At 71.3% G+C, this 56329-nt stretch carries 46 protein-coding genes (2 of these 46 running past the window's edge); 18 read left to right on the forward strand and 28 right to left on the reverse strand.

What is annotated here, in order from left to right; all coding sequences use genetic code 11:
- Nucleotides 1-2049: the 3' portion of an ATP-binding protein gene (locus tag ACZ7L6_RS05710; RefSeq protein WP_471920709.1), read on the forward strand. 1098 nt of this gene lie to the left of the window's left edge; 2049 of the gene's 3147 nt are visible here — the last part of the coding sequence; its start codon lies off the left edge, out of view; it ends in the stop codon at nucleotides 2047-2049.
- On the opposite strand, the gene ACZ7L6_RS05715 is transcribed toward ACZ7L6_RS05710, so the two are convergent.
- From ACZ7L6_RS05715 to ACZ7L6_RS05725, 3 genes are read right to left on the reverse strand one after another with little or no spacing between them, the layout of a single operon-like run.
- Entirely contained in the window at nucleotides 2039-3259 is a 1221-nt protein-coding gene (locus tag ACZ7L6_RS05715) for a cytochrome P450 (protein ID WP_471920710.1), read from the reverse strand. The genes ACZ7L6_RS05710 and ACZ7L6_RS05715 overlap by 11 nt on opposite strands.
- Nucleotides 3260-3287: 28 nt before the next feature.
- On the reverse strand, nucleotides 3288-4088 hold the full coding sequence (locus ACZ7L6_RS05720; protein ID WP_471920711.1) for an ABC transporter permease: 801 nt from the start codon (nucleotides 4086-4088) through the stop codon (nucleotides 3288-3290).
- Entirely contained in the window at nucleotides 4085-5059 is a 975-nt protein-coding gene (locus ACZ7L6_RS05725) for an ATP-binding cassette domain-containing protein (protein WP_471920712.1), read from the reverse strand. The genes ACZ7L6_RS05720 and ACZ7L6_RS05725 overlap by 4 nt, the downstream gene beginning before the upstream one ends.
- A gap of 749 nt (nucleotides 5060-5808) precedes the next feature.
- On the opposite strand from ACZ7L6_RS05725, the gene ACZ7L6_RS05730 reads away from it, so the two are divergent.
- Nucleotides 5809-7377 (forward strand): LamG domain-containing protein, encoded by a 1569-nt coding sequence (locus ACZ7L6_RS05730; RefSeq protein WP_471921766.1) that lies wholly within the window; start codon nucleotides 5809-5811, stop codon nucleotides 7375-7377.
- 133 nt (nucleotides 7378-7510) lie between these two features.
- Here ACZ7L6_RS05730 and ACZ7L6_RS05735 read toward each other — a convergent pair whose 3' ends face one another.
- A complete protein-coding gene (locus tag ACZ7L6_RS05735) occupies nucleotides 7511-12499 on the reverse strand; it encodes a family 43 glycosylhydrolase (protein WP_471920713.1) in 4989 nt (1662 codons plus the stop codon).
- 292 nt (nucleotides 12500-12791) lie between these two features.
- Here ACZ7L6_RS05735 and ACZ7L6_RS05740 point away from each other — a divergent pair, with 292 nt between their 5' ends.
- Nucleotides 12792-13769: an ABC transporter substrate-binding protein gene (locus tag ACZ7L6_RS05740; protein ID WP_471920714.1), complete on the forward strand. Its 978-nt coding sequence runs from the start codon at nucleotides 12792-12794 to the stop codon at nucleotides 13767-13769.
- A gap of 36 nt (nucleotides 13770-13805) precedes the next feature.
- Here the strand turns inward: ACZ7L6_RS05740 and ACZ7L6_RS05745 are convergent, their stop codons facing one another.
- On the reverse strand, nucleotides 13806-14438 hold the full coding sequence (locus ACZ7L6_RS05745; RefSeq protein WP_471921768.1) for a DedA family protein: 633 nt from the start codon (nucleotides 14436-14438) through the stop codon (nucleotides 13806-13808).
- A 455-nt stretch (nucleotides 14439-14893) separates the two neighbouring features.
- Nucleotides 14894-15229 (reverse strand): hypothetical protein, encoded by a 336-nt coding sequence (locus tag ACZ7L6_RS05750; protein WP_471920715.1) that lies wholly within the window; start codon nucleotides 15227-15229, stop codon nucleotides 14894-14896.
- 259 nt (nucleotides 15230-15488) lie between these two features.
- Here ACZ7L6_RS05750 and ACZ7L6_RS05755 point away from each other — a divergent pair, with 259 nt between their 5' ends.
- Nucleotides 15489-16370, forward strand: a complete 882-nt coding sequence (locus tag ACZ7L6_RS05755; protein ID WP_471920716.1) for an endonuclease/exonuclease/phosphatase family protein — start codon at nucleotides 15489-15491, stop codon at nucleotides 16368-16370.
- On the opposite strand, the gene exaC is transcribed toward ACZ7L6_RS05755, so the two are convergent.
- The 6 genes from exaC to xylB form a co-directional block, all read right to left on the reverse strand.
- Nucleotides 16367-17890, reverse strand: coding sequence for an acetaldehyde dehydrogenase ExaC (exaC, locus tag ACZ7L6_RS05760; RefSeq protein WP_471920717.1), 1524 nt, complete (start codon nucleotides 17888-17890; stop codon nucleotides 16367-16369). The two genes, ACZ7L6_RS05755 and exaC, sit on opposite strands and share 4 nt — an antisense overlap.
- Nucleotides 17891-18300: 410 nt before the next feature.
- A complete protein-coding gene (locus tag ACZ7L6_RS05765; protein WP_471920718.1) occupies nucleotides 18301-19614 on the reverse strand; it encodes a GAF domain-containing protein in 1314 nt (437 codons plus the stop codon).
- A gap of 83 nt (nucleotides 19615-19697) precedes the next feature.
- Nucleotides 19698-20297: an N-acetylmuramoyl-L-alanine amidase gene (locus tag ACZ7L6_RS05770; protein ID WP_471920719.1), complete on the reverse strand. Its 600-nt coding sequence runs from the start codon at nucleotides 20295-20297 to the stop codon at nucleotides 19698-19700.
- 58 nt (nucleotides 20298-20355) lie between these two features.
- Entirely contained in the window at nucleotides 20356-21366 is a 1011-nt protein-coding gene (locus tag ACZ7L6_RS05775; RefSeq protein WP_471920720.1) for an acetamidase/formamidase family protein, read from the reverse strand.
- Nucleotides 21367-21623: 257 nt separating this feature from the next.
- Nucleotides 21624-22832 carry an ROK family protein gene (locus ACZ7L6_RS05780; protein ID WP_471920721.1) on the reverse strand — a complete coding sequence of 403 codons (1209 nt, stop codon included), beginning with the start codon at nucleotides 22830-22832 and terminating at the stop codon, nucleotides 21624-21626.
- 15 nt (nucleotides 22833-22847) lie between these two features.
- On the reverse strand, nucleotides 22848-24293 hold the full coding sequence (gene xylB, locus ACZ7L6_RS05785) for a xylulokinase (protein ID WP_471920722.1): 1446 nt from the start codon (nucleotides 24291-24293) through the stop codon (nucleotides 22848-22850).
- Nucleotides 24294-24486: 193 nt separating this feature from the next.
- On the opposite strand from xylB, the gene xylA reads away from it, so the two are divergent.
- Together xylA and ACZ7L6_RS05795 are read left to right on the forward strand one after the other, a co-directional pair.
- Nucleotides 24487-25653: a xylose isomerase gene (gene xylA / locus ACZ7L6_RS05790; RefSeq protein WP_471920723.1), complete on the forward strand. Its 1167-nt coding sequence runs from the start codon at nucleotides 24487-24489 to the stop codon at nucleotides 25651-25653.
- A gap of 436 nt (nucleotides 25654-26089) precedes the next feature.
- Entirely contained in the window at nucleotides 26090-26350 is a 261-nt protein-coding gene (locus tag ACZ7L6_RS05795; RefSeq protein ID WP_471920724.1) for a hypothetical protein, read from the forward strand.
- A gap of 98 nt (nucleotides 26351-26448) precedes the next feature.
- Here ACZ7L6_RS05795 and ACZ7L6_RS05800 read toward each other — a convergent pair whose 3' ends face one another.
- Entirely contained in the window at nucleotides 26449-27816 is a 1368-nt protein-coding gene (locus tag ACZ7L6_RS05800; RefSeq protein WP_471920725.1) for an esterase-like activity of phytase family protein, read from the reverse strand.
- Nucleotides 27817-27963: 147 nt separating this feature from the next.
- On the opposite strand from ACZ7L6_RS05800, the gene ACZ7L6_RS05805 reads away from it, so the two are divergent.
- Nucleotides 27964-28407 (forward strand): NUDIX hydrolase, encoded by a 444-nt coding sequence (locus ACZ7L6_RS05805; RefSeq protein WP_471920726.1) that lies wholly within the window; start codon nucleotides 27964-27966, stop codon nucleotides 28405-28407.
- A gap of 85 nt (nucleotides 28408-28492) precedes the next feature.
- On the opposite strand, the gene ACZ7L6_RS05810 is transcribed toward ACZ7L6_RS05805, so the two are convergent.
- Both ACZ7L6_RS05810 and ACZ7L6_RS05815 read right to left on the reverse strand, forming a co-directional pair.
- Complete coding sequence (locus ACZ7L6_RS05810; RefSeq protein WP_471920727.1) at nucleotides 28493-29779, reverse strand: SWIM zinc finger family protein; 1287 nt, start codon at nucleotides 29777-29779, stop codon at nucleotides 28493-28495.
- Nucleotides 29776-32628, reverse strand: a complete 2853-nt coding sequence (locus tag ACZ7L6_RS05815) for a DEAD/DEAH box helicase (protein WP_471920728.1) — start codon at nucleotides 32626-32628, stop codon at nucleotides 29776-29778. The genes ACZ7L6_RS05810 and ACZ7L6_RS05815 overlap by 4 nt, the downstream gene beginning before the upstream one ends.
- A 306-nt stretch (nucleotides 32629-32934) precedes the next feature.
- Here ACZ7L6_RS05815 and ACZ7L6_RS05820 point away from each other — a divergent pair, with 306 nt between their 5' ends.
- Nucleotides 32935-33117 carry a hypothetical protein gene (locus ACZ7L6_RS05820; RefSeq protein ID WP_471920729.1) on the forward strand — a complete coding sequence of 61 codons (183 nt, stop codon included), beginning with the start codon at nucleotides 32935-32937 and terminating at the stop codon, nucleotides 33115-33117.
- A 3-nt stretch (nucleotides 33118-33120) separates the two neighbouring features.
- Here the strand turns inward: ACZ7L6_RS05820 and ACZ7L6_RS05825 are convergent, their stop codons facing one another.
- The 4 genes from ACZ7L6_RS05825 to ACZ7L6_RS05840 form a co-directional block, all read right to left on the reverse strand.
- Nucleotides 33121-34515, reverse strand: coding sequence for a tannase/feruloyl esterase family alpha/beta hydrolase (locus ACZ7L6_RS05825; protein ID WP_471920730.1), 1395 nt, complete (start codon nucleotides 34513-34515; stop codon nucleotides 33121-33123).
- Nucleotides 34516-34806: 291 nt separating this feature from the next.
- Entirely contained in the window at nucleotides 34807-35667 is an 861-nt protein-coding gene (locus ACZ7L6_RS05830) for a hypothetical protein (RefSeq protein WP_471920731.1), read from the reverse strand.
- A 135-nt stretch (nucleotides 35668-35802) separates the two neighbouring features.
- Nucleotides 35803-36099, reverse strand: a complete 297-nt coding sequence (locus ACZ7L6_RS05835; RefSeq protein WP_471920732.1) for a hypothetical protein — start codon at nucleotides 36097-36099, stop codon at nucleotides 35803-35805.
- Between the two features lie 192 nt (nucleotides 36100-36291).
- Nucleotides 36292-36816 (reverse strand): PadR family transcriptional regulator, encoded by a 525-nt coding sequence (locus tag ACZ7L6_RS05840; RefSeq protein ID WP_471920733.1) that lies wholly within the window; start codon nucleotides 36814-36816, stop codon nucleotides 36292-36294.
- A 115-nt stretch (nucleotides 36817-36931) separates the two neighbouring features.
- On the opposite strand from ACZ7L6_RS05840, the gene ACZ7L6_RS05845 reads away from it, so the two are divergent.
- Complete coding sequence (locus tag ACZ7L6_RS05845) at nucleotides 36932-37687, forward strand: alpha/beta fold hydrolase (RefSeq protein ID WP_471920734.1); 756 nt, start codon at nucleotides 36932-36934, stop codon at nucleotides 37685-37687.
- Between the two features lie 4 nt (nucleotides 37688-37691).
- On the opposite strand, the gene ACZ7L6_RS05850 is transcribed toward ACZ7L6_RS05845, so the two are convergent.
- Nucleotides 37692-38291 (reverse strand): class I SAM-dependent methyltransferase, encoded by a 600-nt coding sequence (locus ACZ7L6_RS05850; RefSeq protein ID WP_471920735.1) that lies wholly within the window; start codon nucleotides 38289-38291, stop codon nucleotides 37692-37694.
- A gap of 152 nt (nucleotides 38292-38443) precedes the next feature.
- On the opposite strand from ACZ7L6_RS05850, the gene ACZ7L6_RS05855 reads away from it, so the two are divergent.
- From ACZ7L6_RS05855 to ACZ7L6_RS05875, 5 genes are all read left to right on the forward strand, one after another.
- Complete coding sequence (locus ACZ7L6_RS05855; protein WP_471920736.1) at nucleotides 38444-39217, forward strand: MHYT domain-containing protein; 774 nt, start codon at nucleotides 38444-38446, stop codon at nucleotides 39215-39217.
- A gap of 66 nt (nucleotides 39218-39283) precedes the next feature.
- Nucleotides 39284-41839: a sensor histidine kinase gene (locus ACZ7L6_RS05860; protein WP_471920737.1), complete on the forward strand. Its 2556-nt coding sequence runs from the start codon at nucleotides 39284-39286 to the stop codon at nucleotides 41837-41839.
- Nucleotides 41836-42273: a roadblock/LC7 domain-containing protein gene (locus ACZ7L6_RS05865; RefSeq protein WP_471920738.1), complete on the forward strand. Its 438-nt coding sequence runs from the start codon at nucleotides 41836-41838 to the stop codon at nucleotides 42271-42273. Before ACZ7L6_RS05860 ends, ACZ7L6_RS05865 begins: the two co-directional genes overlap by 4 nt.
- Before the next feature lie 22 nt (nucleotides 42274-42295).
- Nucleotides 42296-42709: a DUF742 domain-containing protein gene (locus ACZ7L6_RS05870; protein ID WP_433036992.1), complete on the forward strand. Its 414-nt coding sequence runs from the start codon at nucleotides 42296-42298 to the stop codon at nucleotides 42707-42709.
- 119 nt (nucleotides 42710-42828) lie between these two features.
- Complete coding sequence (locus ACZ7L6_RS05875) at nucleotides 42829-43434, forward strand: GTP-binding protein (protein WP_471920739.1); 606 nt, start codon at nucleotides 42829-42831, stop codon at nucleotides 43432-43434.
- Between the two features lie 50 nt (nucleotides 43435-43484).
- On the opposite strand, the gene ACZ7L6_RS05880 is transcribed toward ACZ7L6_RS05875, so the two are convergent.
- A complete protein-coding gene (locus tag ACZ7L6_RS05880; protein ID WP_471920740.1) occupies nucleotides 43485-43913 on the reverse strand; it encodes a PPOX class F420-dependent oxidoreductase in 429 nt (142 codons plus the stop codon).
- A 99-nt stretch (nucleotides 43914-44012) separates the two neighbouring features.
- On the opposite strand from ACZ7L6_RS05880, the gene ACZ7L6_RS05885 reads away from it, so the two are divergent.
- Both ACZ7L6_RS05885 and ACZ7L6_RS05890 read left to right on the forward strand, forming a co-directional pair.
- On the forward strand, nucleotides 44013-44426 hold the full coding sequence (locus tag ACZ7L6_RS05885) for a roadblock/LC7 domain-containing protein (RefSeq protein ID WP_398824076.1): 414 nt from the start codon (nucleotides 44013-44015) through the stop codon (nucleotides 44424-44426).
- A gap of 126 nt (nucleotides 44427-44552) precedes the next feature.
- On the forward strand, nucleotides 44553-45464 hold the full coding sequence (locus ACZ7L6_RS05890; RefSeq protein WP_471920741.1) for a DUF6397 family protein: 912 nt from the start codon (nucleotides 44553-44555) through the stop codon (nucleotides 45462-45464).
- 12 nt (nucleotides 45465-45476) lie between these two features.
- Here the strand turns inward: ACZ7L6_RS05890 and ACZ7L6_RS05895 are convergent, their stop codons facing one another.
- The gene (locus ACZ7L6_RS05895; protein WP_471920742.1) at nucleotides 45477-46346 is read right to left on the reverse strand and encodes an acyl-CoA thioesterase; all 870 of its coding nucleotides are present in this window, start codon (nucleotides 46344-46346) and stop codon (nucleotides 45477-45479) included.
- A 19-nt stretch (nucleotides 46347-46365) separates the two neighbouring features.
- Nucleotides 46366-48879 (reverse strand): DEAD/DEAH box helicase, encoded by a 2514-nt coding sequence (locus ACZ7L6_RS05900; protein ID WP_471920743.1) that lies wholly within the window; start codon nucleotides 48877-48879, stop codon nucleotides 46366-46368.
- A gap of 145 nt (nucleotides 48880-49024) precedes the next feature.
- Between ACZ7L6_RS05900 and ACZ7L6_RS05905 the strand changes: the two genes are divergently transcribed.
- Nucleotides 49025-49819 carry a metal-dependent hydrolase gene (locus tag ACZ7L6_RS05905; protein WP_471920744.1) on the forward strand — a complete coding sequence of 265 codons (795 nt, stop codon included), beginning with the start codon at nucleotides 49025-49027 and terminating at the stop codon, nucleotides 49817-49819.
- Nucleotides 49820-49920: 101 nt separating this feature from the next.
- On the opposite strand, the gene ACZ7L6_RS05910 is transcribed toward ACZ7L6_RS05905, so the two are convergent.
- The 5 genes from ACZ7L6_RS05910 to ACZ7L6_RS05930 all read right to left on the reverse strand — a co-directional run bounded on the left by ACZ7L6_RS05910 (nucleotide 49921) and on the right by ACZ7L6_RS05930 (nucleotide 55445).
- The gene (locus ACZ7L6_RS05910) at nucleotides 49921-50400 is read right to left on the reverse strand and encodes a carboxymuconolactone decarboxylase family protein (RefSeq protein WP_471920745.1); all 480 of its coding nucleotides are present in this window, start codon (nucleotides 50398-50400) and stop codon (nucleotides 49921-49923) included.
- A 126-nt stretch (nucleotides 50401-50526) separates the two neighbouring features.
- Nucleotides 50527-50787 carry a type B 50S ribosomal protein L31 gene (locus tag ACZ7L6_RS05915; protein WP_471920746.1) on the reverse strand — a complete coding sequence of 87 codons (261 nt, stop codon included), beginning with the start codon at nucleotides 50785-50787 and terminating at the stop codon, nucleotides 50527-50529.
- Nucleotides 50788-50846: 59 nt separating this feature from the next.
- Entirely contained in the window at nucleotides 50847-51314 is a 468-nt protein-coding gene (locus ACZ7L6_RS05920; protein ID WP_471920747.1) for a DUF5709 domain-containing protein, read from the reverse strand.
- 490 nt (nucleotides 51315-51804) lie between these two features.
- Nucleotides 51805-53592, reverse strand: a complete 1788-nt coding sequence (locus tag ACZ7L6_RS05925; protein WP_471920748.1) for an ABC transporter ATP-binding protein — start codon at nucleotides 53590-53592, stop codon at nucleotides 51805-51807.
- Entirely contained in the window at nucleotides 53589-55445 is a 1857-nt protein-coding gene (locus tag ACZ7L6_RS05930) for an ABC transporter ATP-binding protein (RefSeq protein ID WP_471920749.1), read from the reverse strand. Before ACZ7L6_RS05930 ends, ACZ7L6_RS05925 begins: the two co-directional genes overlap by 4 nt.
- Nucleotides 55446-55711: 266 nt before the next feature.
- On the opposite strand from ACZ7L6_RS05930, the gene ACZ7L6_RS05935 reads away from it, so the two are divergent.
- Nucleotides 55712-56329 carry the 5' portion of a hypothetical protein gene (locus tag ACZ7L6_RS05935; RefSeq protein WP_471920750.1) on the forward strand. 138 nt of this gene lie beyond the right edge of the window, so the window shows 618 of its 756 coding nt (coding positions 1-618); it begins with the start codon at nucleotides 55712-55714; its stop codon lies off the right edge, out of view.

Genomic DNA, 56329 nt, shown 5'->3' on the forward strand with positions numbered 1-56329 from the left:
GACCTCGTACAGGCGCTCGTCTCGCGGACGAGGGACCTGCGCGTCCTCACCACCAGCCGCGCCCCGCTCGGCCTCTCCTCCGAGACCGTCTACCCCTTGCCCGAGCTGGACCTGGCCACCACCGTCGAGCTGTTCGAGCAGCGTGCCCGCGCCGCCCGCCCCGACGTGGACCTGCCCGCCGACGCCGTGACCGCCCTGTGCCGTCGCCTCGACGGACTGCCCCTCGCCACCGAACTCGCCGCCGCCCGGGTACGGGTGATGTCGGTGCCGGAGATCGCCCGCCGTCTGGAGGACCGGTTCGCACTGCTGAGGGGCGGCCCCCGGGACGCGCCGCAACGCCACCGCACCCTGCACGCCGTCGTCGACTGGAGCTGGAACCTCCTCGACGAGGAAGGGCAGTCCGCCCTGCGCGCCCTGTCCGTCCTCCCCGCGGGATTCACCACCGAGGCCGCGGAACACCTCGTCGGCGGCTTCGACGTGTTAGGAGTCCTGGAGGATCTCGTCGACCAGTCCCTGTTGAAGGTGACCGACACGCCGTACGGCACCCGCTTCCGGATGCTGGAGACGGTACGGGAGTTCGCCGCCGCCCACCGGGAGCGGGCCGGCGAGGACGCGGCCGTCACGGAGCGGTTCCTGCGCTGGGCGCGGGAGTTCGGCGTCGCCCACCACGACGCCCCGTTCGGCGCCGACGCCTTCACCTCCTGGCACCTGGTCCGCGCCGAGCAGGACAACCTCCTCCAGGCGCTGCGGTTCGCCCTCGCCCGCGAGGATCCGGACACCGTCGCTCCGGTCACCGCCGTGCTGGGGAGCCTGTGGAGCACCGAGGCCGGCGCCCACTACGCCCGGCTGGCAGCACTGGCCGAGGACACCGCGGTACTGCTCTCGCACTACCGGCCCGCCCCCGACTACGTCGAACCGGCCCGCACCGCCACCGCACTGCTGACCGCCAACGCCCTCCTCGGCATCGGCCCCGGCGCCGTGCGCACCCTCGTGGCGCTGCGCCGGCTGCCACCCGCCCCGCCGGACACCCTGCTGCGCGCCATGGCGACGGTGCTGAGCGCCCTGCCGGAGGCACTCGCGCCCGGCGGCCGTGGCGGCCTCGACGCGCTGTGCGCCAGCGACGCACCGCTGGTCGCCTGCATCGCCAACGGCGTCGCCAGCTATGTCTGGGAGTACGACCAGCAGCCGGACCTCGCCTACGCGGCCGCCCGCCGGATGCTCGACACGGCCGGGGACGGCAACGGCCCGCTGCTGCGGATCTGGCCGGGCGCGCGGTTCGCCGAACTGTGCCTCCAACTGGAGCGCGGCGCGGAGGCGATCGGCCCGATGCGGGACGCGCTCGCCGCTCTGGAGGAGTCGGGCGAGTGGACCGACTCGATCGGCCTGCGCTGGGGAGTCATGCTGGCCCGCCTCCAGGCCGGTGACCTCGACGCGGCGGAACACTGGCTGGAGCAGGCGCTGCGACACCAGCCGGAGGGTGCCGCGTCCGACCCGCTCACCCCCGACCTGGGCGCCCGTGCGGAGATGGCGCTCGCGCGCGGCGACGTCGAGACGGGTCTGGGGCTGTGGCGCAGGGCGCTGGACCGGATGCAACACGGTGTGAGCCTGACCCCCGGCGGTGAGGAACTGATGGCGACCTGGCTGCCGGAACTCCAGGCGGCCGCCGTCATCGCGCACGCGCGGCACGGCCGCATGGACGTCGTCGACCGCCACCTCGCCACCTTCCCCGGCCGTCTCACGGCCCTGCTGGCCCGCTCCTCGGCCGTCCCGCCGACGGAGTTCCCGCTGTGCGGCGCACTGCTGCTGGCCCTCGGCACGGCCGACCTGGCGAAGGGGGACAAGGGCGGCGTACGGCTGATCGCGCTCGCCGAGCGGCTGAGATACCTGCGCACCTTCCAGCCGACGATGTCCTCCGCCCGCGCCCGGGAGGCCGCCGAGCACGCCGACAGGGCGGCCTACGAGGACGCGGTGTCCACGTATGCCGCCCTGGACGCGGAGGGGCTGCGCGCGACGGCCCTCGTCGTGGCCCGGGACAGGCTCACAGCCTGACCGGCAGGCCCAGCAGATGGAAACCGTCGCCGGGCCAGTGCCCGAACCGCACATCGCCGCGGTCCACGACCAACTCCGGTGGTGCGGGCCGTCGTACGAGAAGCTCCTCGAACACCACGCCCGTCACCAGACGGCCGAGGGCCGCGCCGATGCAGTAGTGCGGGCCGTGCCCGAAGGCCAGGTGACCGTCGCCGCGACCGAACTCCCGGGTCACGTCGAGGCGTTCGGGGGCCTCGTACGCCGCCGGGTCGTGGTCGGCGCCGAACAGCGCGACCGTCACCGCCTCTCCCTTGCGCAGCCGTGTACCGGCGAACACGAAGTCCTCGGTGGCGTACAGCGTGGCGCCCACGCGCACCAGCGTGACGTACCGCAGGAGTTCGGGGACCGCGCGGCCGAGCAGCTCCGGGTCGGCGCGCAGCCGCTGGAGTTGGTCCGGGTGGTCCAGCAGGGCGAGCACGGCGTGCGCCAGGAACAGGGCGGGCGGGGTGATGCCGGTGTTGATGAGCAGGAAGAACACGGTGACGATCTCGTCGTCGGCCATGCCGCCGTCCGCGAGGAGCGCCGACACCAGGTCGTCGGCCGGTTCGGTACGACGCCGGGCGACGAGGCCCTTCGTGTACTCGACGATTCCGCCGAGCCCCTCCAGGACGCGGCTGCCGTCGCCGTACGCGAAGTCCCGGATCCACCCGCAGACCTTGTCCTGGTCGGCCGCGTCCACGCCGACCAGCGCGCAGATGACGGCCGTGCTGAGCGGGTAGGCGAACTCGGCCAGCAAGTCGGCCTGTTCGCGTGCGGCGAGGGTCTCGATCAGCTCCCGCGCCGTCTTCTCCACGAAGGGGCGCAGCGCGACCACCCGGCGGGCGGTGAAGGCGCGGGTGAGGGGGCTGCGGCGGCGGGTGTGCTCGTCGCCGTCGAAGAGGGCCAGGTGCCCGGATAGGTACCGGGCGTACTCGGGCGGGATGCCGTCGGCGCCCTGCGCCAGCAACTCCGCCTGCGGGTCGGGCATGTCGGAGCCGGGGATCGAAGACCGGTCCCTGACCAGGCGCGGCTCGCTCAGCGCGGCCTTCACGTCCTCGTACCGGGTGACCAGCCGTACCGGGGTGTTCAGGCCGGGCAGGACGACATGGCCGAGGCCGGGGCGGGAGCGGAGGTCGGCGTAAGCGCCGATGGGGTTCTCGACGAGTTCGGGGGTGAGGTGCACGGCGGCCATGGTTGCTGTCCTTCTCCAGTAGGGGTGTTCAGTGGATGTCGCGGTCGAACAGGCGGAGCGACCACACGAAGCCGAGGACCGCGATCCCCACGCACCACGCCACGGCCATCCAGCCGTTGTGGCCGATGCCCGTGCCGGTGAGCAGTCCGCGCACGGTCTCGATGACCGTGGTGAACGGCTGGTACTCGGCGAACCAGCGGATCCAGGACGGCATCGAGTCGACCGGTACGAAGGTGCTGCTGACGAAGGGCAGCAGGAACGAGATCGGCAGGGGGGCGTTGCTGGCGCCCTCCGGCGTCTTGCTGATCAGGCCCAGGGCGACCGAGAACCAGGTCAGCGCGAGAACGAAGAGGACGAGCAGTCCGCAGGCCGCCAGCCAATCCACAGGGCTCGCGCCGGGCCGGAAACCGATGGCGAGGGCGACGGAGATCACCAGCGTCAGGGTGATCAACGTCTGGATGACGCTGCCTACCACATAGCCCACCAGGATCGACGCCCGGGAGATCGCCATCGTGCGGAAGCGGGCGACGATGCCCTCCGTCATGTCCGTGCACACGGCGACCGCCGTCGGCACGGCTCCGACGCCGGCCGTCATCAGCAGGATGCCGGGGACGAGGTAGGCGAGATAGGCGGTGCGGTCGCCGCCCTGGCCGATTCCCGCGCCCAGCGCGGAGCCGAAGACGTACACGAACAACAGCAGCAGGAAGACGGGGATGAGCGCGACCTGGAGCGTCATCGAGGGGTAGCGGCGGGCGTGCAGCAGGTTGCGCCGCAGCATGGTGAGCGAGTCGCGGACGTGCGGGGTGGCGGGCTGGACGGCGGTGGTCATCGGCTCTGCACCCTTTCCTGCTCGGGGCGGCTGGTGACCGCGAAGAAGACGTCGTCGAGGTCGGGGGTGTGGACGGTGAGGGAGTCCACGGCGACGGAGTGCCCGTCCAGGGTGTCCAGCAGGGCGCGCAGGGTGTGGACGCTGCCGTCGCCCGGGACTTGGAGGGTGAGCGCCTCGTCGTCCCGCAGGCCTACGCCCAACAGGGCGGCGGCGCGGGCGAGTTCGGCCGGGTCGAGGAACCGGAGCCGGACATGGCCGCCGGGCACGAGCCGCTTGAGCTCGTCCGGCGTGCCCTCGGCGACGATCCGGCCGCCGTTGAGAACCGCGATGCGGTCGGCGAGCTGGTCGGCCTCCTCCAGGTACTGCGTGGTCAGGAAGACCGTGACCCCGCCGGCGACGAGATCGCGGACGATCTGCCACACGGCGTGCCGGGAGCGCGGGTCGAGACCCGTCGTCGGCTCGTCGAGGAAGATCACCTCGGGGGAGCCGACCAGCGTCATCGCGATGTCGAGGCGCCGCCGCATGCCGCCGGAGTAGGTGGAGGCGGGCTTCCTCGCGGCGTCCACCAGGTCGAAGCGCTCCAGGAGCTCGGCGGTGACGCGCCTGCCCTCGCGGCGGTCCAGATGGTGCAGGTCCGCCATCAGCGCCATGTTCTCCTCGCCGGTGATCAGGTTGTCGACGGCGGAGAACTGGCCGGTGACCCCGATCGCGGCCCGCACCGACTGCGGCTCGGCGGCCAGGTCGTGTCCCATGACGCGGGCGGCGCCGCCGTCGGCGCGGACCAGGGTGGAGAGGATCTGGACGGTGGTGGTCTTGCCGGCCCCGTTCGGACCGAGCAGCGAGAAGATCGAGCCGCGCGGCACCCGCAGGTCGACGCCGTCGAGGACGACCTTGCCGCCGTACGCCTTGCGGAGGCCGGCCGCCTCGATGGCCGGGGGTGTCCGATGGGTGTGCTGCCGTGGGGAGTTCATGCCCCAGAGCGTGCGTGAGGTCGGCTTTGGCGCGGTTTCACGACGGTTTCAGTGACGCCGGTGGCCTGGAGCCTGCGCCCCCGGGAAAAACGCCCCGGCGTTGTCAGTGCGCACTGTTAGCCTCCTGCGGCCCGTGTGACACGCGGGTTCCACAGGGGAGGAGAAACGTGAACACTGCCAGAAGCAGCGGGAGATCGGGCAGACCCCGCCGGCTTGCCGTCGGCTGCCTCGTCACGGCCGCGGTGCTGGCCGCGCCGGGCGTCGCCCACGCCGCCGAGAACCTGCCGCCGCGTCAGCCGCTGGTCCAGGACCTCCAGACCGGCACCAAAGCGTGCGCCACCGGCGAGCAGAAGGCGTACGTCGGTGCGCCGCCCACCCTCAGCGCCGTGCTGTACGACTCGGAGGAGGACAACCAGCCGGCCGAGGCCAACCTGGTCAAGGGCGAGTTCGAGGCCTGGTGGACGGACGCGGCCGGCGTGGAGCAGCGCCGTACGTACACCACGTACGAGACCCTGTCCGGCACGCGGCAGCTCTGGCGCATGCCGGAGGACATCCCGGCGAACACGGTCGTCTCCTGGCATGTGCGCGCGAACGACGGCACCGCCGTCTCCGCGTGGAGCGACGAGGGCGACGGGGCGGTCTGCGCGTTCGTGTACGACGACGCCAGTCCCGAGAAGGCGGTCGTCACGTCCCCGGACTATCCGGAAGACCAGTGGCGGGACGGCGTCGGGGTCTACGGCAGCTTCACCATGGACTCCCCGTCCGACGACGTCGCGCAGTACGTCTACAGCTTCATCGGCGGCCCGCAACTGACCGCCCGCCCGGAGGATCTCGGCGGGCCCGTCACGATCCGCCACCTGCCGCTGAGGGCCGCCCCGGACTACCTGAGCGTCCGGGCGATCGACCGGTCCGGCCGCAGCAGCACGACCACGACCTACCACTTCCGGGTGAGGTCGGGCTGCGCCCCCGTCGCCCACTGGACCCTCGCCGACGCCGCCGGTTCCACCACCGCCGCGGCCGAGACCGGCCCCGCCGCGCGCGCAGGCTCCGGCGTGACCTTCGGCGCGAGCGCACCGCGCGGGACCTCCCTGCCCTCCGTGGTGAGCCTCGACGGCAGCAGCCACGCCTTCCTCACCCCGGACGCCCCGGCCGTCGACACCGGCGGAACCTTCGCCGTCAGCGCCTGGGCGCGACCGGCGCGGACGGACCGGAACATGGCCGTGGCCGGCCAGGACACCGGCGACTCCGCCGCTTTCGGACTCGGCCTGCGCACCCGGGACGAGGGCCCCCTCTGGTCCTTCAACGTCGGTACCACCCGCATCACGGGCGGCGCCCCCGAGACCGGCGAGTGGGCCCACCTTCTGGGCCTGTACGACAAGGAGACCGGCCGGGCCCAGCTGTATGTCAACGGTCGGGAAGTCGGCACCGAGACCGAGGCGACGCCGTCCGTGACCTCCGGCGCCTTCCAGATCGGCCGCTCCCGCCACGGCGACGGCTACCGTGACCGCTGGCACGGCGAACTGGGCGACGTCCGCGTCTACGACCGGGTCGTCGTCCCGGACGAGGCTTCAGAACTCGCCCACCGCAAGCCGACGTTGCTCGGCCACTGGTCCCTGGAGACCGCCACGGACGGCGTCAGTCCCGAGCAGAACGGCAAGGCGCCGCTGAAGCTCGGGCCGGGCGCCACGATCCACCGCGGCCCCGACGGCTCCTGCTTGCCCGAGCTCGACCCGGACTGCCCCGTCGTGCCGTACCCGCTGGTCGGTGACGGTCACCTCCAGCTCGACGGCGACACCGGATACGCCGCGACCGAAGGCCCCGTCGTGGACACCTCCGACAGCTTCACCGTCGGCGTGGTCGTCCGCCTCGCCGACGCCGAACCGGCCCACCCGATGACCGTGCTGTCGCAGGTCGGTGAGCACACGGACGCCTTCAAGGTGCGCTACGACCCGGCCGTCCACGCCTGGCAGCTGGTCATGCCGCTGCGGGACGAGGCGGGGGCGCCCGAGGTCGTGGTCTCGCAGACCGAGGCCGCGGACGGTGGCGAGGGCCAGGGTCACCGGCTGGCCGTGGTCTACGACGACGCCACCGACCGGATCAGGCTCTACCTCGACGGCCGGACCAACGCCGACGCCACCGCCTCCTTCCCCGATGGCCGGCACAGCTCCGGAGCGCTACAGCTCGGGCGGGCCACGGTCGGCGACGGCTGGGGCGAGTACCTGCACGGCGACGTCGACGAGGTCCAGGCTTACGCCGGGGCCCTGAGCGACAGTGACATCATCGGGCTGGGCTCGGGCACGGACCCCTGCCTCTGCTGAGCAGCCGGTAGGCAGGTCGCAGTACGCCGACCCGTACCTGAAGGCGGCGGTCGACGACTTCCGGGGGTAACGGCCGTGCCCTGAGCCAGGCCGAGGTCACGGCGCTGGCCCAGGGCACGTAGGGGCGGGGGACTCAGCTTCGGTCGTCGCCCACCATCACGACGCCCGTGGTCCGCGCGCCGGTGGCGTTGTCGTAGACGACGTCACCGGTGGACTTCTTCCAGACCTTGATGCGGAAGGTGTCCGGGCCGTCGGTGGCGGTGACCCGGAAGCCGTAGCCACCGCTGCCGTTCACTGTGCCGGAGCCCTGGTAGACGGCTTTGGAGCTGGTTACCACGAGCCAGTCGGAGCCGGTGGAGCGGAACTTGAGCTTCGCCGGGCCGAAGTCGAAGGTCGCCTTGCCGCTCGGGACGGAGGCTCCCTTCAGGTAGACCGCCCCGAAGGTGAAGGCCGCCTTGCCGGTCAGGGCCGCCTTGGCCGGGTAGCCGCCGGCCGGCGAGGTGATCAGGCCGGCGCCCAGCGCGGGGCCGGCGGCGCGGTCGTAGACGATCAGCTCGGGGAGGGTGGTGCTGTCCGAGCCGCCGTCGTTGTCCGTGACCGTGATCACCGGTCGGCGGATGTCGGCCTTGGTGTAGGTGTGCTCGGCCCGGCAGGTGGTGCCGTCGATCGTGCCCGCCGTCGGCTCGGTGCCGTCCTTCCAGTCGATCGTGCAGGTGTGGCTGTCACCGACGTCGGCGTCATGGAACTCGGCCGTGACGGTGATGCGGTGGCCGACCGACACGGGGGACGTCGGGCCGGTGGCCGAGGTGATCGCCGGCTTCCTGTTGACGATCGGGTCGATGCTCGTCAGGGTCGGGGCGACCTTCTTGATCAGGCCGTCGGAGTCGAACTCCATCTTGTCGATGGTTGTTTCACGGTGGGTGCCGTCACCGCCCGGGATGGCGAACCGGTGGTAGGCGATGTACCACTCGTCGGTCTTCGGGACGTGGACGACCGAGTGGTGGCCGGGGCCCTTGATGCCGAGGGAGAGGTCCTTCTCCAGGATCACTCCGTGCTTGGTCCACGGGCCGGTGGGGGAGGGGCCGGTGGCGTAGGCGACGCGGTAGTTCTCGTCGCGGGTGTCGTTCTCCGACCACATGAAGTAGTAGGTGCCCTTGCGCTTGATGACGAAGGTGCCCTCGTTGTAGCCGCTCGGGGTGATGTCCTTGACCTTCGAGGTGTCGATGGAGGTCATGTCGGCGTTCAGGGGTGCCACGTACGCGTGCCCGTTGCCCCAGTAGAGATACGACTGGCCGTCGTCGTCCGTGAACACCGCCGGGTCGATCATCTGTCCGCTGTACTGGCCCGCCTTGAGCAGCGGCTTGCCCAGCGCGTCCTTGAACGGGCCGGTCGGCGAGTCGGACACCGCGACGCCGATGTTGGCGTCGGCGCAGAAGTAGAAGTAGTACTTCCCGTCCTTCTCGGCGATCGTCGGCGCCCATGCCCTGCTGTCGGCCCAGGAGACGTCCGGCCCGAGGTCGAGGATGACGCCGTGGTCCGTCCAGTGGACCAGGTCCTTGGAGGAGTACGCCTTGAACTGCGTGCCGCTCCAGCCCTCGAAGCCGTCGGTCGTCGGGTAGAGGTAGAAGGTGTCGCCGAAGCGGACGATGTTCGGGTCGGCGTTGGGGCCAGGCAGGACCGGGCTCTTCATGATGAGCGCCGAGACCGTCCAAGTGCGCTTCTTGCCGTCGGACCCGGTCACCTCGTACGTCACCGGCTTGCTGAAGTCCTGCACGCTCCCGGACGCGGGGCTGATCGCCGCGCCGTGGGCCAGGGTGAACTCCGGGGTCAGCGCGGTGAGATCGGTGCCCTCCTTCATCGGCAGCGTGATCTTGCTGTCCGCGTTGTCGATGATGGCGTCGACCTTCAGCGCGGGGTGCGTCGCCTTTGCGATGCCCGCGGTGTTGCCGCTGAGCTCCATGACCTCGGCGGCCGTCAGGGCGCGGTCGTAGATGCGGAAGTCGTCGACCTCGCCGCCGAAGTACGGGTCGGCCGAGTACAGGGACCGGCCGATGTAGCCGGTGTAGCTCTTGTCGGCGTCGTACAGCTCGGACGGCTTGATGGTCGTCGTCGTGTGCGCCGCCTCGATGCCCTCGACGTAGAGGATCATCGTGCCGGTCGAGCCGTCCAGGGTGACGGTGACGTGCCGCCACTCGCCGGGAGTGAGCTGCGAGCCCGCTGTCAGCTTCGACTCGGCCGACCAACTCGCCTTGGTGATGGCGGAGTAGAGGCTGGAGCCGCCGTTGGAAGGCGTGGCGAACAGGTACCTGTTGCTGTCGGGGCCGAGGCCGAACAGCCACTGGAAGTTGTCGCCGCCCTTCCACTTGGCGTACGTCGACACGGTGACGCTGTCGGCGTTCTTCAGCACGCCGTTCGGGATACGGACGTACGGCGAGGTGGTCGAGGAGCTCGAACCGCCGGACATCTTGAACGAGCCGCCGTCCACTCCGGTGCCGAAGTCGGGTGTGTGGACGTACGTGCCGTGGTAGCCGTGGCCGCTGGAGTCGCGGGCGATGTTGCCGCCGGTCTCGTCGAAGTCGTAGTGCAGGAGCAGGTCGGCCGGGACGTCGGGGCCCTCCTCCGAGACGGTGACCTCGGTGTGGACCCGGAGCGCGGCGCCGTCCGGCAGGCTGCCGGGCACGGTGAAGGTGCCGGCCTGCGCGTACTTGGACTCCGGGACGTCCTCCCAGGTGACGGAGACGGGCCGCTTCACGCCGTCGGCGTACTCGGCGATCACGGTGGCCGGCAGGACCGGTGCCTCACCGATCCGCGTCTTCACCGTCACGTCCTCGACGCTCTCCACGAGCTGGTCCGGCTGGTAGGCCCGCAGCAGCCGGTCGTACTCGGCCTGGGTGACAGGGAGCACCGTGCCGTGGCGGGGCTTGGCGGGCAGGTCGTAACCGGTGGACGGGGTCCAGGTGCCGGAGGCGAGGTCCGTCGTCTCGAAGGGGATGTAGCCGCGGCCGCCGAACTCGTCGAGGAACGCGTACCACTTGTCCTCGGTGTTCGACTTGAACACCAGCGGCCCCTCGGCGGCGCTCATCGCGCCCTTGCCGATGCCCTCCGCGACGGGGGTCCACGATCCCAGGATCGAGTCGCTCTTCTCCTCGAAGATGAACTTGCTGTTGGGGGTGGAGGACGTGTTGTTCCGCTCGTCCTTGGAGAGGCGGAAGTACATACCGTCGTGCTGGATCATCGTGGAGTCGATGACCGAGTAGCCGCGGTCGATCCAGACCTTGGGCTCGCTGAAGGTGTAGAAGTCCCGGGTGGTCGCGTACATCATGCGGTTGTACGTGTCGCCGGAGTGCGCCTCGTTGTCGTACAGCTTCGACGCCCAGAAGACCACGTACTCGCCGCGCTGCGCGTCGTAGAACGCCTCCGGCGCCCAGGTGTTGCCCGCGCTGTCCGGGGAGACCTTGACCAGCCGCTGGTTCGTCCAGTGCACGAGGTCGGTGGACTCCCAGACCATGATGGACTTGCTGCCGGTGCGCTGGGCGGCGTCCCAGTCGCCGTTGCCGTAGATCCTCAGGTCGGTGGCGATCTGGTAGAACTTGTCGCCCTCGGGGGAGCGGATGATGAACGGGTCGCGCAGGCCCTTCTCGCCGAGCGTGGAGGTCAGGACGGGCTTGCCGTCGTTCAACTCCCGCCACTTCAGCGGGTCGTTGCCCTTGCTCAGGGCGGCGTAGAGCTGCTCACCGTCCACCGTGCCCTCGCCGGTGAAGTAGCTGAACATGTAGCCCTTGAGGGCTGCCTTCACAGGGAGTTCGGGGACCTTCGCGGTAAAGGTGCGGGTCGTCTTCGCCTCGCCCTTGGTGACGGTGGCGGTCAGGTCGACGGTGGTGGCGCCGTCGCCGTGCGCGGGGCGGTGGACCACGCCGTCTGCGGAGACCACGTCCGGGTCGGCGGAGGACCAGGTGACGTCCGTGCCGTAATCGCCTTGGGCGGGGAGCGTGAGGTTGCCGCGTACGTCGTCGAGGTTGTGGACGGTCAGGGCTTCCGCGGCCTGCTCGGTGGCCGTCTTGTCGTCGAAGGCGGGGAGGACCGTGACGTCGAAGCTCTTGGTGTCCGTCACGGTGCCCTTCTTCAGAGTCGCCGTGAGCGTGGCGTGGCCGTCCGGTTCGCCGGCGGCGGGGCGGGTCACCTTGCCGCTGTCGGACACCACGGACGGGGTGTCGCTGGCCCAGCTGATCGCGGAGCCGCCGGCCGTGCCGGTCTTCGGCAGGTCAAGGTCGGCGGTGACACTGCTGGTGTCGCCGAGGCTCAGGGCCGCCTTGTCGTCGGCGACGCCCTGCGTGGCCACGGGGAGGGAGAGCTGCTCGACCTCGGAGCCTGTGAGCGCCCGGTCGTACACCCGGAAGTCGCGGATACGGCCCTTGAAGAACCTGTCGCCCGAGTAGACGGACTTGCCGATGTAGTTGGCGGTGGTCGTGCCGGAGCCGATCGCGCCGGGAGTGATGGTGACCGACGTGTTGCGGCCGACCTCCACGCCGTCCTCGTACAGGACGGCTGTGTTGCCGGTCTGCGTGTAGGTGAGGTGCTTCCAGACCGCGCGGGTCAGGTTGTGAGAGTCGGCGGGCTTGGTGGTCTGCTCCGTCGACCAGTTGCCGGTCGCTATGGAGGTGCGGAAGGAGTTGCCGGTGGTGAACAGGTAGCCGTTGCCGTTGCCGCCGCTGGTGTTGCCGAAGCCGTAGATGAAGTACGGCGTGGTCTGCGCCTCGTCGATCAGCACGTCCATCGAGACGCTGATCGCGTCCATGCCCTTCAGGACGTCGTTCGGCACCTTGATGTAGGTGTCGGAGCCGTTGAAGGCGAGGCCCTGGCCGGTGGCCGACCAGTCGGCGGTGCCGTTGACCGTGCCGTCCCGGCCGTTGCCGGAAGCATCGGTCGCCGTGCTGCCGGAGGCGGCGTCGAGCTTGTACCAGAGGGCCAGGCCGTCGGTGATCTCCGCGGAGTCGGCCGTCTCCGCCGCCTGCACGGGGACGGCGGGCGCGGCGAGGCCCAGGAACAGTGACGCTGCGGCCAGGCAGGCGAGGCGGCCCGCCCGACGTCTCGCGCCGCTGCGGACGCGTGCGATGTACGGCATGTGAGGTTCCCTGCTGACGCATGGCGGGGCCTCGGCCGTGGGCACCCTGCCGTTTCGGCTGTGTGACGTCGTCGTGTTGCGAGAGTGTCAGCCGGGGTGTGGGGCAGCGTCAAGAGGTTTCGAACAATGTCTGACGGGTCGAACGACGTAATTTTCGGGGCTGTTGGCGCTTCCTTCGGTTCGAGGGACTGACAGGCGGAAGCTGGGTGTGTACGTTTCAGGCGTCAAGAATCTGCACAACGTCCGCCAGGTCTTTCGGCTCGCACACCTCGTTTCTCACCAGGAGGAGCCCATGAAAAGGCGCGTGTTCGGGCTTGTCGTCGCGGCTGCGGTCGCCGCGGGCCTCGCGGGGTGTGGCTCGTCGGACTCCGGCGGTGGTGCCGGGGCGTCCGCCGGAGGGAGCGGAAAGACGCAGGTCACGGTCGGTGTCGTACCGATCGTGGACGTGGCGCCGCTCTATCTGGGGCAGAAGAAGGGGTTCTTCGGCAGTCGCGGCCTCGATCTGAAGATGGTCAGTGCCCAGGGCGGCGCGGCGATCATTCCCGGGGTGGTGAGCGGGCAGTTCCAGTTCGGCTTCAGCAACACGACCTCCCTGATGCTCGCCCAGACGAAGGGCATTCCCGTGAAGTCCGTGGCGAACGGGGCCGCCTCCAACGGCAAGATCGGCGGCGACGTCACCGGCGTGGCCGTCAAGAAGGACAGCCCGGTCAAGTCGGCCAAGGACCTCGCCGGCCGGACGGTGGCGGTCAACACCCTTCAGAACATCGGCGACACGACGGTTCGCGAATCGGTGCGCAAGGCCGGCGGCGACCCCTCGAAGGTCAAGTTCGTGGAGATACCGTTCGACCAGATGCCGGCCGCGCTGGACGACGGGCGCGTGGACGCCGCCTGGATGGGCGAGCCGGCGATGACGATCGCCGAGGCGCAGGGCGCCCGCGTGGTGGCGTCGCCGTTCGCCGAGACCGACCCGAAGCTCACCGTCGCCACGTACTTCACCTCCACGAAGCTGGCGCAGGAGAACCCCTCGTTGGTGAAGAAGTTCGCCGAGGCGATGACCGAATCCCTGCGGTACGCCTCCGAGCACCCCGACGAGGCACGCCGGATCCTCGCCACCTACACCAAGATCAGCGACGAAGTCATCGACGACCTGACCCTGCCGAGCTGGCCGACCGAGGTCGACATGGCGTCGCTGGAGAAGCTGGCTTCGCTGGGGGAGGAGGACGGGATCTTCGGGGGGAAGAAGCCGGATGTCGGCGCGCTGTTCTCCTGACGCGCTTGTCCTCTCGGGGGCGGTGGTTCGAGGGGGTCAGCGATCGCGCCGCGCGCGTCGCGCCTCGGTCAGCAGCGGCAGCAGGGGCAGCAGCGAGATCACGACTACGACGGCGACGAGTGGCAGCAGGAAGTCGTCGATGTCGGGGACGGAGGCTCCGAGCGTGTAACCGGCCAGGATCAGGCCCTGCGTCCAGAGCAGGCCGCCGACGATCTGCCAGACGGTGAAGTTCCGGGTGGGCACGCCGAGCGCTCCGGCCGCCGGATGCAGGACCGTCCGCACCATCGGGACGAACCGGCCGATCACCAGGGCTTTGCCGTAGCCGTAGCGGGCCAGGAGCTTCTCGGCCCGCACCGCCGTTTCCCGGACGCGCCGTCTCTCGGTGCGGGCCAGCAGGGCCCGCCCGCCGTGCCGCCCGAGCAGGAAGCCGACCTGTGCACCGGCCACGGCGCCGACGGCCGCGCACAGCAGCACCTGCCACAGCACCAGCCGTGGCGCCTGCTCGGCGGACCCCGCGCACAGCACGCCTGCTGGGAACAGCAGGGTGTCACCGGGCAGGAAGAAGCCCACGACCAGCAGACCCGACTCGGCGAAGATCACCACGAGGACGCCGAGTGCACCGAAGGTTGCCAGCACCGAGGCGCCGTCCATCGGGTTGACGGCGATCATCGCCCTCACCTCCCGGCCGTCCTCGTCGGGTCCCCCCATCAAGCATCCCGTGCACGTGAGGTCGGCGCCTGTCCCGGCTGCGTCGACCGTGAGGGTGGGGTGGGAGCGGGGCTGGGTGCTGGGCCGGATGGCCAAGGTCGGGTCGGGATCTGGGGGCTGGGTGAGGATCTGTGCCTGGGCCCGGCGGCCAGGTCGGAGGGCCAGGTCGGAGGGCTCGGTCGGAGGGCTCGGTCGGAGGGCTCGGTCGGAGGGCTCGGTCCGAGATTTGGTCGGAGGTGTGGCGAGAGGCTTGGACCGGCAGGTGGCGTCGAAAGCGCGCGGGGCCGGGGCGGGGCGAGGCGTGCCGGGGCGAGGCGGGGCGCGGTGGGGCGCGGTGGATCAGCGCATGGGAAAAGCCCCGCCCCACACCGCGGGCATCACGGTGCGGGACGGGGAATGAAGGCGCCGCCCGGTCTTCAGCGGCCGGTGGGCTGGTCGAAAATGGACCCGGCCTGGTTGAAATCAGCGGCACTCTGGTCGGAACCGGACGCGCTCTGGTCGAGACCGGAGTTGGCCTGATCGGAGTCAGACGCACCTTGGTCGAAACCGGAGTCACCCTTGTCGGATACGGATGTGCTCTGGTCGAAACCAGGGGCACCCTTGCCGAAATCGGACGCAGCTGGAGCCTTGCTCCCGAAATCAACTCCAAAACCACTCATATCGTCGTTGTCGTAGGCAAGGGCCTGGCCCGCGCCTCCGAGCAGAACGGTCCCGGCGAGAGCGATGGCGGCCAGCACGGTAGGTGCACGCATGAGCGTCTCCTTCGGTTGGTGTGTGCTCGCCAGAGGTATGCCGCCGGCCCCCGGGCGAGTAGCGCTGACGTGCGCACAAGCACCCGAATAGGCGGCGCGCATGCCGCTACCCGCACCGCACCCGGTCCGCCGGAAGGGGCGCCGAACCCCGCCCAGGTCGCCCGATTGCCGCATCGTGCATGACAGCCCCAGGACGGTGCGGGAGTTGGACCGGCTGGTGCCCATTCCGCGGGCTGAGCCGTGTCGCATAACCTCGTGCATGGAGACGTCGGATGCCATACGTATCCACTTCGAGGAGGCGATAGTGCTCGGAAGGGGCACGCGGTTGTTCGCGGGCGCCATGGCCGTGGTCTGGATGGTGCTCGTCGGCCCCAGCGCACCGGGCGGCGCCCTCTCCCCCGGGTCCCAGCCCGTCGAGGCCGTCAGGGAGGTCGTACCGAACCGGGTCATGACGTGGAACATCTGCAACCCCTGCGAGACAAGCAACGCTGACCGGGCCGCGGAGATCGCCACGATTGCGCCCCAGGTCATCGGCGTGCAAGAAGCGTGCGCGCGCGATGTCGAAAGGATCCGGGCCTATCTGGAGAGCCGTTACGGGCTCGTCTACCACGTCGAGTACGGGACCGTTCTACGGAGTTGGGGCCGCTGCGGGGGAGTGCCCTGGAGCCCGGGAGCCTACGGTCAGGCGGTCCTGTCGGCGGCGCCGATGACAGACCGCGTCAACGTGGAATACCCCGACGGCGGATCCGAAGACCGCGGGTACATGGCAGTCACCACCACTGTGGACGGCAGGCTCGTCCGGGTCTTCAACACCCATCTCGCCCACCGACGTCAAGAGGCGGTCCGAGCAGACCAGGCCGCCGTACTCGCCGCAGACGTCGCCCGGCACGAGCGCGCAATCGTTCTCGGCGACTTCAACGCCGTGCCGGACGCCTCCGAACTCAGCGCGATCTGGGCACTGGCCGAGGACACGGACCCCCAGTGCCATCCCGCGTCCACCGCCACCTGTCGGCCGACCACCGACTGGCAGAGCAAGTTCGACTACGTCTTCCTACGAGGCATGGTCCCGCTCGGGCACCATGTGCAGCAGACCCCGTACTCGGACCACCACATGCTGCACACCGACGTGGAAGCCTCCTAGAAGAAGCCCAGCTTCCTCGGCGAGTACGACACCAGCAGGTTCTTGGTCTGCTGATAGTGCTCCAGCATCATCTTGTGCGTCTCACGGCCGATACCCGAGCCCTTGTAGCCGCCGAACGCCGCATGCGCCGGGTAGGCGTGGTAGCAGTTCGTCCAGACACGGCCCGCCTGGATCGCGCGGCCCGCGCGGTACGCGGTGTTGATGTCCCGCGTCCACACGCCCGCACCGAGGCCGTACAGCGTGTCGTTGGCGATCTTCACGGCGTCGTCGAAGTCGTCGAAGGACGTCACGGAGACGACCGGCCCGAAGATCTCCTCCTGGAAGATCCGCATACGGTTGTCGCCCTCGAAGACGGTCGGCTGGACGTAGTAACCGCCCTTCAACTCGCCCTCGTGCTCGATACGTTCCCCGCCCGTGAGGACCCTGGCGCCTTCCTGCCGGCCGATGTCCAGGTAGGAGAGGATCTTCTCCAACTGGTCGTTGGAGGCCTGCGCACCGATCATCGTGTCCGTGTCCAGCGGGTGACCGGTCTTGATCTGTTCGGTGCGGGCGATCGCCGCCTCCATGAACTCGGCGTAGTGCCCCCGCTGCACCAGCGCCCGGGACGGGCACGTGCACACCTCGCCCTGATTGAGCGCGAACATCGTGAAGCCCTCGAGTGCCTTGTCCCGGAAGTCGTCGTTCGCCGCCCAGACGTCGTCGAAGAAGATGTTCGGGGACTTGCCGCCGAGTTCGAGCGTGACCGGGGTGATGTTCTCCGAGGCGTACTGCATGATCAGCCGGCCGGTCGTGGTCTCCCCGGTGAACGCCACTTTGGCCACCCTCGGGCTGGACGCCAGCGGCTTGCCCGCCTCCACACCGAAGCCGTTGACGACATTGACGACGCCCGGGGGCAGCAGGTCGGAGACCAGGCTGAGCCAGTAGTGGATGGACGCCGGGGTCTGCTCGGCCGGCTTGAGCACGACCGCGTTGCCCGCGGCCAGCGCCGGGGCGAGCTTCCACGTCGCCATGAGGATCGGGAAGTTCCACGGGATGATCTGCGCGACCACGCCGAGCGGCTCGTGGAAGTGGTACGCCACCGTGTCGTCGTCGACCTCGCCGAGCGAGCCCTCCTGGGCGCGGATCGCTCCCGCGAAGTAGCGGAAGTGGTCGATGGCCAGCGGAATGTCGGCGGCCAGCGTCTCCCGCACCGGCTTGCCGTTCTCCCAGCTCTCGGCGACCGCCAGCCGCTCCAGGTTCGCCTCCATCCGGTCGGCGATCTTGAGCAGGATGCCGGCGCGCTCGGTCACCGAGGTCCGGCCCCACGCGGGGGCGGCCGCGTGTGCCGCGTCCAGCGCCCGCTCCACGTCCTCCGCCGTGCCCCGCGCGATCTCGGTGAACGGCTGCCCGTTCACCGGCGACGGGTTCTCGAAGTACTGCCCCCGGATCGGCGGCACGTACTCCCCGCCGATGAAGTGGTCGTAGCGCGCCTGGTAGGAGACGATCGCACCCTCGGTGCCGGGCGCCGCGTAACGGGTCATACTCCTGTGCCTCCCGAAGAAGCGCTGCCCGCCGTTGGGCAGCTCTCGGCGCGAGGCTAGGGACGGCGACGTTGCAAGTACGTTGCGCGGGCCAGGGGCCATCAGTGCTCCGAGGGGCCTGTCAGCGGCCAGAGGGTTGCGTCAGCGCCCCGGGGGTCTGTCACGCGCCGAGTGTCCTGTCGGCGCCCCGAGGGTCTGCCCGGCGCCGAGCGTCCTGTCCGCGCCGCGAGGGTCTGCCCGGCGCCGAGCGTGCTGTTCGCTGCCCCGAGGGTCTGCCCGGCGCCGAGCGTGCTGTCCGCGCCTCCGGGGGTCTGTCACGCGCCGAGTGTCCTGCCCGTGCCCCGCGGGTCTGGCACGGGCTGAGCGTCCTGCCCGCGCCCCGAGGGTCGGTCCGCGCCACGAGGGCCCGCTCAGCGTGCCGGGCGGTGTTCCCACGCGGGCGGTGACGACAGCTCGGACTCCAGCGCGGCGAGTCGCGATCGCACCGCCGCCGTCGGGCGCAATGCAGCGAGTGCCCGCCATACGTCGAGGTCGTCCTCGCCCCACGGCGCGTGCGCCCAGTCGGCCAGCAGGTCGGGGTCGCGGCGGGCGATGAGCGCCGTACGCAGGCCGTCGGCCAGGCGCCGCCTGAGCCGCACCACCGCCGGTGCCTGGGAACCGGGCAGCAGCGGGCCGCAGTACGCCGTGGCCGCGGCCGTGACCGCCCCCGTCTCCAGGCGACGTTCGACGGCCGTCACGTCCGACTCGACGGGCACCGTGAGCCGGTACGGTCGCGAGGCGAGCAGTCCGGGGCCGAGGGTCCGGCGCAGGCGGGCCAGTTCGGCGCGCAGCGTCACCGGCGTCACCGACTCGTCCTCGTACAGCGCGCACAGCAACTCGTCCCCGGTCAGCCCCTCCGGGTGGCGGGCCAGCAGCACCAGGATCTCGCTGTGCCGGCGACTGAGCCTGATCCGGCGGCCGTCCATCAGCAACTGCGCCTCGTCACGGCCCAGCGCGATCAGCTGGGGCGTGCCGGCAGCGGGCACCGGCGGGGCGAGCAGCGCCAGGTGGGACTCCGCGGCACGCGCCACCGCCTGCACGAACCCCAGACTGTGGGGATGCGCGAGCCCGTCCCCGCCGGTGATGTCCACGGCTCCGAGCACCCGCCCGGTGCGCGGATCGTGCACCGGCGCCGCCGCACAGGTCCACGGCTGCACCTGGCGGATGAAGTGCTCGGCGGCGAACACCTGCACCGGTCGGTCCACGGCGACCGCCGTGCCCGGCGCGTTGGTCCCGACCGCGGTCTCCGCCCACCGCGCACCCGGCACGAAGTTCATCAGCCCCGCCCTGCGCCGGGTCGTGGCATGGCCTTCCACCCACAGGAGCCTGCCGTGCACGTCGCACACCGCGAGCAGATGCTCCCCGTCGGCGGCGAATGTGCCGAGCAACTCCCGGAACAACGGCATCACCGGCGCCAGCGGATGCTCCGCGCGATAGGCGCCGAGCTCCCCGTCCGCCAGCTCCACACTCGCGACGCCGTCCGGACCGACACCGGCCCGCGCGGAACGCCGCCAGGAGTCGGCCACCACGGCACGCACCGGCTTCGGCACGGTTCCCACCTCGGTGAATGTCTCGTGCGCACGACGCAGCACCCGTACACGCTCGGTAGGGTCGGCCCCCGGCTCCAGGGCCACCCACGGATCCGTCAACTCGGCCTCCCCGGACGGCGATGCGGCTGGGGACATCGTCACTCCGGGTACGCGCGCGGACAACCTTTTCGACCGACGACACCCGAACGGTGGGCACACCGGCGCAGACGTGCGAGCCCTCAGACGAGGTTGACCATCCGTATATAGCGCGTCCAGTCCCAGTGTGGACCCGGATCGGTGTGGTCCGTGCCCGGTACCTCGTAGTGCCCGATGATGTGCGCACGGTCCTTCGGTATGCCGTGTCTGGCGCAGATCGCCGCCGTGAGCCGGGCGGACTTCTCGTAGAGGACGTCGGTGAACCAGCCGGGACTGTCCACCCAGCCCTCGTGCTCGATGCCGACGCTGCGTGTGTTGTGGTCCCAGTCTCCGGCGTGCCAGGCGATGTCGGCCTCGCGCACGCACTGGGACACGTGTCCGTCGGCCGACCGGACGACGTAGTGGGCGGACACCTTCTTCTCGGGGTTCTCGAAGACCAGCAGAGTCTTGCGGTAGGAGGTCTGTGTCACGTGGATGATCACCTGCTCCACAGGGTGGGTCGCGGGGCGGTCGGCCACCGTGTAGCTGCCGGCGCTCGCCGGCCGCCACTCGGCGAGCGGATAGTCCGGGCCCGGGGTGTGCGCTCCGGCCCGCGCTTCGGGGAGGAGGGCATAGGGGACGGCGGCGAGGGCGGTTCCTTGGAGTATCCGGCGTCGGCTGAGACGCGGTCGTGCGCGTTCCAAAAGGGGATTGCCTTTCAGTAAGGAGAGTTGCCTTGCGGCTCGTGGTCGGCCAAGGCGCTCAGCGCAGAGCCGCCGCCGTCTCCCGCAGGCGCGCATGCACTCCGCGGTGCGTCTCGCGCGCGGGCAGCCACTGCTTGCGGATCTTGGCCACGCACGTGTAGTTGGTGTCGCACACATTGGCCAGCGGCGACTCGACGGCCTGAGTCGCGAACTGGTAGGCGTCCAGCTCACTGAACCCGTAGTCGCGCACCAGCCACTGCACCAGGTCCAGCTGGGATATCCGGAACGCGTCCTCCAGCGGCCGGGCCGAACCCGTCGAGATGAGGTGTGTGTCCGACTCGATGCGCGGCCAGGGCGTGGCGAGGCCCTTGAGCAGTTCGACGATCACGACGGTGTTCATCGCGCACTCGACCGCGACTCCACAGGTCTCGCCCTCGCCCTGCCGGGCGTGTCCGTCGCCGAGGCTGAGCAGCGCGCCCTCGACGTTCACCCCGAGATAGCAGGTGACGCCCACCCGCATCTCCGGCGTGTCCATGTTCCCGCCGTGCGCATCGGGCACCAGGGCCGAGCGCACCTCCAGGTTGGCCGGTGCCACTCCGACGGTGCCGTGCATCGGGTCCATGGGCAGCTCGGCCTCGATGTCGCTGTCGTGGGCCCGGAACAGCGCCGTACGCCGCGTCCGGTCGAGCTGCCAGATCCACACGGTCTCCGGCAGGGGTGGTTGCAGTGTGGCTGTGGTGTGCGTGGAGGTGAGTGCCCCGAACAGCGGGACGGTGGTGGACGCGGCCCAGTCCCGGGCCGGTTCGATCGACACGAAGTGCACGGCGACCGTGTCACCCGGTTCGGCGCCCTCGATGTGGAAGGGGCCGGTCTGCGGGTTGAGGTAGGGGAACTCGCACACCTCGGACACCAGGTCCTTCTCCGACCGCACGCGACCGGCGAAGCAGTCCTCCGTGTACAGGTCGAGGACCGTGCCGGGTGCCATGCGCGCCACGGGCGGTGCGCCGCCGAACGTCCAGGCGTATTCGCCGGGCTCGGGCCGCACGGTCAGGATCCGGAGGTCGCTCATCGCCGCACCCCTGCTGCAGTTTCCCTCGACATGTGAATCCCCCTCGTTTCACGGTGGTGAGCTGCCTCGACGTCCCTTGGCACGACGGCCGTGCCTCGCGTGAATCACGGTACGGGGCAGTCAGGTTGGGCAGAAGGGCATGCCGTATTTCCGTGGACAGCCGCGCGATTGTGGATAACTCGCCCACCCGAAAGGGTGAAGGCGGCCCGACTCGGGGAAGCGGGGAACCCCGAAGGATCGCCGAACTCGGCCCGGAATCAGGCCCGTTCCGCCACCGCCGCCGGATCGTCGAGCACCGCTCGCACCACCGAGTGCGCGGCCCCCAGCAACGGACCCTCGGGACCCAGCCGCGACACGGACACCGGACAAGCGGGCCCCGCGGTGCGCCGGTCCAACTCGGCCTCCAGCGACGGCAGCAGCCAGGGCGCGAGCCCAGCCAGTGCACCCCCCAGCACCACACTCTCGGGATCGAGCAGATTGACCGCGCCGGTCAGTGCGATACCGAGCGCCGTTCCCGCGTCGCGCAGCGCCCGCCGTACGTCCTCGTCGCCCTCGGCCGCACGCTCGGCGAGCAGTCCGACGCGGTCCTCGCCCGGCTCGAGTCCGGCCGCACGCAGTACCGCCTCCTCACCGGCGTACTGCTCCAGGCATCCGCGCCCCCCGCACGGGCAGTCGGGTCCGTCCGGCCGGACGGGCACGTGCCCCAGCTCGCCGGCGAAACCGCGTGTTCCGTGCAGGAGCCCTCCGTCCACCACGACCGCCGCGCCGATGCCGATCTCCGCCGACACGTGCAGGAAGTCACGCGCGGTGCCGTCACCCAGCCAGAGCTCGGCGAGCGCTCCGAAGTTGGCCTCGTTGCCCACGGACAGGGGGAAGTCCACGGGCAGCAGATCGCCGAGATCCGTGTCGCGCCAGTCGAGGTTCGGTGCGCGGACGACCGTACGGGCATCCCGCGCCACCAGACCCGGCACGGCGACCGCCAGACCGGCGGCCCACAGCCCCTCGCGCTCGGCCTCGGCGAGCACTCGGCGCACCAGCTCGGTGAGTTCCTCGATCACCGGCTCCGGTGCACGGCCTCGGTTCGCGCCGTACCGCACCGCTCTGGAGCGCACCTCGCCGCGCAGGTCGACCGCGCAGACGGCGAGATGGTCGACGCCGACCTCGGCGCCGATTCCGGCCGGACCGTGCCCGCTGACGGCCAGCGCCGATCCGGGTCGCCCCACCCGGCCGGGCCGCTCGGGGCCGAGCTCCTCCAGGAGCCCCGAGCGGATCAGCTCGTCGACGAGCGTGGACACCGCCGCACGGGTCAGCCCGATGCGGGAGGCGACGGCGGCACGGGAGAGCGGTCCCTCGGCGCTGACGGTGTGCATCACCCGGGCGAGGTTGCGGCGGCGCATGCCCTGCTGGGTGTTGGGCAGCGCGCGCCCGGCGCCGGCCGGATGGGCCTCGTGCAGCGGTGCGGTCATGCCTGAAGTCAGTCCTCAGTGAGCTTCCGGGCGCCGCTCCAGCAGCGGGGCCGCGTCGGAGAGTACCCCGCTGATCCTGGCCAGCGTCTCCTCGTCCCGCTCCACGGCGTCGAGCACCGGACCGCGTGCGGTGTTCCAGCGCCGGGCGACCGCGGCGGGATCCTCGCCGGTCAGCAGCCCGGCCGCCTGGGCCGCCGCGCCGAGCGCGACCAGTTCCTTGGCCTCGGGGACCTGCACCGGGCGCCCCGACAGCCGTCGTACGGTCTGCTGCCAGGCCGTGCCCCGGGCGCCGCCGCCAATCAGGAGCAGGGGCGCCGAGCGATCCGCGTCCTCGTCCAGGACCAGGTCCAGGGCGCCCAGCAGCGCGTGGACGGCACCGTCGTAGGCGGCCTGCAGGAGCTGACCGGCGGTCGTGTCGTGGCGCAGGCCGTGCAGCACGCCGGAGGCGTTCGGCAGGTTCGGGGTGCGTTCGCCGTCCAGGTAGGGCAGGAGGGTGAGGCCGGTGGTGGGCTCCACGGCCTCGCGGTCCAGGCCCAGCAGGGTCGCGAGGCGGTCGACGGCCAGCGTGCAGTTCAGGGTGCAGGCCAGCGGCAGCCAGTCGCCGTGCGCGTCGGCGAAGCCCGCGACGGTGCCGGTCGGGTCGGCGGGGCGCCGCTTCGAGACCGCGTACACCGTGCCCGACGTGCCGAGGCTCAGCACCGGCGCGCCGGGACGCAGGCCGAGGCCCAGCGCGGCGGCCGCGTTGTCGCCGGTGCCGGGGGCGACCAGGGTGCCCTTGGAGAACGGCAGGTCGTGGCTGTCGCGCACGGTGCCCGCGACCTCGCCGGGCCGGACCACGCGGGGCAGCAGTGCCGGGTCGAGCCCGACGTGCGCGAGGATCTCCTCGTCGTACGACTCCGTGCCCGACGCCCACCAGCCCGTACCGGAGGCGTCGCCGCGGTCGGTGGTGCCCTGCCCCGTGAGGCGTTCGGTGAGGTAGTCGTGGGGGAGACGTACGGCCTTGGTGGCCCGGATCGCCTCCGGCTCGTTCTCGGCCAGCCAGGCCCACTTCGTGACCGTGAAGGAGGCGGCCGGTACGGAGCCCGTGCGCTCGGCCCAGAACTTCGCGCCGCCGAGTTCCTCGGTCAGGCGGCGGGCCTGCGGCGCAGAGCGCACGTCGTTCCACAGCAGGGCCGGACGCACCGGCTCCCCCCGGTCGTCCAGCGTGACCAGGCCGTGCTGCTGTCCGCCGATGGACACCGCGGCGGCCTCGTGCGCGGCGTCGCCGCACTGGCGCAGCGCCTCGCACAGGGCGTCCCACCACTGGCGCGGGTCGCTCTCGCGGCCGGCTCCGGAGGACACCGTGTGCGGTGCCTGGCCGCTTGCGACGACCTGCCCGGTCGACGCGTCGACGACCAGCGCCTTGGTGGACTGGGTCGACGTGTCCACGCCGACGACGAGCGGACCCTCGGCTGCTGACATCGGGCTCTCCCTTTTCCGCGGCTCTGCGGGATCTGACCTGCTGTTTCCAGGGTGCCCGAGGTGCCAGGACCCGGACCTCACCCCTTCGGTGGACATCTTGTCCCTTCCCAGGGACGCGTCGGCATACTAATTTGTAAACCGCCATGACGAAATAGTCGAAGCAAGCAGTCGTCAGCAAGCAAGGAGCCGCGGCATGAGCTACCAGCCCACCCCCGAGGACAGGTTCACGTTCGGCCTGTGGACCGTCGGCTGGCAGGGACGGGACCCCTTCGGCGACGCCACCCGCCGTGCCCTCGACCCGGTCGAGACCGTGCAGCGCCTGGCCGAGCTCGGCGCCTACGGCGTCACCTTCCACGACGACGACCTGATCCCCTTCGGGTCCTCCGACACCGAGCGCGAGGCGCACATCAAGCGCTTCCGCGAGGCTCTCGACGCGACCGGCATGACCGTGCCGATGGCCACCACCAACCTCTTCACGCACCCCGTCTTCAAGGACGGCGCGTTCACCGCCAACGACCGCGACGTCCGCCGCTACGCCCTGCGCAAGACGATCGGCAACATCGACCTGGCGGTCGAGCTGGGCGCCAAGACCTATGTCGCATGGGGCGGCCGCGAGGGTGCCGAGTCCGGCGCCGCCAAGGACGTACGCGTCGCCCTTGACCGCATGAAGGAGGCCTTCGACCTCCTCGGCGAGTACGTCACCGGGCAGGGCTACGACCTGAAGTTCGCCATCGAGCCCAAGCCGAACGAGCCGCGCGGCGACATCCTGCTGCCCACCGTCGGCCACGCGCTGGCGTTCATCGAGCGCCTGGAGCGCCCGGAGCTGTACGGCGTCAACCCCGAGGTCGGCCACGAGCAGATGGCCGGGCTGAACTTCCCGCACGGCATCGCGCAGGCCCTGTGGGCGGGCAAGCTCTTCCACATCGACCTCAACGGCCAGTCCGGTATCAAGTACGACCAGGACCTCCGCTTCGGCGCCGGCGACCTGCGTGCCGCCTTCTGGCTGGTCGACCTCCTGGAGAGTGCCGGTTACACCGGGCCCCGCCACTTCGACTTCAAGCCGCCGCGCACCGAGGACCTCGACGGGGTGTGGGCGTCGGCTGCGGGCTGCATGCGGAACTACCTGATCCTGAAGGAGCGTTCGGCCGCCTTCCGTGCCGACCCGGAGGTCCAGGAGGCCCTTCGCGCGTCGCGCCTGGACGAGCTGGCGCAGCCCACGGCGGCGGACGGCCTCAAGGCGCTGCTCGCGGACCGTTCGGCCTTCGAGGAGTTCGACGTCGAGGCGGCCGCCGCGCGCGGGATGGCGTTCGAGCGTCTCGACCAGCTGGCGATGGACCACCTGCTGGGCGCCCGCGGCTGAGGCCACGCGCGCGTGGCGTATCGGCCCTGCCGCGTGTGACCTCCCGTCGAGGGTGCGGGTCACACGTGGCCGGGGGTGCTGAGTGATCCCACGCACGGGGAATGTCCCGGAATCATGTGATCCATGGCCTGGGCTCGTATCAACTCCCGTGCAGGGGTCGCGCCCTGAGGGGTATGAGGCGACTCTTGACGGTATGGCCATGCCGCCCGTACCGCCTCGACCGCCCGGACCGCCGGGTGATACGCCGCCTCCGGGCGGCGGATTCGGACCGCCTTCTGAAGGCTACGGACCCGGACAGGGGCCAGGGACTCCGGGAGGCTACGGCCCCCCTCCGGGAGACAGCGGCCCGCCCTCGTACGGTGGTTGGCCGCCGGAACCGCCCGACGAAGGCGGGGGACCGAGGCGACGGCGGAATCCGCTGTGGATCCTGCTTGCCGTGATCGTGGCGGTCGGAGCCGTCGTGGCCGTGGTTCTGATGGCCTCGGGGAGCGACGACTCGCCTGACGAGAATCCCCCGTCCGGCAGCAGCACGAGCGGCTCGCCCAAGCCGTCCTTCAGCATCCCGAGCGAGCTCCCCAGCAAGCTGCCGAGCGAATTGCCGACCTCACTGCCGTCGGGATTCCCCACCGAGCTGCCCAGCGGCTTTCCCAGCGGTCTCGAGTCGCTGATTCCGTCACTGGAGGGCGAGCTGCCGTAGCCCCAGCCCGACTGGGCATGGGCGCGTGGCACGCACGCGTGGCGCCTTTTGCCGACCACGCGCGCGTGCAGCACGCGAACCATGCTTCGTGAGCGCTGTCAGATGCCGCGCGGCAGGCGCACGTAGACCACCGACGTCTCCACGCCGCTGTCGACCAGCCTGCCCTGGCCGTCGAAGGCGCCCGCGCCGTCCGTCATCCCGAAGTCGTTGTCGTTGATGAGCGCCAGCGTGTCACGGTCCACGCGTGCGACACCCTCGATCTTCCCGGGCACACCGTCGACCGTGCCCAGGTCGACCACCAGCCTCTTGGAGAGCACCGGTACACCCGAGGCCGCCGGGTCGCCGAGCTGCTCGAGCGACGGCGACGTGGTGTCGTCGTCCCAGGGGCCACCAAGGATGTTCGACGCGGGGGCCAGTCGGACCAGTTGCAGCCGCGCGGCCTTGTCGGTGCGCTCCTCGACCAACAGGCGGTTCCCGCCCACGGCCACGATCGACGAGATCTTCAGCTCGGAGGTGTCGTCCTCGCTCGGGTCCACCACGTTCACCGGGTCGAAGCGGTACGCGTACTCCGCGGTGACCGTGTTCTTCTTCGGCGAGAACCGCAGCAGCCGCGTGGTCCGCGATGCCTCCCCGGCGTCCGTGTCCGGCAGGGACAGCGGGCTCTGCACCGCCATCACCAGGTCGCCGTCGGGCAGTTGGGCCAGTCCCTCGAAGCCGCGGTTGACCTTCCGGTGCAGCAGGACGGACGGCAGGGCCTCCACTACCGGGTAGTCCGTGCCGGTGAGGCCGAGCCCCTCGGGCACGTAGCGCGCGAGGACCTTCCCGCGCGCGGAGACGTGCACAAGCGAGGGCCCGTACTCGTCGACGAGCCAGAAATTCCCGTCCGCGGCCCGCACGATGCCCTCCGTGTCCAGCCCGTTCCGGTTGTACGTCAGAGCAGTCCGCGCATCGTACGAGTACGGCGCCTCGTCGCGCCCCTGCTGGTTCGGCAGCCCGGTGACCGGCTCACCGGACGCGGTCGTGACCGGGATCGCGTCCAGGACCCTGACGGTGCCTTCCGATACGTGGATCTTCACGATCGCCGGATCGAAGCCCGGCACGGGGAACGTACGGCGCTTCGTACCGTCCACCTTGATCTGGCCGTTGGGGCCGCGGTCGGTGACCGTCCAGAACTCGCCCTTGCGGCCTGCCGGATATATGTCGCTGCCGATGCCACCGAGGTCCACGCCTCGATCGTCGTCGACGGAGCCGGGCAGCAGCGCGTTGCTGAACGCCCCGAGGGGGATGTCGCCGAGCGTCGCCGTACGCACGACACGTGCGGTGCCGTCCACGTCCACGTCCGCGTCCCCGGCGCCGGCGCCGGCGGCGGGCCCGGCGGCGGCCACGAGCGCCGCGATCACGGCGAGGGGCACGCCTCCGGCGACGATACGGTGGACGCGGCTCCGGCCGGTGGCGTGCGGGGACATCGGGCCTCCTGGGGACCAAGTTCACTGATAGCGGCCAGGGTTGGAGCCCGCGCGGAACGCCGTACGACTGCGAGGTGAACACAGGTCGACGGGCGCTCGTCGAGCCGACTTCCGCGTGCTGGGGGAGCGCCTGGGAGAATCGCGCGCATGACACGAGACGGCGGGGCGGTCGCGGCCCGATCACTCGGCGAAGAGAAACCGCTGGCCGTGGTGGCAGCGGCGATCGTGCAGGAGGGACGTCTGCTGGTCGTGAGCAAGCGGGCCGCTCCCGAGATCTTCTACCTGCCGGGCGGCAAGCCCGATCCGGATGAGGGCGCGTTGGAGGCCTTGTTCCGCGAACTGGACGAGGAACTCGGGGTGTCCCCCGTGGAGCCGCGGTTCCTGGCTGATGTCGAGGCCCTTGCGGCCCTGGAGCGGGTGCCCATGAGAATGACGGTCTACCTGGCAGACATCAGCGGGACACCGCTACCGGCCGCCGAACTGGCCGACATGAGATGGATCTCCGGGCATGAAGCCGACGTGCACCTCGCCCCCGCTGTGGGGGACCAGGTCCTGCCGATGCTGAAGCAGCGCGGTCTCCTGGCGCCGTAGCGGGCCGACCGGCCCACCCCGGCAGCCACGCCCGCCCGCCGGGCGAGGTGGCTGCCAGGGCGGCGACAGCGGTCGCAGGGCCGTCCTACGGCGCCCCGTCCTCGGACGCGAGCTGCGCCGAGGCCAGCGCCGTCGCCGGATCCTGTGCAGGGCCTGCGGCGGGAACCCAGCGGCCGCGTTCCTTGCGGTACGGCCACCAGCGGCCGTCGCGCCCCAGGCGCAGCTGGCTCGGCGCACCGACGACCGTCCAGCGGTTGGCCTTCGCCCGCAGCGACGGCCGTTCGCCCTCGTCCCAGGCCGACTCCAGGGCGGCACGCGCGCGTGCGAGCGTTTCGCCCTCGACGGTCCACTCCTCATCGAGCACGGACACCGCGGCGACGCCCCCCAAGTGCCAGGCGGATACGGCCGTCGCCAACCCCTCCCGGCCACGCCCCGACCCTTCGGCCAGCCGCTCCGCCACGCCCTCGGCGGGGGAGCCGGCGGCGAGGCGCACCGCGTCCTGGGCGAACGTCAACTCCGCCTCCGGGGCTCGCTGTTCCGGACCGGTTCGCAGAGCCTGCGCGAGCATGCGGTGCGCCTCCGCTGCTGTCCGGGCGGCCAGGAACTCCAGGGCGGCCGGGTCGACGCCGGGCGCGGGAGGCTTCTCGGTGTCCAGGGACGGCGGCACTCCCGGCTCGGCGGGCAGCTCCGGCAGAGCAGGCAGCGGCGGCAGAATGTCGCCGGTTGCGTACGCCTCGGCGGCATCCACGCCCTCCGGCCCGTACGGAGCGGACGGCCCGGAAGGCGTGCCGGCGGGTGTGGCGCTGCGGGCCTGGAGGTCGTCCAGCAGCTCGCGTTCGCCTCGTCCACGCATCAGGAGCAGAACGAAGGGGTCCTGGTCCAGGAGCCGTGCCACCTGATAGCAGAGGGCCGCTGTGTGCCCGCAGTGATCCCAGGCACCGCAGCCGCACTCCGGCTCCAGATCGCCCGTGCCCGGCAGCAGTTCGATGCCCGTGGCGGCCGCGTCCTCCACCAGGTGCGGCGGCATGTCGCGGTCCAGCAACGCCGCGACATGCCCCGACCGCTCCAAGGTCATGTCCAGGAAGCGGTCCCACTGCTGCGCGGGCAGCTCCTCCAGCAGCACGTCGGCCCGGTACGCCGTACGGTCGCGGCCCTGCACGACGGCCGTGATGCGCCCCGGACGCACCGACACCGCACCGACCGCTCCCGCGCGCGCGAGCCTGCGGCCGGCCTTGAGCTGCGCCGAGTCCAGCGCCGTCTCCTCCAGCGCCTTCAGCCAGGCCTGGCCCCACCACGTCTGCGCGAAACCGCGCCCGCTCGCGGGCGGCAGTGCGGCGAACGTGCGCTCCATGTCACCGTCGTGAAGAGTCATCGCGCGCCCCCTCGCAGTTGCACCAGCTCGGCCAGTTCCGCGTCCGTCAGCTCGGTCAGCGCCGCCTCGCCGGCGCCGAGAACCGCATCGGCCAGCTCCCGTTTGCGGCTCAGCATGTCGGCGATGCGGTCCTCGATCGTTCCCTCGGCGATCAGCCGGTGAACCTGCACGGGCCGGGTCTGGCCGATGCGGTAGGCGCGGTCGGTGGCCTGCGCCTCGACGGCGGGGTTCCACCAGCGGTCGTAGTGCACGACGTGTTCGGCGCGGGTCAGGTTCAGGCCGGTGCCCGCGGCCTTCAACGACAGCAGGAAGACAGGCACTTCACCGTCCTGGAAGCGCCGCACCAGAGTCTCCCGTTCGGCCACGGGTGTTCCGCCGTGCAGGAACTGCGAGGGCACGCCGCGGGCCGCCAGATGCTCTTCGATGAGGCGTCCCATGCGCACGTACTGCGTGAAGACCAACACGCTCGCCCCCTCGGAGAGGATCGTGTCGAGCAGCTCGTCCAGCAACTCCAGCTTTCCCGAACGCCCGGCGATCCTCGGCCGCTCCTCCTTGAGGAACTGGGCGGGGTGGTTGCAGATCTGCTTCAGGCCCGTCAGGAGCTTCACGATGAGGCCACGTCGCGCCATGTTGTCGGCGCCGGAGATCTCCGTGAGCGTCTCGCGGACCACGGCCTCGTACAGTCCCGCCTGTTCCGCGGTGAGGGACACGGCGCGATCGGTCTCCGTCTTGGGCGGCAGTTCGGGCGCGATCCCCGGGTCCGACTTGCGACGGCGCAGCAGGAACGGCCGCACCAGCCGGGCGAGGCGCTCGGCGGCGGCCGGGTCCTGACCGCCCTCGACGGCCTGCGCGTAGCGCGTGCGGAAGGTGCCGAGCCTGCCCAGCAGGCCCGGCGTCGTCCAGTCGAGGATCGCCCACAGTTCCGACAGGTTGTTCTCGACGGGGGTGCCGGTGAGCGCCACACGCGCGCGTGCCCCGATGGAGCGCAGCTCCCGCGCGGTCGCCGAGTACGGGTTCTTCACGTGCTGGGCCTCGTCCGCCACGACCATGCCCCACGGCACCTCGGCGAGCCGGCTCGCATCCAGGCGCATCGTGCCGTAGGTGGTCAGCACGAACTCCCCGCCCGCCAGTCCGTCCAGGTCACGCCGCGACCCGTGAAAGCGACGCACGCGCGTGCCGGGCGCGAACTTCTCGATCTCGCGCTGCCAGTTGCCCATCAGGGACGTCGGACACACCACCAGCGTCGGACCGGCGGACGAGGCGTCGGACTGGCGGTGCAGATGCAGCGCGATGAGTGTGATCGTCTTGCCGAGGCCCATGTCGTCCGCCAGACAGCAGCCCAGGCCCAGGGACGTCGTCCGGGCCAGCCAACTCAGGCCCCGCCGCTGGTAGTCCCGCAGCGTGGCCGCGAGCGCGGCGGGCTGGTCCACCGGCTCCTGCCCCTCGGGGTCCGCCAGCCGCTCGCGAAGTGCCGCCAGCCACCCCGTGGGCCGTACCTCGACCTGGCGGCCGTCGACTTCGGTGGAGCCCGTCAGGGCCGCCCCGAGCGCGTCGATGGGCGTCACCTTGTGGTCCTGCTGCGCGCGGGCGCGTCGCACCTGCTCAGGGTCGACGAGGACCCACTGGTCGCGCAGTCGCACCATCGGGCGGTTCGACTCCGCGAGACGGTCCAGCTCCTCGCGGGTCAGCCGCTGGTCGCCCAGGGCGAACCACCAGTCGAACGCGAGCAGCGCGTCGGCGGACAGGAACGACGGCACGTCCGAGGACGCCTTGCCGGGCGCCGCGTCGTCGTCCGGCGGACCGATCACCGCCCTGGCGGTCAGTTCACGGGCCAGCCCCTTGGGCCAGTGCACGTCGACCCCCGCCCCGGCGAGGGCCCGAGCGCCCTCCCGCAGGAGGTCCGTCACCTCCTCGTCGGCGAGTTCCACGGCGTCCGGCACGGCCGCCGAGAGCAACGGCGTGAGCGGAGTCCAGGCATGCGCGGCCCGGCGAAGCGCCAGCAGGGCGTCCATCCGCGCGCGTGGGCCGAAGGCGCCGGATCCCGCCCACACATCGCCGGCATCCGCGACCAGCGTCGGATCACTCACGCTGTGAACCTGCAGCACGGCCCGGAACGACAGCGCCGCGTCATCCTGCTGTGCCGCGGCGAGGCCGGGGACCTCGAGCCGCAGGGAGAGCCGTACGCCCGCGTCGTGGCCGGCGGCGACATCGGCGGCCCACGCGCGTTGTCCGGGCACGTGCTGCGGCTCCTGTGCCGCATAGGCGGGACCGCCCGTCACAAGCGCCGCCGCGGGAGAACGGGGCAGCGAATCGGCGACCGCGTCCAGGAAGGCCCGCAGCAGCCGCTCCGGGTCCGGCAGCCTCGGCGGCTCGACGTCGTCCAGCGGTACCGCGTGCGCTTCCGGCGGCATCGCGGCGGCAAGGGCGCGGATGTGTTCGACGTCCTCGGGTCGCAGGGGGCCCGCCCGCCAGGCATCGTGGTCGTTCGCGGAGAGGCCGGGCAACAGCAGACCACGTGCCACGACTTGCAGGGCCAGCACCGAGGCGGCGCCCCAAAAGGTGGCTGCTCGGTGCGCCTGCGACCCGGCACGTGCACGCGTGAGCACGGGCAGGGCGGCACTCACCGGCAGCACGACGGCAGGCACGCTCACCAGATGGACACCGTCCTCGCCGGGCAGGGCGACGGTCAGGTCCTCGACGGACCCGGATGCGACGAGCGGAGCGGCGTCGACCTCGGCCCGCCAGAAGGCGACCCGGCCGGTGCGGGCGGGATCACCGGGTACGAAAACGGCACAGCAGGATGCGAGTTCGGAGATCTCGGACGGTGTTGCCTCGGAAAGCCTCGGCACAGCTCTGCGACACTCCTCAAATTTGACTACTCACGTTGGGTGGCCGAGGGTACAGCACGTCGGTGGAACACCCGGCATCTTCGCGTCGTGACCTGGGTCACTCGTCGGTGGCCGGGTATCTCCCCTGTGCGGAGGCTCGGTCTGTGCGGAGGCCGGGTCGTCCATCGCCCATCGTCTGCCACTGGATCTCCGTGACCAGTAGGGGCCGCACCTCAGGGTCGTCTCAGGGTCCAGGTTGGAACCGTCGGCGGCGCGGACCCGTTTTCAGGTCAGAGAGCGGCAGTGGCCGCGAAGGAGGCGACGCACATGTCGAAGAACGCGAAGATCGCCGCGGGAGGTGTGGCGGCCGGCATCATCCTGCTGATCTGGCTGCCCTGGTGGGCCGCGCTCCTGATAGTCCTGGGAGTCCCGGCCGCCGCCTACCTCACGCTCGACTCGTCACAGCGGCGCAGGCTGCGCCGCGTCACCCGCAAGGAACTCGGCCGCTGACCGTCACCCGGCAGCCGGGGCGACCGGGGAGGACAGCGCGCAGGAGTTGACCACATCGCCGTTCGCGGGCCTGCCGACGGTACGGTCCGCGGGCGGTCGGGTGCCGTGCTCGACCCATGACACCAGCGCGTCGAATGCCGACCGGTAGCAGGGCAGGATCGGCCGGAGCCGGTCCGGGTAGGTGTCGTAGAGCCCGTCGACGTGGGTTCCGCCCGCGATCGTGAAGTAGCGGTGCAGACGGCCCCGTCCGCTCACGTCGACCATGCGCGCGTACACGTCCGAGTCGGCGGCCTTCGGCAGCAGCGCGTCCAGATCGCCGTGCAGGGTGATCAGTGGTCTGGAGATGCGCCCGGTCAGTGCGACGCGGGCCACCGCGCGCCGGACGGACGCCGGACGCGACGCGTAGTCGTACGCGGCATCGGACGCGCACGGTGCCAGGATCTGTGCCGGCGTGGTCCCGGCGGACGGGCCGGGGCAGCCGGGGTCGTATGCCGGATCGAACTCGGCGCGGTAGACCTTCTGCGTGACTCCCCAGTAGGCCTGCTCGTGATACGGCCACAGAAACTCGGAGCCACGTGCGAAGCCGACCGCGTACAGGTCCTCGTCCCGCGCGGAGCCGAGCATGCGTGCCACCGCAGTGGGCAGGGAGGTGAGCAGGTTCGGACCGTCCGCGGTCCACAGCGCGCCCTCCCAGTCCACGCCGCCGTCGTACAGCTCGGGATGGTTCTCCAGCTGCCACCGGGTCAGGTAGCCGCCGTTGGAGATCCCGGTCATGTAGGTGCGGCGGGGAGCGTGCCCGTAGCGCTGGGCCACCGCTTGACGGGCGGCCCGGGTGAGCTCGGTGGTCCGCCTGTTCCACTCGGCGACCGCGTCGCCGGGGCGTTTGCCGTCACGGTAGAAGTCGGCGCCGTTGTTGCCCTTGTCGGTCGCGGCGTAGGCATACCCCAGCGCGAGCACATGGTCGGAGATCGCCGTGTCCGTCGCGTACTGCCTGCGCGTGCCAGGGGCACCGGTGACGACCAGTCCGCCGTTCCAGCGGTCCGGCAGCCGGATGACGAACTGGGCGTCGTGGTGCCGGCCGTGCGTGGCGTTGAAGCGGGAGGAGTCCGGGAAGTAGCCGTCGATCTGCACGCCGGGGACCCCGGCCGGTGTCCGGGTGCCCCGTGCCGTCAGCCCGGCCTGATCGGCCATGTCGGTATAGGGCGTGCCGGCGAGTCCCGCCGTGGTCAGATCCGGGAGACAGGCACTCTGCTGGAAGGCCGCACCCGGTACCCGTACACGCTCCTGACGGGCGCAGTGCTTCTCACCAACTGCCGCGGCCGCTACGGGAGTCGGCCAACTCAGGGCGCCGGCCAGCAGCGCGGCGGCGACGAACGGGACACCTCGGGACAGGCGCATGGAGGCCTCCTGGAAGGCGGGAGACGGAGCACGGGGAGAGAGCGGAGCCGCGAAGGCTGCCTCATCGTGCTGGTCTCGTACCGCGCCTTCCATGGGTTGGGGCCACATCGAATGACGCCGCCGCATGGGGCCTCAAGACAGGGGCATCGCCTGAGGTGGCGGTGCCCCAGCCTTGCCCTGTGCAGGGGGGTGCCGGCCGGCTCTGCGCATGGCAGCCGTGCCGCCGCGGCAGGGGGGGCGGGACGTCGGGCTGCTGCCTCCGGGGCTGCTGTCTGCCGCCCGGCGTGCGGCTCAGCTCGGCCGTACGGCCATCTTGTCGAGCGCTTCCAGCAGCCCGGGCAGCTCCGGTCCGCGGCCCACCGGCAGGACCTCGCCGGGTTCGTCGTCGAGGAGCACGAACGCGATGTCGTCCGTTCTGGCGACGAGCGACCAGCCGGGGCCGTCCGCGCGCAGGGTCCGGGCGTCACCCGAGGCGAAGGACGACCGGACACGACCGAGAGGCGGCGGCGATTCCACGTACGCGCGTGCCTCGGCGAGGACCCGCCGGATGCCGTTGTGGCCTCCCCGGTTCCCGGCCTCCTCTCCCTTGCCTGCGCCCTCACCCCCGTCCGAGCCCCCGGCAGCGTCCGACCCGCCGCCCGGGGGCGCGAACTCGGCGTCGTCGATCTGCTCCCGCCACGTCGCCCACTGCAGGGCGATCTCGTCGGCGCCCAGGCGCCGCTGAGCCGGGCCCCACACGCTCGTGTCCGGCGGCGCAAGCGGCGGACCGTCCACGACCTCGGGGCCGGGATCGTGCGGCGCGGGGACATTGGGCGCGGCGACGGCCACCGCGAGGGGCCAGCCGGGCAGCGCGGCCACGACCGTACGTTCGTCGGGTGACAGGTCGTACTCCATGCCGCAGTCCCAGGACGCGATGGCGACGGCGACCAGGGAGACGTCGTCGATGACGACCGTCCACCGAGCGCCGTCGCTGTCCTGGCCGAGTACCAGGCCGTAGCCGTCGGCGAGCGGCGCGAGACCGAGCGCCGCGCAGGCCTCCGGATAGTCGTCGCCCAGCACGCTCGGGAACTTCGCCGGCGTCAGCAGCACCGCCGTCAGCACATAGAGCGCATCGTCCGCGGCGGCGACGGCCTCCTCGTCCGTCCCGGCCATCCCAGCCTCCCCATCGGTTCGTCCATCGGCGGGCACCCTAGTGCGACCGGAAGCCGCTTGTCACGACTCCCAGACACACTCGGAGCTGCAGTTTTCCGACTGGACGGGGCGAATCGACCGTGATTGCCCGCGGTGTCAGGCTGCCGGGAGCCCGAGAAGGGACCGGGCGACGGTCTGCGGCGACTCGTCGCGCTCCCGGGCGAGCGCGATGACGGCCCGGCATGCCAGCTCGCTCACACCGAACGAGAGCGCCTCCGGAGAGACCCAGCCGGAGGCCTCGTCGATCTGCTCCTGGTCGTCCTCCGCGCGGGCCGACACATACATGGCGGCGGCCTCGAACAGGTTGTGCGTGCGCCTGTCCTTGCCGGTGTCCGCCTCCGCGCGCAAGGAACGAAGGAATCTCGCACCCGACTTGCGCACCCTGCCCCACATGCTGACCACCTTCCCCCTGCGTGGCACCTGACTGATCGTTCGTCTTTCCGTACTCAACCTAGAGTTGGAGCCTCGGATGCAGAAGAGGGCCGGCGCGGTGAAGCGCTTCGAGCCGGAGGATCCCCGCGCGGCTGAGGGCCTCCCGGGCCCGCGCTCCTCGCACCCCTCCCTCGCACCCGTCCTGCGCACCGCTCAGCCGCCGAGTGCGGCGATCGTCTCCCGCAGCCAGCTGAGTTCGGCCCGGGACGTCGCCCGCGCGATGGTCAGGATGCCGCGCCGGAAGGGATCGTCCAGCTCCTCCGCGCGCAGCGGCCGGTCACCGTCGTAGAAGAAGCTCGCGGGCTCTTCCAGAAAGGCCAGCCGACGCCGCAGTACGGCGCACTGTGCGGCCGTGTCGTCCAGGTGCCGCAGGAAGGCGAGCACCGTGAACCAGCGGTTCTCGTCGCTGATGTCGCGTGGATCGGGCTCGGCCAGTCGGCGGCGCAGTTCCTGTCGTCCCGCTTCGGTGAGCGTCAGGACGTGACGCGGAGCGGCCACTGATCCGGGCTTGGTGGTGCGAGCCAGCAGGCCCCTCTTCTCGAGCCGCTTGATCGCGGGGTACAGGTTGCTCTCCGCGACCGGCTTCACGTGCCCTGTCAGGGCCGCGATGCGTTTGCGCAGCTCATAGCCGTGGAGCGGAGTGTCGTAGAGGAATCCGAGGATGGCGAGCTCCAGCATGCCCACATTCTCCCTCAGACCCGCTGTACATCTCGGACGTCATACATCGATCCTTCAATACATCGGTAACGAGGTATAGACTGTCGCGCCGACCGAGCACTCAGGGGAGGACGCGATGAGGCAGGCCGAGTTCGACGGCAAGGGCGACTGCATTCGCTGGACGGAGACGCCGGGGGAGGGGCCCGCGCGTGTGTACGTGCACGGACTGGGGTCGGTCTCCTCCGTGTACCACGCCCACATCGCGGCCCGGCCCGAACTCGCAGGCCGGCGCAGCCTGTTCGTCGACCTGCCGGGGCACGGCATCAGCGACCGGCCCGAGCACTTCGGCTACCGGCTGGAGGACCACGCCGACGCCCTGGCGACGGCCATGGACGCGGCAGGGCTGACCGGGGCGGAACTGATCGCACACAGCATGGGCGGTTCCGTCGCCCTCGTGCTCGCCCACCGTCGGCCCGACCTCGTCTCCAGGCTGGTCCTCACCGAGGCCAACCTCGACGCCTCGCCTCCGCCCGCCGCGGGGAGCGCATGGATCACGGAGTACGACGAGGAGGAGTTCGTAGGCGGCGCCTACGCGCGCGTGCTGGAAGAAGTCGGCCCCCTGTGGGCGGCGACCATGCGGTTGGCCGACCCGCGCGCCCTGCACCGCAGTGCCACATGGCTGCGGCGCGGTTCCGAGCCGATCATGCGCGACATCCTCGAGGAACTGTCGATCGACCGCGTGTTCCTTCAGGGCGAGCTCAGTGGTGAACTCCCGGGCAGGAAGGCCCTGGAGGCCGCCGGTGTGCGCGTGGTGACCGTGCCCGGCGCCGGCCACAATGTCATGTTCGACAACCCCGAGTCCTTCGTCGCTGCCGTCGCCGGGCAGTGCTGAGGCATCAGGATTCCCGTACGGCCAACGCCAGGAACCGGTCGTCCTCGTCGACGTACGACGTCATGCGCCACCCGGAACCGGCGAGCAGCGGCCGGAGATTCGGTTCCGCCCGCAGGTCGTCCGGAGTGATCCGGCGGCCCTGGCGAGCCGCGAGCGCCGCCCTGCCGATCGGGTGGAAGAGCGCGAGTGTGCCGCCCGGGCGCACCGCGCGGGCCAACTCCCGCAGGTTCGCCGCCGGATGGGGCAGGTGTGCGATGAGGCCGGCCGCGAACACGGCGTCCAGCGACTCCGACCGCAACGGCAGCGCGGCCACGTCGGCGAGCAGCAACTGCCCGTCCCGGCCGCGTCCGGCCCGTACGGCGGCTTCCAGCATCGCCGGGGTCAGATCGGCCCCGACGACCACTCCCGTGGGCCCCACGGCGGCACGCAGCGGCGGCAGGGCGCGTCCCGTGCCGCAGCCGGCGTCCAGCACGCGATCCCCCTCACGCAGCCCGAGCTGGGCGACCGCGGCCGCGTAGGCGGGACCGTCGTCGGGGAACCGGCTGTCCCAGTCGGCGGCGCGGGCCGTGAAGAACTCCTGCACATGTGTGTGGTCGTCGCTCATGTTCCGCATGATCCCTCACCGGCACGGATGACGCTGCTGTGCACACGTTCGAGCGTGACGCGATCGTTCCGGTGCATCTGTGCGTCATATTCCAACAGCTTTCGAAATGCGCCCCCTTCGTGCGCCTGTGCCCCGGCTAGCGTCCCGGGGCCATGGGACACCTGGACCACGCCGCCCTCGGCTGGCTGACCCCCGTGCTGTCGTACGTGATGGCGTGCATAGGCGCCGCGCTGGGGCTGCGCTGCACCGTCCGCGCGCTCGGCGCCACCGGGCGCTCGCGCCGCAACTGGCTCGTCACCGCGGCCTCGGCGATCGGCACCGGCATCTGGACCATGCACTTCGTGGCCATGCTGGGTTTCAGCGTCAGCGGCACCGACATCCGCTACGACGTGCCGCTCACCATCGTGAGCCTCCTCGTCGCCATGGCGGTCGTCTGCGCCGGCGTCTTCGCCGTCGGATACAGCCGTGACCGCAACCGCGCGCTCCTCCTCGGCGGGCTCACCACCGGGCTCGGCGTCGCGAGCATGCACTACCTGGGCATGGCCGCCGTTCGACTCCACGGCGACGTCACCTACGACCCCGCCCTCGTCGGACTCTCCGTCCTGATCGCCGTCGTCGCCGCGACCGCGGCCCTGTGGGCGGCGCTCAACATCAAGTCGCCGATCGCCGTGACCATCGCCTCCCTGATCATGGGCGCCGCGGTCAGCAGCATGCACTACACCGGGATGTTCGCGGTGGGCGTGGACGTGACGCCCTCCGGCGGAGTCCTGCCCGGGGCCACGGCGATGCAGTTCATCTTCCCCCTCGCCGTCGGCCTCGGCTCCTACCTCTTCCTGACCTCGGCCTTCGTCGCCCTGTCGCCCACTTCGGGGGAGCGCGAGGCATCCGCGTCGGCCCAGCGGCCGGTCGGGGGCGTCGCCGGCTAGCGGCGGGTCCCGACCGGGGACGGCCCGGGAAGGCACGCCCCCGAACCACTTCCGAGCGAGGAGGCCATGCGTACACCCCGTAGGACCACCGCAGCCGGCGCCGAGACGCCGTCGCCGCCCCCCGTGCGCGGCCGCCGCGCCCATGCCGGACCGCCGGCCGACGAAGGGCCCGAAGAACCCACGGGCGGGACGCCGGACGACATGCCCACGCGCGCGGAGCGCTGGCGTCTACGGCCGCGCACCGTCCGCGCCAAGATCGTCTGCCTGCTGATGGTGCCGGTCGTCTCCCTGCTGGCCCTGTGGGCCTACGCCACCGTCACCACGGCGCAGGACGTCTCCAGATTGCGCCAGTTGCAGCGCGTCGACTCCGAGATCAGGGCGCCCGTCGCGACCGCCGTCGCCGCGCTCCAGGCCGAACGCGCCGCCGCGGTGCGCTATGCGGGCGACCCGTCCGCCGGGCAGCGCGGTGCCTACCAGAAGCTCGCGCAGGACACGGACAAGGCGGTGGCACGGCTGCGGCTCGACAACCGCAGCACGGTCGCCGACGGCGAGGAACTCCCCGCCGGGGTGGCCCGGCGGCTGGAGGCCTTCGTCACCGGCGCCGAGCAGCTGAGCACCGTACGAAGTGCCGTCCTCGACCGCCGCTCGGGCTGGGACGAGGCGTACGGGCGGTACACGAAGACCATCGCCGGCGCGTTCTCGGTGGGCGGAGCGCTCACCGGCATCCAGGACGCCGAGCTCGGCTCCGACGCGCGCGTACTGCTCGAATTCGCCCGCGCGGCAGAGGCGTTGGCCCAAGAGGACGTCGTGCTGGACAGCGCACGCCACGCCGGGCGCCTCGACGGGCAGCGGCTGCGGCTGTTCACCGGCGCAGTCGACACCCGCCGTACCCTCACCGAGTCCGCCGTCGCCGACCTGAGCGGCCCGGAACACACGGCCTGGCAGAGCCTCGCCGACGGCAGCGCCTACGCGACGGTGGCCGCCGTCGAGGACAAGGTCCTCGCCGCCGCACCGGGCGTACGGGCGATCGACGCGGCGGCGGAGTCCACCTGGAGCAAGGCACACGCGCGCGTGCAGGCCGGAATGCGGACGATCGAACAGGACGCCGGGCGTGGCGTCGCGGATCGCGCCGACCCCTTCACCCGCGGGCTGCTCACCCCGGCCGGTGCGGCCGTCCTCCTCGGCCTCGCCGCCGTCGCCGCCTCTCTCGTGATCTCCGTACGCATCGGCCGCGGCCTCGTCGTCGAGCTGGTGAGTCTGCGCAACAGCGCCCTGGAGATCGCCCGGCGCAAACTCCCCGAGGCCATGCGGAAACTGCGGGCAGGTGAGGAGATCGACGTCCGGGCCGAGGCACCGCCCGGGTCGCCCGCCGAGGACGAGACCGGTCAGGTCGCCGAGGCCCTGGGCACCGTCCACCGCGCCGCGCTCCGGGCCGCCGTGGAGCGCGCCGAGCTCGCCAGCGGCATCTCCGGGGTCTTCGTCAACCTCGCCCGCCGCAGCCAGGTCCTCGTGCACCGCCAACTGAGCCTGCTGGACAGCATGGAGCGGCGCTCCGACGACCCCAACGAACTGAGTGACCTCTTCCGGCTCGACCACCTCACCACGCGCATGCGACGCCACGCCGAGAGCCTGATCATCCTCTCGGGCGCGGCGCCCGGGCGGGCCTGGCGGATGCCGGTCTCCCTGACCAACGTGGTCCGTGCGGCCGTCTCCGAAGTCGAGGACTACGCGCGCGTGGAGGTACGACAGCTCCCCGAGGCCTCCGTCATCGGCGCGGCCGTCGCCGACGTCACCCACCTCCTGGCCGAACTCGTCGAGAACGCGGCCCAGTTCTCGCCTCCCCACACGCGCGTGCGCATCACCGGCGAACCCGTCGGCAACGGCTACGCCGTCGAGGTCGAGGACCGCGGCCTGGGCATGGGCAAGGAGAGCCTCGCCGAGGCCAACCGGCGCATCGAGCAGTCCGAGGCGCTCGACCTGTTCGACAGCGACCGGCTCGGCCTGTTCGTGGTGAGCAGGCTCGCGTCCCGGCACGGCATCAAAGTGCACCTGCGCACCTCCCCCTACGGCGGCACCACCGCGGTCGTCCTGCTGCCCACGGCCCTGCTGCACAACGCCACGGCGGAACGTTCCCGCGGCAAGCCGGCGGACACCGAGCGGTCGGCCGAACGCGAGTACGCGCGCGTGCCGGGCGCCGACCGGCACCAGGGATCCGTCCACTCGGTCGCCGACCGACACCAGGAGCCCGTCCACGCGGCCGCCGACCGGCCCGCCCTGATGGCTCCCGCCCCGCCCGCGGCCGAGTCCACGACCGACACCCCACACCCCGGAGTCACGACCTTGCGACTGCACCGCCCTCCGGACGACTCCGAAGCCTCCGACGACCTTCCGCGCCGCGTACGGCAGGCGAGCCTCGCGCCCCAACTGCGGGAGGGACGCCCCGAGGAACCACCGGGGACGACCCCCTCCCGGGACGACGACCAGCGCACCCCGGAAGTCGTCAGGGACCGCATGGCGGCCTACCGCGACGGCTGGGCACGCGGCGGCGGCAGGCAACCCGGCCGCGGCGCCACTCCCGATTCCACAGCGCGCAGCGACAGCAGCGAAGGAGACCTCGCATGATCCAGGACCCGACCAGGGGGGCCGCGCAGCGGTCCGGTGAACTCGACTGGCTGCTGGACGACTTGGTGCTGCGGGTGAGCGAGGTGCGGCACGCCGTGGTGCTGTCCACCGACGGACTCGCCGTGGGCGCGTCGACCGACCTCCGCCGCGAGGACGCCGAGCACCTCGCCGCGGTCGCCTCCGGCTTCCACAGCCTGGCCAAGGGCGCGGGCCGGCACTTCGGCGCCGGCGGGGTGCGGCAGACCATGGTCGAGATGGACGACGCCTTCCTGTTCGTGGCGGCCGCGGGCGACGGCTCCTGCCTCGCCGTCCTCACCGCCGTGACCGCCGACATCGGGCTGGTGGCGTACGAGATGGCACGGCTGGTCAAACGCGTCGGCGAGCACCTCTACACGCCGCCGCGCGCCGCCGCGCGGCCACCCGCCGCGGGATGAGCGGAAGGGCGGTCCGCGCACGATGACCGAGGACACGACGGACACCCCGCGCGAGCAGGGCAGTCAGTGGTACGACAACGAGGCCGGGCCCCTGGTACGCCCGTACGCCATGACGGGCGGACGCACCAGACCCGGCCCCACCGGGGTGCGCTTCGACCTGATCGCCCTCGTCACGCTGGACGCCGCCGCGCCCGGAGCCGACGACGACACCGCGCTCGGACCGGAACACCGGGCCCTCATCGAACTGTGCCGTACCGAAACGCAGTCGGTCGCGGAACTCGCCGCGGGCGCCGACCTGCCCGTGGGGGTCGTCCGGGTGCTCCTCGGCGATCTCCTGGAACTGGGCTGCGTCACCGTCAGCCGTCCGGTACCGCCCGCACAGCTTCCGGACGAGCGGATTCTGCGCGAGGTGATCGAAGGATTGCGGGCGCTGTAGATGACATTTCAGATCCGGCCAAATGCGGTCCGATCCCACGAAGGGCAACCGCAGTTGTCATGATGCTGACTTCGCACACCGACGTCGACCGATGCCGGCACTCCCGAGAGAAGTGATCGATGGTCTCAGAGCACTCCGACGCCTCCGGTGGCGAGAGCACCGCCCTGGCGTTGAAGATACTTGTCGCCGGCGGGTTCGGCGTGGGCAAGACCACGCTGGTGGGCGCGGTCAGTGAGATCAGGCCGCTGCGCACCGAGGAACTGCTCAGCGAGGCCGGGCAGTCGGTGGACGACACCGACGGCGTGGACCAGAAGGTCACCACGACCGTCGCCATGGACTTCGGACGCATCACCATCCGGTCCGGCCTGTCCCTCTACCTCTTCGGCACCCCCGGACAGGACCGCTTCTGGTTCCTGTGGGACGAGCTGTCGCAGGGAGCCCTGGGCGCGGTGGTCCTCGCGGACACGCGGCGCCTGGAGGACTGCTTCCCCGCGGTGGACTACTTCGAGCACCGGCACATCCCGTTCGTCGTGGCCGTCAACTGCTTCGCGGGAGCCCGTACGTACGGCGCCGCCGACGTCTCACGCGCCCTCGACCTGGACCAGGGGACGCCCGTGGTGCTCTGCGACGCGCGAGACCGTGACTCGGGCAAGGAGGTGCTGATCCGGCTCGTCGAGTACGCCGGGCGGATGCACACCGCCCGGCTGCTCGACTCGGTGGGCTGACCGGTTTCAGCCGCGTCGGCCTCCGGTACCGGCCGGGGTTCGGAGCGCCATCAGTCCGAGACGGCCTTCTGCGCCAGCACCTTGTCGATCTTGACGCGGACGAGGAGTTCCCCAGGGACGCCGTTGCGGGCCCCGAACTCCTCCGCGCGTTCTTCGCCCATGTACCGCGCCCCGATGCGGCCGGCCCAGTGCCGCAGTTCGCCGAGATCCTCCGAGATCCGGGCGGTGCCCTGCAGTATCACGAAGGCGTACGGGGGCCGGTCGTCGTCCACGCACAGCGCCACCCGGCCGTCACGGGCCAGATTGCGCCCCTTCACACTCGACTTGCCGGTGTTGAACACCACCTCGTCCCCGTCGAGCACGAACCAGATCGGCGTCACATGCGGACTGCCGTCGGCTCGTACGGTCGACAGCTTTCCGGTGCGTGTGCCGTACGAGACGAACGCACGCCATTCCTCATCGGTCATCTTCTGCGCCATGCCCCCATCCTCCTTGCCCGTGGGCCGGATTGTCGGGAAGGGTGGCGAAGAAGAGATCCTCCGGTGCAGGGGGAGACATCTACACGGGGAGACCGGATCATGGCGCAGAACCAGGGACTTGGCTGGCTCCTGGACGACCTGACGGAGCGCGTCGATCATGTGCGGCATGCGTTGGTGCTGTCCAACGACGGCCTGGTGACCGGTGCGAGCACGGGGCTGCGACGCGAGGACGCCGAGCACCTCGCCGCCGTCTCGTCCGGACTGCACAGCCTGGCCAAGGGCTCGGGACGGCACTTCGGCGCGGGCAGAGTGCGCCAGACGATGGTCGAGTTCGACGACGCCGTGCTGTTCGTCACCGCGGCGGGCACCGGCAGCTGTCTGTGCGTACTCAGCGGCGCCGAGGCCGACATCGGCCAGATCGCCTACGAGATGACCTTGCTCGTCAACCGGGTCGGCGAGCACCTCGACGTGGACGCCCGGCAGCCCGAACGGGCTCCGACCACAGAGCTCTGACCTGCTGATTCGTCGTCCCCCGCGGAGTTATCCACAGGCCCGCCACGAGAGTCGGCGGACCGGCTACGGTTTCTGTCACGGCGAGCGCACACAGCGTGACCCACTGACTCCACGGGGGAGACGACCATGTCAGGCGACATCATCACCAAACCGCACCACCTCTCCTTGCACCCGGGCCGCGCGGCCCGGGAACTGGGATTGAAGCGAGGTGACCTGGACCTCGCCGTCCACCTCGGACTCATCCGGACCGTGCCCGACGAGGGAGGCGGGGGCCGACGCGTCCTCCGCTCCGAGGTCGAACGGCTGAGGGCGGGCGCGGGGTTCCCCGACTCGCTGCTGGAGCGCGTGAAGGTCACCGGGACGACTGACGGCGCGGAAGCGATGCGCGTGCCCCCCGGCAGGTTCACGCGCCTCGCACGCCTGGGCCTGGTCGTGCCGGTGAAGTGGTACCTCAACCGCTACCGGGCCGTGGTCTGGCTGTATCTGGCCGAGGAGCTGGAGCAGTTCGCCGCCGACGAGAAGAACGCCCCGCTACTGAAGTCCCGCCGCATGCCCGAGGGGCTGCGCGCCATGCTGGACGCCGGTGTCGATCTACGTCCGCGCAACTGGCGCGGACGGCACCGGGGATTCCTGCTGCGACAGGCCGACGACCCGTGGGAGAGGGCCGGCGCGCTGGCCGCCTTCCTCGAACCCGTCCAGATCGCGGAAATCGCCCCCGACCCCTATGAACGCTCCCATCTCAACCGCTTCCGGCCAGGACCACCCGTGTCCGGAGCCCCCGGATCGCCCGCCGCACACATCGCCGAGAAGCTCATGACGGCGGACGACCCGGACGAGATCAGCCTGCTGCGGGCCGACCTGACCGCCGTCCTGGCCGAAGCGCGCGAGAAGCGGCCCGCGCCTCGCCCCACAGCGAGTCGGGCCCCGGCGCCGGCGCACCCCGTGCACATCGGTGCGCCCCGGCCCCAGGAGCCGGAACCGTCACGCGGTCTGCTGAGCTGGCTTCGCCGCCGGACTGTCCGGACGGCGGCGCCCTGAGCCTGCCCCGGGCTACAGCGCCCTGAACAGACCCTCCTGGACGACGGACACCAGCAGGCGTCCCTCCACGTCGTAGATCCGCCCGCGGGCGAGGCCCCGTCCGCCGGTCGCGATCGGCGACTCCTGGTCGTACAGGAACCACTCGTCCGCGCGGAACGGCCGGTGGAACCACATGGCGTGGTCCAGCGACGCGATGTCGAAGCTCCGCGGGCCCCACAGGGGTTCGACCGGGATGCGGACGGCGTCCAGGAGGGTCATGTCACTGGCGTAGGTCAGCGCGCAGGTGTGCACGACCGGGTCGTCACCCAGCGGCCCGACCGCGCGCATCCACACCGCGCTGCGCGGTTCGGCGTCCTTGACCTCCTCGGCGGTCCAGCGCAGCCGGTCCACATAGCGGATGTCGAACGGCTGACGGCGCGCCATCCGCTCCCACTGCTCCGGCAGCGCGCCCAGATGCTCCCGGATCTCGTCGGTGACCGACGGCAGCGACTCCGGGTCCGGGACCTTGCGGGCCGGCGGCAGCTGGTGCTCGAAGCTCCCTTGTTCAGGCTGATGAAAGGAGGCGGTGAGATTGAAGATCGTGCGGCCCTGCTGCACGGCGGTGACCCGGCGGGTCGTGAAGGACCGGCCGTCCCGCACCCGTTCGACCTGGTACACGATCGGCACGCCCGGCCGGCCCGGGCGCAGGAAGTACGCGTGCAACGAGTGCACGGGCCGGTCGCCGTCCGTGGTGCGCGCGGCGGCGACCAGCGCCTGGCCGGCCACCTGGCCGCCGAAGACCCGCTGCAGGGACTCATTCGGGCTGCGCCCACGGAAGATGTTGACCTCGATCTGCTCCAGGTCGAGCAGGTCGACGAGCCTCTCGGCCGGGTTCGTCGTCATGGGTGGGATTCTCCTGTGCTCACAGCTGGCCTACGTCGGTGACGCGGACCACCGCGCGGCCCTCCGCGTCGGAGGCGTCGAGGTCGATCTCCGCGCTGATGCCCCAGTCATGGTCGCCGTTCGGGTCGTCGAAGATCTGGCGGACCCGCCACAGGCGGCTCGCCGGTTCCTCCTCGATCACCAGGAGCTTGGGACCGCGGGCGTTGGGTCCCGTGCCGAGGTCGTCGTACTCGTCCCAGTACTTGTCCATCGCCTCGCCCCAGGCGTCGGCGTCCCAGCCGGACTCGGCGTCCATCTCGCCCAGTTCCTCGACCTGGTCGAGCGCGGCGAGCTCGACGCGGCGGAACATGGCGTTGCGGACGAGGACGCGGAAGGCACGCGCGTTGGTGGTGACCGGCTTGACCTCGTCGGCCTTCTCCTGGGCCTCCTCGGCGGTCATCTCCTCCGGGTTGGCGAGCTGTTCCCACTCGTCGAGCAGGCTGGAGTCGACCTGGCGCACCATCTCGCCGAGCCACTCGATCAGGTCCTGCAGGTCCTCGGACTTGAGGTCGTCCGGGATGTTGTGGTCGAGGGCCTTGTAGGCACTGGCGAGGTAGCGCAGGACGATGCCCTCGGTGCGGGCCAGTTCGTAGAAGGACACCAACTCCGTGAAGGACAGCGCCCGTTCGTACATGTCCCGGATGACGGACTTCGGAGACAGCGGATGGTCGCCGACCCAGGGATGGCTCTTGCGGTAGGTGTTGTACGCGTGGAAGAGGAGCTCCTCCAGCGGCTTCGGGTAGGTGATGTCCTGGAGGCGCTCCATGCGCTCCTCGTACTCGACGCCGTCCGCCTTCATCGCGGCCACGGCTTCACCCTTGGCCTTGTTCTGCTGGGCGACGAGGATCTGCCGCGGATCGTCCAGGGTGGACTCGACGACGGAGACCATGTCCAGGGCGTAGGACGGCGACTCCGGCTCCAGCAGCTCGAAGGCGGCCAGCGCGAACGTGGACAGCGGCTGGTTGAGCGCGAAGTCCTGCTGGAGGTCGACCGTCAGGCGCACGATGCGGCCGGTGGCGTCCGGCTCGTCGAGTTTCTCGATGATGCCGCCGTCCAGCAGCGAGCGGTAGATCGCGATCGCGCGCCGGATGTGCCGCAGCTGCTGCTTGCGCGGCTCGTGGTTGTCCTCCAGCAGATGCCGCATCGCCTCGAAGGCGTTGCCTGGACGGGCGATCACCGACAGCAGCATGGTGTGTGTCACCCGGAAGCGGGAGGTCAGGGGCTCCGGCTCGGAGGCGATGAGCTTCTCGAAGGTGTTCTCCGTCCAGCCGACGAAGCCCTCGGGTGCCTTCTTGCGGACGACCTTGCGGCGCTTCTTCGGGTCGTCACCGGCCTTGGCGAGCGCCTTCTCGTTCTCGATGACGTGCTCGGGGGCCTGGGCGACGACGAAGCCCGCCGTGTCGAAGCCCGCCCGGCCGGCGCGGCCCGCGATCTGGTGGAACTCACGGGCGCGCAGCGTGCGGACACGGTTGCCGTCGTACTTGGTGAGGGCCGTGAACAGCACTGTGCGAATCGGGACGTTGACGCCGACGCCGAGCGTGTCCGTGCCGCAGATCACCTTCAGCAGACCGGCCTGCGCGAGCTTCTCCACCAGCCGCCGGTACTTGGGCAGCATGCCTGCGTGGTGGACGCCGATGCCGTGCCGCACATAACGGGAGAGGTTGCGGCCGAACTTGGTGGTGAAGCGGAAATTGCCGATCAGCTCGGCGATCTGGTCCTTCTCCTCACGCGAGCACATGTTGATGCTCATCAGCGCCTGCGCCCGCTCCACGGCCTGCGCCTGCGTGAAGTGCACGATGTAGACGGGCGCCTGCTTGGTCTCCAGGAGTTCCGTCAGCGTCTCGGTCAGCGGGGTGAGCTTGTACTCGTAGGACAGCGGCACGGGACGGGTCGCCGAGCGGACCACCGCCGTCGGGCGGCCGGTGCGCCGGGTGAGGTCCTTCTCGAACATCGAGACATCGCCGAGCGTCGCCGACATCAGGATGAACTGCGCCTGCGGCAGCTCCAGGATCGGGATCTGCCAGGCCCAGCCGCGGTCCGCCTCCGCGTAGAAGTGGAACTCGTCCATGACGACCTGGCCGACGTCCGCCTGCTTGCCGTCGCGCAGCGCGATCGACGCGAGCACCTCGGCGGTGCAGCAGATGACGGGGGCATCCGCGTTGACGGAGGCGTCGCCGGTCAGCATGCCGACGTTCTCCGTGCCGAAGATCTTGCACAGCTCGAAGAACTTCTCCGAGACGAGCGCCTTGATCGGAGCGGTGTAGAAGGTGACCTCGTCCCGGGCCAGCGCGGCGAAGTGCGCGCCCGCGGCGATCATGCTCTTTCCGGAGCCGGTGGGTGTCGACACGATCACGTTCGCGCCGGAGACCACCTCGATCAGCGCCTCCTCCTGGTGGGGGTAGAGGGTGAGGCCACGCTCCTCGGCCCACGACTCGAAGGCTTCGTAGAGGGCGTCGGGGTCGGCGGTCGGCGGCAGCTGATCGATGAGGGTCACCCACCCATCTTGCCTGCCCCGGTCGTCCATAGGGGAATCGGCTGCAGGTACGAAGATCGCGAACGCTACGCTGTGTCGCCGACTACACGTCAGCGAACCCGGTCAACTGGACAGCGGCACACGAGGAATGGGGCGGGCAACACCGATGATGGGACCAGCACACTCACTGTCGGGCGCCGCCGCCTGGCTCGGCGTCGGAGCGGCCGCCGCCGCGGCCGGGCACGGAATGCCCTGGCCCGTCCTCCTGTCCGGCGCGCTGATCTGCGCCGGCGCGGCTCTCGCCCCGGACCTCGATCACAAGGCCGCCACCATCTCGCGGGCCTTCGGACCGCTCTCGCGCTGGCTGTGCGAGATCGTCGACAAGCTCTCCTACGCCGTCTACAAGTCGACAAGGAAGCAGGGTGACCCGCGTCGCTCCGGTGGGCACCGCACGCTCACGCACACCTGGCTGTGGGCGGTCCTGATCGGCGCGGGCGCCTCGGTCCTGGCGATCACCGGCGGCCGCTGGGCGGTGCTGGCGATCCTCTTCGCACACCTCGTGCTGGCGATCGAGGGCCTGCTGTGGCGCGCGACCCGTGGCGCCAGCGCCGATGTCCTGGTGTGGCTGCTGGCCGCGACCAGCTCGTGGATCCTCGCCGGTGTCCTCGACAAGCCGGGCAACGGGTCGGACTGGCTGTTCACGGCGCCGGGCCAGGAGTACCTGTGGCTGGGGCTGCCGATCGTGCTGGGCGCGCTGGTGCACGACATCGGGGACGCGCTGACGGTGTCGGGCTGCCCGATCCTGTGGCCGATACCGGTCGGCCGCAAGCGGTGGTACCCGATCGGCCCGCCCAAGGCCATGCGGTTCCGGGCGGGCAGCTGGGTCGAGCTCAAGGTGCTGATGCCGGCGTTCATGGTGCTCGGTGGGGTCGGCTGCGCGGCGGCGCTGAACGTGATCTGAGGGGACGGCCCCTCAAGGGTGGGGCACGGATCGAGGGGAAGGGCGGGGGACGGCTCAAGGGCGGGGCGCGGTCGCCGTTCCCCACCCTCGGGCCGTGGCCGTCAGTTCCTCCACTGGTCCTCGGGCGCCACGCCGGGCAGCGGCCGGCCGATGAGGGCGAACGGGACGAAGAAGCAGACCTGGCCGATCGCGATCGTCAGCGTCGTGAGGGCCTTCTCGTCGTAGTGCCGGGACGCCTCGGCGAACAGGTCCTCCGGGACGCGCTCGCCCCGCGGGTTCGCGGTGAGGACGGCTTCGACGAGGGCCAGCGCGACCCGCTCGCTGTCGGTGTAGTAGGGCGCGTCCTGCCAGGTCGCCACGCCCGTGATCCGTTCCTCGGACTCTCCGGCCCGGCGGAGGTTGCCGGTGTGCAGCACGGTCAGATAGGTGTTGCCGACCAGCTGGCCGGCGCGCAGCTGCACGAGGCTGATGGTGGTCTGGGGGACCGATCCGTTGCCGACGGCCTTGAAGAGGGCCGCGGGGACCGCGGCGAACTCGGGGACGACGGTGACGGGGTTGGGGATGCGGGGCTGCGTGGTCATGACGTTTCCTCCCGGATGCTTCGAGCAGGTTCCGTGTGCTTCCGCAGCACTGACGGATCTCGAAGGCCGGATGTGACCGCCGAACGTCATGCATTGATGAACGTCATGGATTGATGAACTCAGGGATCAGCCACCCTGACCGGCCCCGCCGCCGTAGCGCCGCTCGAAGGCGGCGACGCGGCCCTCGGAGTCCACCGTGCGTGCCTTGCCGGTGTAGAAGGGGTGGCTCTCCGAGGAGATCTCCACGTCCACGACCGGGTAGGTCTCGCCGTCGTCCCACTCGATGGTCTGGTCGCTGGTCGCGGTGGACCGGGTCAGGAAGGCGTAACCGGCGGCACGGTCGCGGAAGACCACGGGGTGGTACTCGGGGTGCTTGTCCTGCTGCATGCCTGCTCCTCGTACGGCGTCGGTGTACGGCGTGGTGGGCGTGGCCGGGGCAGAGCGGGTCAGCCGGACAGGGCGTCCTCGTCGACGATGTGCACCGCGGCTTCCTCGGCCGAGGCCGCCGCACCGTCGATCCCCACGTCCGTGGCGACCAGGGCGCTCTCCTCGTCCTCGTGGGCGCCTTCGTCAGGGGCCACGAGCCGGCCGGAGCGCGCGGCGCCGACCTCGTTGTCGAGCAGCTCGCCGTCGGTGTCGTGGTCGCCGATGCCGTCGCCGTCCGGCACGGCGAGGTCCGGCTGCTCCTCGGCGAGCCGCTGGTCCAGCGTTTCGCCCGCGTGGCGCTCGGCCGCCGTCACACCGACGTGTTCCACGGCCCACGGTCTCTCCGGAGGGGACCAGCCCCGGTCCAGGGGATCGTCCACACCGTCGTTCTCCAGGGTGTCCTCCGCGTCGAGCAGCCCCGTGTCCTCCCGCTGATCGGATGCGTCGGGCTGATAGACGTCGTCTCCCCATCCGTCGGCGTTGTTCACGGGTACCTCCAGGTGATGGGGACGGGCCCGGTCTCACCGCGGTCGTGGCCGGGCCGCCGCGGCAGGGGGCACAGGCTGCATCCGGGCGAACCGCGTGGTTCCCGGGCGCTCCCCGAACCGGTGCCGCTATCCAGCCTTCCACCCCTTTTCGCCCCCGCGCAACGGCACGGAGGCACGGACACATCCCGGTCCGAGGGCCGCCCGCAGCCCGTCGCGCCGCGCCCCCGGAGCAGGGGACGGGCCGCACCCGTCCCGGCGGCGCGGTACGACCAGGCACGGGGCCGGATGACGTCAGCAGGAAGAACGGCCGACGAGCGGACGCGGCCGTCATCCGCCGACAGCAGGACCCGTCGACGGTGTCGGCCGCCCCGTAGGCGATCCAGGTGGCCCGACCGGAGCAGGCTTGCACCACCCATGGGGCGGAAGCCGGCTCCCTGAGCAGAAGGAGTGGCCGGACCTTCTCCCTGGCCCTGCCCGGTCGGTCAGCCGCTCACCCGTGCCACGACCGCCACAGCGCCGCATACGCCCCGCCCGCGGCGACCAGCTCGTCGTGGCTGCCCAGCTCGCTGATCCGGCCGTTCTCGACGACGGCGATGACGTCGGCGTCGTGGGCGGTGTGCAGGCGGTGGGCGATGGCGACCACGGTGCGGCCGTCGAGGACGCGGGCCAGGGAGCGCTCCAGGTGGCGGGCCGCGCGGGGGTCGAGGAGCGAGGTCGCCTCGTCCAGGACCAGCGTGTGCGGGTCCGCAAGCACCAGGCGGGCCAGCGCGATCTGCTGGGCCTGGGCCGGGGTGAGCGAGAACCCGCCCGAGCCGACCTCGGTGTCCAGACCGTCGTCGAGCGCACGGGACCAGGCGTCCGCGTCGACCGCTCCCAGCGCCGCCCACAGCTCGGCGTCGGTCGCGTCGGTGCGGGCCAGCAGCAGGTTGTCGCGCAGGGAGCCCACGAAGACATGGTGCTCCTGGTTGACGAGAGCCACGTGGGAGCGGACGCGTTCCGCGGTCATCCGGGAGAGTTCCGCACCGCCCAGGGTGATCCGGCCGTCCCGGGGCGCGTAGATGCCGGCGAGCAGCCTGCCCAGGGTCGACTTGCCGGCGCCCGAGGGGCCGACCAGCGCCAGCCTGGTGCCGGGGGCGACCTCCAGCGAGACCTTGCGGAGCACGTCCACGCCCTCCAGGTAGCCGAAGTGGACCCGGTCGGCGTGCACGTCACGGCCGTCGGGCGCCAGCAGGGCGTCCCCGGCCTCCGGCTCGATGTCCCGCACCCCGACCAGCCGGGCCAGCGACACCTGGGCCACCTGCAGCTCGTCGTACCAGCGCAGGATGAGCCCGACGGGATCCACCAGCATCTGCGCGATCAACGCACCCGTCGTCAGCTGACCGACCCCGATCCAGCCCTGCAGGACGAACACGCCGCCGACCATGAGGACCGAGCCGAGGATCATCACATGGGTGACGTTGATGAACGGGAAGAGCACCGATCGCAGCCAGAGCGTGTAGCGCTCCCAGGCCGTCCACTCCTTGATCCGCCGCTCCGACAGCTCGACGCGGCGCTCACCGAGGCGGTGGGCCTCGACGGTGCGCCCGGCGTCCACGGTCTCGGCGAGCGCGGCGGCCACGGCGGCGTACCCGGCGGCCTCCGAGCGGTACGCGGACGGCGCCCGCTTGAAGTACCAGCGGCAGCCGATCACCAGCAGCGGCACGGCGAGGAGCACGGCGGCAGCCAGCGGCGGCGCGGTGACGACGAGCCCGCCTAGCAGCAGGACCACCCACACCACACCGATCGCCAGCTGCGGCACCGCCTCGCGCATCGCGTTGGCCAGCCGGTCGATGTCCGTCGTGATCCGGGACAGGAGGTCACCCGTCCCGGCCCGCTCCAGGACACCGGGCGGCAGCCCGACCGACCGGACGAGGAAGTCCTCGCGCAGATCGGCCAGCATCCGCTCGCCGAGCATCGCGCCGCGCAGCCGCACCTGCCGCACGAACACGGCCTGCACGACCAGCGCGGCCACGAACAGCCCGACGGTGAGCTCCAGATGGAGCTCGCGTTCGCCGGCCCCGTCCGACACGCGCTCCACCAGCCCGCCCAGCAGCCAGGGCCCCGCCATCGACGCCACCACGGCGACCGTGTTGACGCCGATGAGCAGCAGGAAGGCACGGCGGTGCCGACGGAACAACTCGACCACATAGGCGCGTACGGTCGCGGGGGCGCCGACCGGCAGGGTGTTCGCCGTCGTCGGGGCCGCCGGGTCGTACGCCGGTGGCGCCACGCCGATCATGCCGATTCCTCGATTTCTTCCAGTTCCTTCAGTACGTCGTCGAGGGCGGACCGTCCGCCCCGGGCGGCGCCCAGGTCATCGCCCCGGGCAGCGCCCAAGCCCTCGCTCACGGCGGCCTCTTCGTCGGTCTCCCGGGTCACCACGGCCCGGTACCGCGGCTCGCCGTGCACCAGCTCCCGGTGCACGCCGACCGCGGCCACCTCGCCCTCGTGGACGAGCACGACCCGGTCGGCGCGGTCCAGCAGCAGGGGCGACGAGGTGAACACCACCGTCGTGCGCCCCGCCCGCAGGTTCTGCACGCCCTCCGCGATCCGCGCCTCCGTGTGGGAGTCGACGGCCGAGGTCGGCTCGTCCAGGACGAGCACCTCCGGGTCCGTGATCAGCGACCGGGCGAGCGCGAGGCGCTGCCGCTGGCCGCCGGACAGGGACCGGCCGCGTTCGGTGATACGGGCGTCCATGGGGTCCTCGGCGTCCAGCGACCCCTGCACCAGGGCGTCCAGCACGTCCGCGCACTGCGCGGCCGCCAGCGCCTCCTCGGCACCGACATGGCCGGACCTTGGCACGTCGAGCAGTTCGCGGAGTGTGCCGGAGAGCAGCACCGGATCCTTGTCCTGCACGAGGACGGACGTACGCGCGCGGTCGAGCGGCAACTCGTCGAGCGGGACGCCGCCCAGGAGTACCGCGGTGCCCTCCTCCGAGGCGTGTCCGCCGAGCCGTTCGGCCAGCCGTCCCGCCGCGTCCGGGTCGCCGCACACCACGGCGGTGAGCCGGCCCGCGGGGGCGAGCAGCCCGGTGGCCGGGTCGTACAGGTCCCCGGAGGGCACCTCGGACCCGTCACGCGACCCGTCCGTGTCGGTTGCCCGCTCCAGCGACAGCACGCGCGCGGCCCGCCGGGCCGACGGCCGGGAGAAGGAGTAGGCCATCGCGATCTCTTCGAAGTGCCGCAGCGGATAGGTGAGGATCATGATCGAGCTGTAGACGGTGACCAGTTCACCGACGGTGACCCGGCCCTCGCGGGCCAGGTGGACGCCGTACCAGACCACCGTGATCAGCAGCAGCCCCGGCAGCAGCACCTGGATCGCCGAGATCAGGGACCACATCCGCGCGCTGCGCACGGCAGCGTGGCGCACCTCCTGGGAGGCGCGGCGGTAGCGGTCGAGGAAGAGCTCCTCGCCGCCGATGCCGCGCAGGACGCGCAGGCCCGCGACGGTGTCCGAGGCCAGTTCGGTGGCGCGGCCCGCCTTCTCGCGCTGGAAGTCGGCCCGCTTGGTGGCCCGGGGCAGCAGGGGCAGCACGGCGACCGCCAGCACGGGCAGGCCCACGGCGACGACCACACCGAGCGCCGGCTGGTAGACGAGCAGGCCGACGCAGACCACCACGATGGTGACCGCGGCCGCGGTGAACCGGGACCAGGCCTCGACGAACCAGCCGATCTTCTCGACGTCACCCGTGGAGACGGCCACGACCTCACCGGCCGCGACCCGCCGGGTCAGCGCCGAGCCCAGCTGCGCGGCCTTGCGGGCCAGTACCTGCTGGACGCGGGCGGCCGCCGTGATCCAGTTGGTGACGGCGGTGCGGTGCAGGAAGGTGTCGCCGAGCGCGTTTCCGGCGCAGCACAGGACCAGCAGGCCGCCCGCGAGAGCGAGTTGCGCGCCGGAGCGGTCGACGACGGCCTGCACGGCGACACCCACGCAGAACGGCAGCGCGGACACGGACAGGAAGTGCAGCAGCCCCCAGGCCAGGGACTTCAGCTGTCCGCCCGCCTGGTTCCTGAAGAGCCACCACAGGAATCGGGGACCCGAGCGCGCGTCCGGCACGCCTGGATCGGGATACGGAAGGTCTTGAATCTGCATGACGTCCCAGTGGCTCGTGTCAGTGGGGGGAGGGATGGGGAGTTGACGGGATGCCGGTGCGCGGAACGGGCAGCGCACAGCGGCAGCAAACCGTGACAGGTTCGCGTCGCAGAGTGGTCGGGCGCAAACGGTTTTCCGTGACGCCGTACAGATCCGGCTCGCGGCCCGAATCCGGCTTGCGGACCCGCTCCGGCGTGTAGTGCCCGACTCCGGCGCGCGGTTCCCGAATCCGGGTTCCGCCCCGAACGCGGTGCCACCATGGAACGATGCGGAACGGCGGACTACGGCGTGCCATGGTCGCGACGGCGGCCCTCGGATCCCTCTTGACGGCCCTGACAACCCTCACCGCGTGCGGCGGCGCGGCGCACGGCGGCGCGGACGTCGGAAAGGGCGCCCGCACGAGCCCGGTTGCCACCACGGATCCCACGCGGGATCCGACCCGCATCCCCGGCGTCGCCGACCGCTGGCAGCGACGCATCCCCGCCGACTCCCGCCAGGTCGTGGCGGTCTACGGGGACGGCAAGGACTCCCCGAACTCCACGGTCGTGCTGTACACCAAGCGCGGCTCCACCTGGGACCGTATCCGCAGCTGGCCCGCCCACAACGGCAAGAAGGGCTGGACGCCCCACCACCACGAGGGCGACAACCGCAGTCCCGTCGGCGTGTTCACGCTGAGCGACGCGGGCGGCGTACGGAAGGACCCCGGGGCCAGGCTGCCGTACACGAGGTCCGCGGGCTTCGCGGCCCCGCGCTGGTGGGCGAAGTCGTACTGGCACGACTTCGACTACGTCATCGCCATCGACTACAACCGCGTCGCAGGCACGCCCCCCAACGACCCCACCCGCCCCGAGGGCCAGTCCAAGGGCGGTGGGATCTGGCTGCAC

Source organism: Streptomyces sp. NPDC107522, assembly GCF_055657525.1.

Excerpts from the sequence above, each read along its gene's own strand:
- ACZ7L6_RS05715 (WP_471920710.1), bottom strand. The coding sequence starts at position 3,259 with ATGGCCGCCGTGCACCTCACCCCCGAACTCGTCGAGAACCCCATCGGC.
- ACZ7L6_RS05720 (WP_471920711.1), bottom strand. The coding sequence starts at position 4,088 with ATGACCACCGCCGTCCAGCCCGCCACCCCGCACGTCCGCGACTCGCTC.
- ACZ7L6_RS05725 (WP_471920712.1), bottom strand. The coding sequence starts at position 5,059 with ATGAACTCCCCACGGCAGCACACCCATCGGACACCCCCGGCCATCGAG.
- ACZ7L6_RS05730 (WP_471921766.1), top strand. The coding sequence starts at position 5,809 with ATGGACTCCCCGTCCGACGACGTCGCGCAGTACGTCTACAGCTTCATC.
- ACZ7L6_RS05735 (WP_471920713.1), bottom strand. The coding sequence starts at position 12,499 with ATGCCGTACATCGCACGCGTCCGCAGCGGCGCGAGACGTCGGGCGGGC.
- ACZ7L6_RS05740 (WP_471920714.1), top strand. The coding sequence starts at position 12,792 with ATGAAAAGGCGCGTGTTCGGGCTTGTCGTCGCGGCTGCGGTCGCCGCG.
- ACZ7L6_RS05745 (WP_471921768.1), bottom strand. The coding sequence starts at position 14,438 with ATGATCGCCGTCAACCCGATGGACGGCGCCTCGGTGCTGGCAACCTTC.
- ACZ7L6_RS05750 (WP_471920715.1), bottom strand. The coding sequence starts at position 15,229 with ATGCGTGCACCTACCGTGCTGGCCGCCATCGCTCTCGCCGGGACCGTT.
- ACZ7L6_RS05755 (WP_471920716.1), top strand. The coding sequence starts at position 15,489 with ATGGAGACGTCGGATGCCATACGTATCCACTTCGAGGAGGCGATAGTG.
- exaC (WP_471920717.1), bottom strand. The coding sequence starts at position 17,890 with ATGACCCGTTACGCGGCGCCCGGCACCGAGGGTGCGATCGTCTCCTAC.
- ACZ7L6_RS05765 (WP_471920718.1), bottom strand. The coding sequence starts at position 19,614 with ATGTCCCCAGCCGCATCGCCGTCCGGGGAGGCCGAGTTGACGGATCCG.
- ACZ7L6_RS05775 (WP_471920720.1), bottom strand. The coding sequence starts at position 21,366 with ATGAGCGACCTCCGGATCCTGACCGTGCGGCCCGAGCCCGGCGAATAC.
- ACZ7L6_RS05780 (WP_471920721.1), bottom strand. The coding sequence starts at position 22,832 with ATGACCGCACCGCTGCACGAGGCCCATCCGGCCGGCGCCGGGCGCGCG.
- xylB (WP_471920722.1), bottom strand. The coding sequence starts at position 24,293 with ATGTCAGCAGCCGAGGGTCCGCTCGTCGTCGGCGTGGACACGTCGACC.
- xylA (WP_471920723.1), top strand. The coding sequence starts at position 24,487 with ATGAGCTACCAGCCCACCCCCGAGGACAGGTTCACGTTCGGCCTGTGG.
- ACZ7L6_RS05800 (WP_471920725.1), bottom strand. The coding sequence starts at position 27,816 with ATGTCCCCGCACGCCACCGGCCGGAGCCGCGTCCACCGTATCGTCGCC.
- ACZ7L6_RS05805 (WP_471920726.1), top strand. The coding sequence starts at position 27,964 with ATGACACGAGACGGCGGGGCGGTCGCGGCCCGATCACTCGGCGAAGAG.
- ACZ7L6_RS05810 (WP_471920727.1), bottom strand. The coding sequence starts at position 29,779 with ATGACTCTTCACGACGGTGACATGGAGCGCACGTTCGCCGCACTGCCG.
- ACZ7L6_RS05820 (WP_471920729.1), top strand. The coding sequence starts at position 32,935 with ATGTCGAAGAACGCGAAGATCGCCGCGGGAGGTGTGGCGGCCGGCATC.
- ACZ7L6_RS05825 (WP_471920730.1), bottom strand. The coding sequence starts at position 34,515 with ATGCGCCTGTCCCGAGGTGTCCCGTTCGTCGCCGCCGCGCTGCTGGCC.
- ACZ7L6_RS05830 (WP_471920731.1), bottom strand. The coding sequence starts at position 35,667 with ATGGCCGGGACGGACGAGGAGGCCGTCGCCGCCGCGGACGATGCGCTC.
- ACZ7L6_RS05835 (WP_471920732.1), bottom strand. The coding sequence starts at position 36,099 with ATGTGGGGCAGGGTGCGCAAGTCGGGTGCGAGATTCCTTCGTTCCTTG.
- ACZ7L6_RS05840 (WP_471920733.1), bottom strand. The coding sequence starts at position 36,816 with ATGCTGGAGCTCGCCATCCTCGGATTCCTCTACGACACTCCGCTCCAC.
- ACZ7L6_RS05845 (WP_471920734.1), top strand. The coding sequence starts at position 36,932 with ATGAGGCAGGCCGAGTTCGACGGCAAGGGCGACTGCATTCGCTGGACG.
- ACZ7L6_RS05850 (WP_471920735.1), bottom strand. The coding sequence starts at position 38,291 with ATGAGCGACGACCACACACATGTGCAGGAGTTCTTCACGGCCCGCGCC.
- ACZ7L6_RS05855 (WP_471920736.1), top strand. The coding sequence starts at position 38,444 with ATGGGACACCTGGACCACGCCGCCCTCGGCTGGCTGACCCCCGTGCTG.
- ACZ7L6_RS05860 (WP_471920737.1), top strand. The coding sequence starts at position 39,284 with ATGCGTACACCCCGTAGGACCACCGCAGCCGGCGCCGAGACGCCGTCG.
- ACZ7L6_RS05865 (WP_471920738.1), top strand. The coding sequence starts at position 41,836 with ATGATCCAGGACCCGACCAGGGGGGCCGCGCAGCGGTCCGGTGAACTC.
- ACZ7L6_RS05870 (WP_433036992.1), top strand. The coding sequence starts at position 42,296 with ATGACCGAGGACACGACGGACACCCCGCGCGAGCAGGGCAGTCAGTGG.
- ACZ7L6_RS05875 (WP_471920739.1), top strand. The coding sequence starts at position 42,829 with ATGGTCTCAGAGCACTCCGACGCCTCCGGTGGCGAGAGCACCGCCCTG.
- ACZ7L6_RS05880 (WP_471920740.1), bottom strand. The coding sequence starts at position 43,913 with ATGGCGCAGAAGATGACCGATGAGGAATGGCGTGCGTTCGTCTCGTAC.
- ACZ7L6_RS05885 (WP_398824076.1), top strand. The coding sequence starts at position 44,013 with ATGGCGCAGAACCAGGGACTTGGCTGGCTCCTGGACGACCTGACGGAG.
- ACZ7L6_RS05890 (WP_471920741.1), top strand. The coding sequence starts at position 44,553 with ATGTCAGGCGACATCATCACCAAACCGCACCACCTCTCCTTGCACCCG.
- ACZ7L6_RS05895 (WP_471920742.1), bottom strand. The coding sequence starts at position 46,346 with ATGACGACGAACCCGGCCGAGAGGCTCGTCGACCTGCTCGACCTGGAG.
- ACZ7L6_RS05905 (WP_471920744.1), top strand. The coding sequence starts at position 49,025 with ATGATGGGACCAGCACACTCACTGTCGGGCGCCGCCGCCTGGCTCGGC.
- ACZ7L6_RS05910 (WP_471920745.1), bottom strand. The coding sequence starts at position 50,400 with ATGACCACGCAGCCCCGCATCCCCAACCCCGTCACCGTCGTCCCCGAG.
- ACZ7L6_RS05915 (WP_471920746.1), bottom strand. The coding sequence starts at position 50,787 with ATGCAGCAGGACAAGCACCCCGAGTACCACCCCGTGGTCTTCCGCGAC.
- ACZ7L6_RS05925 (WP_471920748.1), bottom strand. The coding sequence starts at position 53,592 with ATGATCGGCGTGGCGCCACCGGCGTACGACCCGGCGGCCCCGACGACG.
- ACZ7L6_RS05930 (WP_471920749.1), bottom strand. The coding sequence starts at position 55,445 with ATGCAGATTCAAGACCTTCCGTATCCCGATCCAGGCGTGCCGGACGCG.